Annotated in this window: 42 protein-coding genes and 1 tRNA gene; 32 read left to right on the top strand and 11 right to left on the bottom strand. The window is 68.9% G+C overall.

Going from position 1 to position 45,795, the window contains the following annotated elements:
- From ID132_RS15550 to ID132_RS08165, 3 genes are all read right to left on the bottom strand, one after another.
- Positions 1–316: arsenic resistance protein (locus ID132_RS15550; protein ID WP_459562461.1), on the bottom strand; the 316-nt coding region annotated here is incomplete at its 3' end.
- A gap of 189 nt (positions 317–505) precedes the next feature.
- Positions 506–829 carry a thioredoxin gene (gene trxA / locus ID132_RS08170; RefSeq protein WP_125107827.1) on the bottom strand — a complete coding sequence of 108 codons (324 nt, stop codon included), beginning with the start codon at positions 827–829 and terminating at the stop codon, positions 506–508.
- Between the two features lie 159 nt (positions 830–988).
- Positions 989–1,501 carry an arsenate-mycothiol transferase ArsC gene (locus ID132_RS08165; RefSeq protein ID WP_459562460.1) on the bottom strand — a complete coding sequence of 171 codons (513 nt, stop codon included), beginning with the start codon at positions 1,499–1,501 and terminating at the stop codon, positions 989–991.
- Between the two features lie 365 nt (positions 1,502–1,866).
- Between ID132_RS08165 and ID132_RS08160 the strand changes: the two genes are divergently transcribed.
- Positions 1,867–5,856, top strand: a complete 3,990-nt coding sequence (locus ID132_RS08160) for a Pls/PosA family non-ribosomal peptide synthetase (protein ID WP_125107829.1) — start codon at positions 1,867–1,869, stop codon at positions 5,854–5,856.
- A gap of 27 nt (positions 5,857–5,883) precedes the next feature.
- Positions 5,884–7,248, top strand: a complete 1,365-nt coding sequence (locus ID132_RS08155; RefSeq protein ID WP_125107830.1) for a M1 family metallopeptidase — start codon at positions 5,884–5,886, stop codon at positions 7,246–7,248.
- Positions 7,249–7,808: 560 nt separating this feature from the next.
- On the opposite strand, the gene ID132_RS08150 is transcribed toward ID132_RS08155, so the two are convergent.
- Positions 7,809–8,852 (bottom strand): YeiH family protein, encoded by a 1,044-nt coding sequence (locus tag ID132_RS08150; protein WP_125107832.1) that lies wholly within the window; start codon positions 8,850–8,852, stop codon positions 7,809–7,811.
- A 128-nt stretch (positions 8,853–8,980) separates the two neighbouring features.
- On the opposite strand from ID132_RS08150, the gene ID132_RS08145 reads away from it, so the two are divergent.
- Positions 8,981–9,796 carry a DUF1206 domain-containing protein gene (locus ID132_RS08145; protein ID WP_193128320.1) on the top strand — a complete coding sequence of 272 codons (816 nt, stop codon included), beginning with the start codon at positions 8,981–8,983 and terminating at the stop codon, positions 9,794–9,796.
- A 50-nt stretch (positions 9,797–9,846) separates the two neighbouring features.
- Here the strand turns inward: ID132_RS08145 and ID132_RS08140 are convergent, their stop codons facing one another.
- Positions 9,847–10,686: a hypothetical protein gene (locus tag ID132_RS08140; protein WP_125107834.1), complete on the bottom strand. Its 840-nt coding sequence runs from the start codon at positions 10,684–10,686 to the stop codon at positions 9,847–9,849.
- A gap of 34 nt (positions 10,687–10,720) precedes the next feature.
- On the opposite strand from ID132_RS08140, the gene ID132_RS08135 reads away from it, so the two are divergent.
- From ID132_RS08135 to ID132_RS08120, 4 genes are all read left to right on the top strand, one after another.
- A complete protein-coding gene (locus ID132_RS08135; protein ID WP_125108047.1) occupies positions 10,721–11,242 on the top strand; it encodes a TetR/AcrR family transcriptional regulator in 522 nt (173 codons plus the stop codon).
- Positions 11,243–11,369: 127 nt separating this feature from the next.
- Positions 11,370–11,927 (top strand): NADPH-dependent FMN reductase, encoded by a 558-nt coding sequence (locus tag ID132_RS08130; RefSeq protein ID WP_125107835.1) that lies wholly within the window; start codon positions 11,370–11,372, stop codon positions 11,925–11,927.
- A 119-nt stretch (positions 11,928–12,046) separates the two neighbouring features.
- Positions 12,047–14,233, top strand: coding sequence for an MMPL family transporter (locus ID132_RS08125; RefSeq protein ID WP_125107836.1), 2,187 nt, complete (start codon positions 12,047–12,049; stop codon positions 14,231–14,233).
- Positions 14,230–15,132 (top strand): TIGR01777 family oxidoreductase, encoded by a 903-nt coding sequence (locus tag ID132_RS08120; RefSeq protein WP_125107837.1) that lies wholly within the window; start codon positions 14,230–14,232, stop codon positions 15,130–15,132. Before ID132_RS08125 ends, ID132_RS08120 begins: the two co-directional genes overlap by 4 nt.
- A gap of 4 nt (positions 15,133–15,136) precedes the next feature.
- On the opposite strand, the gene ID132_RS08115 is transcribed toward ID132_RS08120, so the two are convergent.
- A complete protein-coding gene (locus ID132_RS08115) occupies positions 15,137–16,339 on the bottom strand; it encodes an MFS transporter (RefSeq protein ID WP_193128319.1) in 1,203 nt (400 codons plus the stop codon).
- 120 nt (positions 16,340–16,459) lie between these two features.
- Here ID132_RS08115 and ID132_RS08110 point away from each other — a divergent pair, with 120 nt between their 5' ends.
- On the top strand, positions 16,460–16,612 hold the full coding sequence (locus tag ID132_RS08110; protein WP_193128318.1) for a hypothetical protein: 153 nt from the start codon (positions 16,460–16,462) through the stop codon (positions 16,610–16,612).
- An 18-nt stretch (positions 16,613–16,630) separates the two neighbouring features.
- Here the strand turns inward: ID132_RS08110 and ID132_RS08105 are convergent, their stop codons facing one another.
- Positions 16,631–17,596 carry an MsnO8 family LLM class oxidoreductase gene (locus tag ID132_RS08105; RefSeq protein ID WP_193128317.1) on the bottom strand — a complete coding sequence of 322 codons (966 nt, stop codon included), beginning with the start codon at positions 17,594–17,596 and terminating at the stop codon, positions 16,631–16,633.
- Here ID132_RS08105 and ID132_RS13890 point away from each other — a divergent pair.
- The 3 genes from ID132_RS13890 to treS all read left to right on the top strand — a co-directional run bounded on the left by ID132_RS13890 (position 17,595) and on the right by treS (position 21,004).
- On the top strand, positions 17,595–18,359 hold the full coding sequence (locus ID132_RS13890; protein ID WP_459562459.1) for a PfkB family carbohydrate kinase: 765 nt from the start codon (positions 17,595–17,597) through the stop codon (positions 18,357–18,359). The genes ID132_RS08105 and ID132_RS13890 overlap by 2 nt on opposite strands.
- Positions 18,331–18,696: a PfkB family carbohydrate kinase gene (locus tag ID132_RS13885; protein ID WP_328743960.1), complete on the top strand. Its 366-nt coding sequence runs from the start codon at positions 18,331–18,333 to the stop codon at positions 18,694–18,696. Before ID132_RS13890 ends, ID132_RS13885 begins: the two co-directional genes overlap by 29 nt.
- Positions 18,697–18,757: 61 nt before the next feature.
- Positions 18,758–21,004 (top strand): maltose alpha-D-glucosyltransferase, encoded by a 2,247-nt coding sequence (gene treS, locus ID132_RS08095; RefSeq protein ID WP_193128316.1) that lies wholly within the window; start codon positions 18,758–18,760, stop codon positions 21,002–21,004.
- A 2-nt stretch (positions 21,005–21,006) separates the two neighbouring features.
- On the opposite strand, the gene ID132_RS08090 is transcribed toward treS, so the two are convergent.
- Entirely contained in the window at positions 21,007–22,059 is a 1,053-nt protein-coding gene (locus tag ID132_RS08090; protein ID WP_193128315.1) for an NAD(P)-dependent alcohol dehydrogenase, read from the bottom strand.
- A 127-nt stretch (positions 22,060–22,186) separates the two neighbouring features.
- Here ID132_RS08090 and ID132_RS08085 point away from each other — a divergent pair, with 127 nt between their 5' ends.
- Positions 22,187–23,017, top strand: a complete 831-nt coding sequence (locus ID132_RS08085) for a siderophore-interacting protein (RefSeq protein WP_125107843.1) — start codon at positions 22,187–22,189, stop codon at positions 23,015–23,017.
- 80 nt (positions 23,018–23,097) lie between these two features.
- A complete protein-coding gene (locus ID132_RS08080; protein ID WP_193128314.1) occupies positions 23,098–23,898 on the top strand; it encodes an aldo/keto reductase in 801 nt (266 codons plus the stop codon).
- 130 nt (positions 23,899–24,028) lie between these two features.
- Here ID132_RS08080 and ID132_RS08075 read toward each other — a convergent pair whose 3' ends face one another.
- Complete coding sequence (locus ID132_RS08075; protein ID WP_193128313.1) at positions 24,029–24,679, bottom strand: MBL fold metallo-hydrolase; 651 nt, start codon at positions 24,677–24,679, stop codon at positions 24,029–24,031.
- Positions 24,680–24,806: 127 nt separating this feature from the next.
- Here ID132_RS08075 and ID132_RS08070 point away from each other — a divergent pair.
- The 8 genes from ID132_RS08070 (at position 24,807) to ID132_RS08035 (ending at position 32,510) form a co-directional block, all read left to right on the top strand.
- Positions 24,807–24,882: transfer RNA gene (locus ID132_RS08070), tRNA-Glu, on the top strand.
- Positions 24,883–24,984: 102 nt separating this feature from the next.
- On the top strand, positions 24,985–25,839 hold the full coding sequence (locus ID132_RS08065; protein ID WP_193128312.1) for a PP2C family protein-serine/threonine phosphatase: 855 nt from the start codon (positions 24,985–24,987) through the stop codon (positions 25,837–25,839).
- Positions 25,840–26,016: 177 nt separating this feature from the next.
- Positions 26,017–27,477 carry a 3-isopropylmalate dehydratase large subunit gene (gene leuC, locus ID132_RS08060; RefSeq protein WP_193128311.1) on the top strand — a complete coding sequence of 487 codons (1,461 nt, stop codon included), beginning with the start codon at positions 26,017–26,019 and terminating at the stop codon, positions 27,475–27,477.
- Positions 27,477–28,130, top strand: coding sequence for a 3-isopropylmalate dehydratase small subunit (gene leuD / locus ID132_RS08055; protein ID WP_193128310.1), 654 nt, complete (start codon positions 27,477–27,479; stop codon positions 28,128–28,130). Before leuC ends, leuD begins: the two co-directional genes overlap by 1 nt.
- Positions 28,127–29,503: a UDP-N-acetylglucosamine 1-carboxyvinyltransferase gene (murA, locus tag ID132_RS08050; RefSeq protein WP_193128309.1), complete on the top strand. Its 1,377-nt coding sequence runs from the start codon at positions 28,127–28,129 to the stop codon at positions 29,501–29,503. Before leuD ends, murA begins: the two co-directional genes overlap by 4 nt.
- Before the next feature lie 3 nt (positions 29,504–29,506).
- On the top strand, positions 29,507–30,322 hold the full coding sequence (locus tag ID132_RS08045; protein ID WP_125107849.1) for a lysophospholipid acyltransferase family protein: 816 nt from the start codon (positions 29,507–29,509) through the stop codon (positions 30,320–30,322).
- A complete protein-coding gene (locus ID132_RS08040; protein ID WP_125107850.1) occupies positions 30,319–31,404 on the top strand; it encodes an NAD(P)H-dependent glycerol-3-phosphate dehydrogenase in 1,086 nt (361 codons plus the stop codon). Before ID132_RS08045 ends, ID132_RS08040 begins: the two co-directional genes overlap by 4 nt.
- Positions 31,401–32,510 carry a D-alanine--D-alanine ligase family protein gene (locus tag ID132_RS08035; RefSeq protein WP_125107851.1) on the top strand — a complete coding sequence of 370 codons (1,110 nt, stop codon included), beginning with the start codon at positions 31,401–31,403 and terminating at the stop codon, positions 32,508–32,510. Before ID132_RS08040 ends, ID132_RS08035 begins: the two co-directional genes overlap by 4 nt.
- A 36-nt stretch (positions 32,511–32,546) precedes the next feature.
- On the opposite strand, the gene ID132_RS08030 is transcribed toward ID132_RS08035, so the two are convergent.
- Positions 32,547–33,035: a DUF3515 domain-containing protein gene (locus ID132_RS08030; RefSeq protein ID WP_125107852.1), complete on the bottom strand. Its 489-nt coding sequence runs from the start codon at positions 33,033–33,035 to the stop codon at positions 32,547–32,549.
- A 58-nt stretch (positions 33,036–33,093) separates the two neighbouring features.
- Here ID132_RS08030 and thiL point away from each other — a divergent pair, with 58 nt between their 5' ends.
- On the top strand, positions 33,094–34,116 hold the full coding sequence (gene thiL / locus ID132_RS08025; RefSeq protein WP_125107853.1) for a thiamine-phosphate kinase: 1,023 nt from the start codon (positions 33,094–33,096) through the stop codon (positions 34,114–34,116).
- Here the strand turns inward: thiL and rsmD are convergent.
- Positions 34,092–34,655, bottom strand: a complete 564-nt coding sequence (gene rsmD, locus ID132_RS08020) for a 16S rRNA (guanine(966)-N(2))-methyltransferase RsmD (protein WP_125107854.1) — start codon at positions 34,653–34,655, stop codon at positions 34,092–34,094. The genes thiL and rsmD overlap by 25 nt on opposite strands.
- Positions 34,656–34,675: 20 nt before the next feature.
- Here rsmD and ID132_RS08015 point away from each other — a divergent pair, with 20 nt between their 5' ends.
- From ID132_RS08015 to mutM, 10 genes are all read left to right on the top strand, one after another.
- A complete protein-coding gene (locus tag ID132_RS08015) occupies positions 34,676–35,695 on the top strand; it encodes an AAA family ATPase (protein ID WP_459562458.1) in 1,020 nt (339 codons plus the stop codon).
- 434 nt (positions 35,696–36,129) lie between these two features.
- A complete protein-coding gene (locus ID132_RS08010; protein ID WP_235988410.1) occupies positions 36,130–36,963 on the top strand; it encodes a DUF58 domain-containing protein in 834 nt (277 codons plus the stop codon).
- Entirely contained in the window at positions 36,960–39,398 is a 2,439-nt protein-coding gene (locus ID132_RS08005; protein ID WP_193128306.1) for a transglutaminase TgpA family protein, read from the top strand. Before ID132_RS08010 ends, ID132_RS08005 begins: the two co-directional genes overlap by 4 nt.
- A 26-nt stretch (positions 39,399–39,424) precedes the next feature.
- The gene (locus ID132_RS08000; protein ID WP_193128344.1) at positions 39,425–41,554 is read left to right on the top strand and encodes an ATP-dependent DNA helicase RecG; all 2,130 of its coding nucleotides are present in this window, start codon (positions 39,425–39,427) and stop codon (positions 41,552–41,554) included.
- A 34-nt stretch (positions 41,555–41,588) separates the two neighbouring features.
- Complete coding sequence (locus ID132_RS07995) at positions 41,589–42,302, top strand: copper resistance CopC family protein (RefSeq protein ID WP_125107858.1); 714 nt, start codon at positions 41,589–41,591, stop codon at positions 42,300–42,302.
- 62 nt (positions 42,303–42,364) lie between these two features.
- Positions 42,365–42,868: a pantetheine-phosphate adenylyltransferase gene (gene coaD, locus ID132_RS07990; protein WP_125107859.1), complete on the top strand. Its 504-nt coding sequence runs from the start codon at positions 42,365–42,367 to the stop codon at positions 42,866–42,868.
- 23 nt (positions 42,869–42,891) lie between these two features.
- A complete protein-coding gene (locus ID132_RS07985) occupies positions 42,892–43,455 on the top strand; it encodes a YceD family protein (RefSeq protein WP_193128305.1) in 564 nt (187 codons plus the stop codon).
- 198 nt (positions 43,456–43,653) lie between these two features.
- On the top strand, positions 43,654–43,857 hold the full coding sequence (gene rpmF / locus ID132_RS07980) for a 50S ribosomal protein L32 (protein ID WP_125107861.1): 204 nt from the start codon (positions 43,654–43,656) through the stop codon (positions 43,855–43,857).
- 23 nt (positions 43,858–43,880) lie between these two features.
- Positions 43,881–44,621, top strand: coding sequence for a ribonuclease III (gene rnc, locus ID132_RS07975; RefSeq protein WP_193128304.1), 741 nt, complete (start codon positions 43,881–43,883; stop codon positions 44,619–44,621).
- 10 nt (positions 44,622–44,631) lie between these two features.
- Positions 44,632–45,492, top strand: a complete 861-nt coding sequence (gene mutM, locus ID132_RS07970; RefSeq protein ID WP_193128303.1) for a bifunctional DNA-formamidopyrimidine glycosylase/DNA-(apurinic or apyrimidinic site) lyase — start codon at positions 44,632–44,634, stop codon at positions 45,490–45,492.
- Positions 45,493–45,795 lie beyond the last annotated feature (303 nt).

Here is a 45,795-nt window from a genome sequence, read left to right as displayed (position 1 = left end):
GCCGAGCCAGCCGGGCAGCACCGTGAGATAGAACCAGCCGAGCAGCGAGAACGCGACGAGCTGGAACACCGAGTTGATGGCGACGAGCACCGCCNNNGTCGTTCCAGATCACGACCATGGCGATGCAGCGGGCGAGGCCGACGATGATGAGGCCGGTGCGGTATTCGGGCAGGTCGGGTAGGAAGATCCAGGCGAGCGCGAACATCACGGCCGGGCCGACGAGCCAGTTGAGCACGAGCGACGAGACGAGGAGCTTGCGGTCGCCGGTGACTGCGGCGATGCGGTCGTAGCGCACCTTCGCGAGCACCGGATACATCATCACGAGCAGACCGATGCCGATCGGCACCGAAATGCCGCCGACCTCGAGCCGGTGCAGCGCATCCGACAGCGCCGGGATGAACCGGCTAATGAGCNACCATCGCGAGGCCGATCCACAGGGGCAGGAAGCGGTCGAGATTCGAGAGGCGGGCGGGTGTCTGGGGCGCGGGGGTGACCTGGGTGGCCGTCATGCGAGCAGCTCCTCGACCTTCGCCGTGATGACGCCGCGTGGGTGTGCGCCGATGAGCACGTCGACGCGCTCACCGTCCTTGTAGAAGCTGAGGGTGGGGATCGAGGTGACGCCGGCGGCCGTCACGGTGTCAGGGTTTGCGTCGGCGTCGAGTTTGACGATCTTGACGCGGCCGTCGTACTCGGCGGACACGGCGTCGAGAATCGGCGCGATGGCCTTGCAGGGGGCGCACCAGGTGGCCCAGATGTCGACCACGACGGGGATGTCGGATTCGAGGACGTCGTGCTGGAAGGTCGCGTCAGTGACTTCGGTGACGGTCATGGCGGGGCTCCTCGGGAGGGCGGTGAGACAGCCGGACGCTGTTTCGACGTGTGTCTATATTGGCGTGCATCGAAACAGTTTGTCAACCGATAATGCGACAGTTTTCGAACCGGTGCAGGCAATGGCGGCGGCGTGGCCCCGGGGGTCGCCCGCAGTGGATCAGCCGCGCGTTGTGCTACCGCGGGTCGTCGAGGGAGCGGATGAGGTGGTGGACGCGGGTCTCGATCTCGTCGCGGATCGCCCGGACGCCCTCATCCGAGGCGAGCGCCGGGTCGCCGAGCGGCCAGTCTTCGTAGTGANGCCCATCGTGATCACCACGTCCGCCGCTCGCACCGCGTCGTCGGTGAGGGGCTTCGGGTACGCGGCGTCGGTGCCCGCCTGGCCCGCGATCTCGACGAGCAGCGGATGCAAGTTCGCGTGGATCTCCGCGGCCGGTCGCGAGCCTGCTGAGCGGGCGATGATCGCGCCGCCCGACTCGCGCTCGAGCAGGGCGGCGGCGGGCTGCGAGCGGCCAGCGTTGGCGACGGAGGCGAAGAGGACCTGCGGCACGGTGGAGTGGTGCTCGCGCGCGAAGTCGGTGATGCGCTGTCGGGAGAAGCGCTCGGTCAGTGCGACGAGCTGGTGTGCAGACGGTTGAGATTGGGCAAGCTGTGCGTACGAATCATGAACCATCGTGGCCGCGAATTCGGGGCTGAACTGGGGGAACTCGGCTGCAAGCTTGTTTGCGAGGTTGGTGGCGACCCCGGCACCGATCGCGTTGTCGATGTTCATGCTGCGGGTTCCCTCGGCGGGCTGAACTCAATCTGTTGGCGAGTGCCGAGTCGGTGATCGAGACGACCGGATCCGGGCCTGCGGGACTCGCGGGGGAAGGAAAGGGCGTATCGCCTGACATTGATCAGAATCGATATGAGCGTAGATCGTGGCGCGCACGGGGCAACGTGGCGCCGCGCCGCGGCGGGGCGCAGGGCCGGTGAGACAATGGGGGCTGTCGCACTGATCCGACTTCCGCGGATCCCGAAGAAGGAGCACCGGAGAACTTGGAGACGACCCCGACCAACGCGCAGCCCGTCGAGCAGCCCTCCCCGAACGCGCAGGAGGTGCTTCGCCGCGCATCCCACGCGCCGGCACCGCGCACCCTCATCGACATCCTCCGCGCGACGGCCGCGGAGCATCCGGAGGCCTCGGCGATCGACGACGGTTCGGCCGCGCTGAGCTACGGCCAGCTGCTCGACGAGGTCGAGGCGATGGCGGCGACCCTCCGCGAGGCGGGAGTCCGCCCCGGCGACCGCGTCGGCGTGCGCGTCGACTCGGGTTCGCAGCAGCTCTACATCGCGATCCTCGGCATCATGCGGGCCCGCGCGGCGTACGTGCCGGTCGACGCCGACGACACCGAGGAACGCGCGACGCTCGTGTTTGGTGAGGCCCACGTTGCCGGCATCATTGGCAACGAGGGCTACGTGCCGAGCGAACGTGAGCTCGGTGGCGTCGAACCGCCCGAGACGCCGATCGACTCGGCCGACCCGGCCCTCGAAGAGGACGCCTGGATCATCTTCACCTCTGGCTCGACGGGCGTTCCGAAGGGCGTCGCCGTGACGCACCGCTCGGCCGCCGCCTTCGTCGACGCTGAGGCGAATATGTTCCTCCAGCAGGATCCGCTCGGCCCCGGCGACCGCGTGCTCGCCGGTCTCTCGGTCGCGTTTGACGCGTCGTGTGAGGAGATGTGGCTTGCGTGGCGTCACGGCGCCTGCCTCGTGCCCGCCCCGCGCGCGCTCGTGCGCTCGGGCGAGGACCTCGCGCAGTGGCTCGTGCGCCAGAGCATCTCGGTGGTCTCGACCGTGCCGACGCTCGCCGCGATGTGGCCTGCCGAGTCGATCGAGAACGTGCGCCTGCTCATCTTCGGCGGCGAAGCCTGCCCGCCCGAGCTCGCCGCCCGCCTCGTCGCGGAGGAGCGCGAGGTCTGGAACACCTACGGCCCGACCGAAGCAACCGTCGTCTCGTGCGGCTGCCAGCTCGACGGCGTCTCGCCGATCAGCATCGGCCTGCCGCTTGACGGCTGGGACCTCGCCGTCGTCGACGCCGAGGGCAACCGTGTGGCCCCGGGCGAACAGGGCGAGCTCATCATCGGCGGTGTCGGCCTCGCCCACTACCTCGACCCCGCCAAAGACGCCGAAAAGTACGCACCCATGCCGTCGCTCGGCTGGGAGCGCGCGTACCGTTCGGGCGACCTCGTGCGCTTCGAAGACACCGGCCTGATGTTCCTCGGCCGCGCCGACGACCAGGTCAAGGTCGGCGGCCGCCGCATCGAGCTCGGCGAGGTCGAGAACGCGCTGCAGGACCTCCCCGGCGTAACCGCGGCCGCGGCCGCCGTGCGTAAGAGCGAGGCCGGCGTCGCCGTGCTCGTCGGCTATCTCGTCGTCGAGGGCAACGGCGGCGAGCTCGACCGCGCGCACGCCCGCGACTACCTCGCCTCGCGCCTCGCGGCCGGCGTCATGCCGCTGCTCGCGGTCGTCGACGAACTGCCCATCCGCACCTCGGGCAAGGTCGACCGCGCCGCGCTGCCATGGCCGATTCCCGGCGCCGGCGCGGGGGAGGGACTCGACGCGAACCCCGACCTCACCGACGCCGAACGTTGGCTCGGCGAGCAGTGGCAGGCCGTTCTCGGCGTGCCGGTGCCGTCGGTGACCGCCGACTTCTTCGACCTCGGCGGCGGTTCGCTCGCCGCGGCGCAGCTCGTGTCGCGCATCCGCACCCGCGTGCCCGAGTTCACCGTGGCCGACATCTACGACGTGCCGCGCCTCGCCGCGATGGCGAAGGCGGTCGCCGCGACCGACGCGAACGCCGACCCCGACAGCTACCACCAGCCCAGGCCGACGCCGAAGCGCACGCAGTGGGCGCAGACGCTCGCGGGCATTCCGCTGTTCATCGCGAGCGGCGTGCGCTGGCTGCTGTACCTGCTCACCGCGACCACGATTCTGAACGCGATCGACCCGGTCGCGTTTGCCGTGCTGCCTGAAGTCTCGTGGTGGGTGCTCATCATCGGCCTCGTGATCGTGTCGACCCCGTTCGGTCGCATGTCGATCGCCGTGCTTGTTGCCCGGCTGCTGCTCGCGGGCGTCAAGCCTGGCGACTATCCGCGTGGCGGCGGCGTGCACATGCGCCTCTGGCTCGCCGAACAGTTCGCGACGCAGATCGACGCGGTCGGCCTCGCCGGTGCCCCCTGGGTGTCGGTGTACGCCCGCCTGCTCGGCGCGAAGGTCGACAAGGAGGTCAGCCTCCACTCGCTGCCGCCGATCACCGGCATGCTCGAGGTCGGCCGCGGCAGCGCCATCGAACCCGAGGTCGACCTCACCGGCTACTGGATCGACGGCGATCTGCTGCGCCTCGGCGGCGTGCAGATCGGCAACAACGTCACGGTCGGCGCGCGCTCGACGCTCGCGCCCGGCACCCGCGTCGACGACGGCGCCGAGATCGCACCGGGCTCGGCCGTGTTCGGCCGCGTGAAGTCGGAGCAGCTTTGGGCGGGCTCGCCCGCAGTGCGCATCGGTGGCGCGAAAGACTCGAAGAAGCGCAAGGCGCTCGAAGGTTGGCCGAAGGGCGTCGCCCCGCAGCGGCCGATCTGGAAGGTCGCCTACGGCATCTCGTCGGTCGGCCTCGCGCTGCTGCCGTTCGTCGCCTTCACGGTCGGCGCGCTGGTACTCGTGCAGGGCATCCGCGGTGCCGAGACGCTGCTCGGCGCGTTCGGTGGTGCGATGGCGTGGCTCGTGCCCGCCGTGCTTGCCGCCGGCGTCGTCTACGCGGGCGCCGTCGTCGTGCTTGTGCGCCTGCTGTCGATCGGGATGCGCGAGGGCACCTACCCGGTGCACAGCCGCCAGGGCTGGGCGGCCTGGACCACCGAGCGCCTGCTCGACGCGGCTCGCAACTTCCTCTTCCCCCTCTACTCGAGCCTGTTCACACCGATTTGGCTGCGGATGCTCGGGGCCAAGGTGGGCAAGAACGTCGAGGCCTCGACGGTACTGCTGCTGCCGAAGATGGCGCGCATCGACGATGGCGCGTTCCTCGCCGACGACACGATGGTGGCCTCGTACGAGCTGCACCGCGGCTGGCTGCGTATCGGCCAGGTACGCATCGGCAAGAAGGCGTTCCTCGGTAACTCCGGCATGGCCGGCCCCGGCCACAAGGTGCCGAAGAACTCGCTCGTCGCGGTGCTCTCGGTCGCGCCGTCGAAGGCGAAGTCGGGCTCGTCGTGGCTCGGCTCGCCGGCGACCCGCCTGCGGCGTGTGACGCAGGATGGCGACGACGAGCGCACGTACAACCCCGGCGGCCGCCTGCGCATTGCGCGCACGCTCTGGGAACTCTGTCGCATCGTGCCGGTGTTCGTCACCTGCGGGCTTGGCGTCGCGGTGCTGTTCACGTTCGCCTGGCTGTGGGAGACGACGGGCCCGCTGTGGACCCTTCTCCTCTCAGGTGTCGTCATGCTCGTCGCCGGCGGCGTTGCGGCGCTCATCACCACCGTCGCAAAGTGGACGATCGTCGGCCCGATCCGCGTCGGCGAGCATCCGCTCTGGTCGAGCTTCGTGTGGCGCACCGAGGTGAGCGACACATTCACCGAGATGCTCGCCGCGCCCTGGTTCGCGCGTTCGGCCATCGGCACGCCCGCGATGGCGGTGTGGCTACGCTCGCTCGGAGTGAAGGTCGGTCACGGTGTCTGGTGCGACACCTACTGGCTGCCCGAGCCCGACCTCGTCACGCTCGGTGACGGCTCGACCGTGAACCGCGGCTGCGTCGTGCAGACGCACCTGTTCCACGACCGCATCATGAGCATCGACAGGGTCGAGCTCGGCGCGGGCGCAACGCTCGGCCCACACAGCGTGGTGCTTCCCGCTGCGCGCATCGGCGACCATGCCACGGTCGGCCCCGCGTCGCTCGTGATGCGTGGCGAGACGGTGCCCGTTGGCTCGCGCTGGAGCGGAAATCCCATCGGCCCGTGGCGTGCCGTGAAGGTGCGCGCCTACCAATCCACCAACTAACCGCGCTCGCGCGCTGAGATTCTCCGAATGAAGTCACTTTCGACGCTACCTACCGCTTTTCCGCACCCCTACATGCCCGACTCCGGCGACGGCCGGTACTCGGTCGAGCACTACGAACTCGAGCTCGATTACACCCCGCGCACGAACCGGCTCGAGGGTACCGCGACCCTGCGCATCCTCGTGCTCGAGGCGACGAAGTCGCTGCGGGTCGACCTGCACGCGCTCAAGGCGTCGAAGGTGAGGGTGCGCGGCAAGCTACACAAGCAGTTCACACAGGATCGCCGCAGCGTGCAGCTCAAGTTTGGTGACCGGCTCGCGGCGGGGGCCCGCTTCGAGGTTGAGATCGAGTACGGGGGCCGGCCTGGCCCAGTGCGCTCGAAGTGGGGGCAGATTGGCTGGGAAGAGCTCGAGAACGGCGCCCTCGTCGCCTCGCAGCCGACCGGTGCGCCGACCTGGCTCCCCTGCAACGACCGCGTGGACGACCGCGCCACCTACGACATCGCCTTCACCTGCGACAAGGATTTCTTCGTCGCGGCGACCGGCAAGCCGGGGCGTGTGTCGTCGCGCGGCGGCAAGCGCACGTGGCGCTTCGCGAGCTCGGTGCCGACGGCGACCTACCTCGTCGCCGTGCACGTCGGCGAGTACCGCGAATACAAGCTCGGCGCGGGCCGCATCGTCACGCCGCCCGCTCAGTGGCCGCGCGTGCGCCAGGCGTTCTCACCCATGCCGAAGATGGTCGAGGTGTTCGAGGACTGGTTCGGTCAGTACCCGCAGGTCGACCTCACGACGGTCGTGACTGAGGAAGAACTCGAGATTCCGCTCGAGGCGCAGGGCATGGCGACGTTCGGTGTGAACCACTGCGCGGCCGACGAGCAACGGCTCATTGCGCACGAGCTCGCGCACCAGTGGTTCGGCAACAGCGTCGACATTCGCCAGTGGGCCGACATCTGGCTCAACGAGGGCTTCGCCTGTTACGCCGAATGGGTGTGGTCGGAGGCAGCGGGCGGCCAGACCATCGCCGAGTGCGCGGAGCATCACTACGCGCAACTTGTGCGCGAGCGGCAGGACTTGGTGCTTGCCGATCCGGGTGAGCGGCAGTTGTTCGACGACCGCGTCTACAAGCGCGGCGCCCTGCTGCTCGAGTCGCTGCGGCGCACGGTCGGCGACGACGTGTTCCGGGCCGTGCTGCGGCGTTGGGCTTCGAAGTATCGCCACCGACTCGTTGGCACGGAAGATTTCCTCGCGGTGGTCGAGGAAGTCGCGGGCATTCCGACGCAGGCCGACCTATGGAAGGCGTGGCTCCACGAGAAGCCGGTGCCGCCGCTGCCTCCCGTGTCGCCAGCGACGCCTCCGACCCCGGCAGCCCCTCTGCCGCCCACTACCTCCGCGTAGCGACGGTCCACCGCGCGCAGAGCGCCACGACGATCGGCCGGGAGTCGGTTTCGGCCGCGTCCGGCACGGTGGGCAGCGTGACGTGCTCGAGGTCGTAGCCCGCCGTATCCGCCCGCTGCCAGTCACCGCGTAGGCCCGTGCCCTTCGCCTTCGCGACGGACTCAAGGGCGGTCCAGGCCCGGATGCTCGAGTCCGGGCAGTCGGGCAGGGCCTCGGCAATCGCGGCCCTGGTTCGGGGAGAGTNCGGCCTCGGCGTCGATGCCGAACTCGGCAACGCCGATGGGCGCCACCGCGGCGACCGCCACGCCGGCGGCATAGCTCACGCTGACGCGCGGGATGCGCTCGCGCGTGGAGGCGATGACTCGCAGCGGGCCATGCTCGCGGCTGCCGCAGACGGCGCACGCCTGCGTAAAGGCGATGTCGCCGAAGTCGGGCGNAGCAGCCCGCGCAGCAGACCGCGGGCGATCTCACGCCGCGGCGCGCCCGCCGTCGTCGCCCAGGCGAGGCGGGCGCCGCCAGGCGTCTTGAGCTGCTGCGTCTCCACGCGAGCATCGTACGCGTCAGGCGGCGACGAGAACCCCGCCGAGCGCGATGCCAGCGACGAGCACGGTGGCTGCGGCGGCGAGGGCGAACGGTCGGGCGCCGACCTTGCGCAGCTGCGCGACGCGCACGCCGCAGCCGAGGCCGAACATCGCCGCCGCGAGGAGCACCGTCTGCAGTTGCCCGGCGAGGTCGAGGGCCATGGTCGGCAGTGGCAAGAACGAGCGCAGCAGCACCGCGGCGAGAAACCCGACGATGAACAGCGGCAGAATCGGCGGCAGTTTCGGCGCCGACTGCTCGGCGTGGGCTGCGGCCTCTCGCCGGGCGCGGATGCTCAGCACGGCCATGACCGGCGCGAGCAGCAGCACGCGCGCGAGCTTCACGAGCACGGCGACCGTGAGCGCGCTACCGCCAACGATGCCGCCGATCGCCACGACCTGCGCGATTTCGTGGGTCGAACCGCCGGCCCACATACCGGCCATGCGCGCATCCAGACCGAGCAGGGTCGCTAGGCCGGGTACCGCGAAGATCATGATCGTGCCGAAGATAACGACGAGGGCAACCGCGGTGACCGTGTCTTGTTCGTGCTCGTCGTCGGGGTCGGTGACGCCGGCGGTGCCCGCGACCGCAGCGGCGCCGCAGATTGAGAAGCCGCAGGCGATGAGGAGACGCAATTGCCGCGGCACGCCGAAGAGACGACCGAGCGCGAGCGTGCCGAAGATGCCGCCGCCGACGATGGCGAGCACCACGACCAGTATCGGGCCCCCGAGGGCGACGATGTCGCCAAGCACGAGCTGCAGGCCGAGCAGCACGATGCCCGCCCGCAACAGGTGCTTCGCGGCGAAGCTGATGCCCGGCTCGAGCGGCGCGCGAATGAGGCCCGTGTTCGCCGCGACGACGCCGAGGATGATCGCGAGCAGCATCGCGCTCAGCCCGGGTACGAGCATCCCCACCGCCATCGACACCATCGCGGCCGCGACCGCGATGACCGTGCCGGGCACTGCTGAGCGGATGCGAGGGGCGAGGGCGGACTGGGCTGGTGCGTCGACGGTGGTGGAGGCCATGTCGTCGATGTTTCCGCGCCGTGTGCCCGCACGGTAGAGGCACCTTTCGGCAGGGGTACCGGTGCGTCTTGTAACGGGCTTTCGCGGGCGCCCTGTGGATTGCCGAGCGGATTCGCTAGCGTCGAGACATGTCGAACGTCGCCAAGTCCACCGCCAAAGATGCCGCACATCAGGTGCAGCGGCAGCCTGCCTATCGCGCCCTCGTCAAGATCGGGGTGTTCGCCTACGGCCTCATGCACCTCGTTATCGCGTGGCTGGCGCTGCGGGTCGCGTTCGGCGACAACAGCGCGGATGCCTCCAACACCGGCGCGCTCAAAGAACTTGCGAAGACGCCCCTCGGTGGTGTGTTGCTCTGGGTCGTGGGCATCGGCTTCATCGCGCTCGTCGTGTGGCAGCTCGTCGCCGGGTTCGTGGGCTACCGCGAGTTCGATGGCGGCAAGCGCCTTCGCAAGCGACTCGGCGCGTTCGCCCGCGCCGTGCTCTACGCGGTGCTCGCGGCCTCGTCGATCGCGGCCGCGCTCGGCGGCGGCTCGGGTGGCGGTGGCGGCGAGGAGTCACTCACGTCGCGGCTCATGTCGATGCAGTTTGGTCCCTGGCTCGTCGCGGCGGTCGGCCTCGGCGTTGTCGCGGTTGGCGTCGCTCAGATCGTCAAGGGCATCTCGGGCAGGTTCAACGAAGAGCTCGAGACCGAGCTCACCGGCACCACCCGCTGGCTCGCTGGCGCGGGCTGGATCGCGAAGGGCATCGCCATTTCGCTCATCGGCGGCCTGTTCATCGCTGCCGCGATCGCCCACGACCCCGAGGAGGCTGGCGGCATGGACGAGGCGCTCACCGCGCTCACGCAGCAGCCGTTCGGCGTCGCCCNGCTCGTCGCGCTCGCGGTCGGTATCGGTTGCTTCGCGCTGTGGTGCTGGTACCTCTTGCGCCACGCGAAACACGCGTAAACCCCCGCGCCAAACTGAGTTGGGCGCGGGGGTCTGGGGCCGAGCGGGCGCTAGGCGGCGACCGGTGCGCGCGTCGTTGCCTCGGCCGTCGCTGCCTCGGCGGGCTCGACCTCGGCGGGTGCGATGCCGCGTCGGCCGCGAACGGTCGTGCCGATGAAAGCAAGTGCGAGTCCGAACGCGACCCAGCCCGCCAGGGTCCACCATTGCTGCGAGGTGTCTGCCGAGGGGAAGTAGCTCAGTGAACGCAGCAGCCAGTTCGAGGCGCCGGGCACGAGGAACTGACCGATGGCACCCCATGGCTCGACGAGGAACTGCCACGGCATCGCGGCGGCCGAGAGCGGGTTGCCAATGAGGAACGTCACGAGCGCGCCGGCGCCGATGCCTGGCGTGCCGAGGAGCGTCGCGGCACCAACGATGAACGTCGACGACGCGAGAATCGACAGGCCGATCGCAAGCGAGTTCACCCCGAAGTTGCCCTGAAGATACTCGAACCAGGTCTGCAGCACGAAGGTAATGATGAGCGCGGCGCTCGCGCTGAACAGGGAGACGGTGGCGAGGCGCCGCCACAGGCCCTTGATCGACAGCGCCGTGAGCACGCCGCCAAGCATGCCGCCCATCGTAAGGGGGAATGCCGACGCGGCGAGGCCGGAGCCTGCCGCATCTGATGCCGCGAGCGGCACAAGCTCGGTCACGACGACCTGCGGCGCCATGCTCGCATCGCCGCCGGCGGCGGTCACCTGCTCGGTGAGCTGGGCCTGCAGCTGGGTCGCGACGCCGTTGAGCAGCTGGGTGGCGACGGCGCTGCCGGCGGATGCAGTGAGCACCTCGGGCGCGCCGGATGCGCTGATCACAATCGCGCCGTAAGTGTCGCGGCCCTCGACCTGGGCCACGGCCTCGTCGCGGTCGCCGGCGCGGACGAAGTCGATGGCACCGTCGGCCTGGGTTGCGACTGCGTCTTCGATCGCGGAGACGGCCGAGTCGGGGCTCTCGGCCGGGTCGATCTACTCGCACTTCTCGAGCAAAACCGAACTGTTTCGGCACGTGGCAGCTGAGCTCCTCGAAGATCGAGCGACCTCGATCGGAGACGCGGCGAGAACCGCCGGGCGCATGGTGACCCCGCGCGAGATCTTCCTCAACTACGCACCGAAACTGCCGATCATGAACGTGCCGCAAGTGTTGCTCCAGGTGTGGGCGGAGGTGCTCAACGACCCCGAGCTGCGGCAACTGATGGCCGGTAACCTCGCGCTGCTCGAGCAGCACCTCACCGAATTGCTGCTGCCCTGGGGCGAGGAAAAGTATGGCGAAGAGGCTCCTCAACGCGTCGCGGTCGAGATCGAGGCGTTGCTGACGACTGCGCAGGGCATCATCGTGCGTTCGGCCTTGCTGCCGGGCGCCGATGTCGGCGCCCTCCACCAGCGGCTCGCGCCGAGATTCGACGCCGAGTAAGCGGGGCAGTCTCCGGCGAGGCGCGGGCGCCCGAAGTCGTGGGAATAGATGCGCGCCGTCGTGGATTGCATTCTCTCGGGCCGCGCTGTCGGCCCGCCCCTTCCGCCTGACTTTTAGGACCACATTCGTGACCACCATCGGTTACATCGTCGGCAGCCTCTCGAGCACGTCTATTAACCGCGCGCTCGTCGAGGCGATCGCGAAGCTCGCGCCGGAGGGCGTCGAGTTCCGCGAGATCGAGATCAAGAACCTGCCGTTCTACTCACAGGACCTCGAGGCCGAGTTCCCCCAGGTCGCGACCGACTTCAAGCAGGCGATTGGCGACGTCGACGGCGTGCTCATCGCGACGCCCGAGTACAGCCGCTCGATCCCCGGCGTGCTGAAGAACGCGTTCGACTGGTCGACCCGCCCCTACGGCAACATGTCGTTCAGCGGTCGCCCCGTCGCCGTCATCGGTGCCTCGGGCGGCCCGATCTCGACCGCCGCTGCGCAGCAGCACCTCCGGGCAATCATGGGTCATTTCAACGCGATCGTCATGGGCCAGCCCGAGGGCATGATCCAGATGACGCCGGGCCTCATCGACGAGCACGGCGAGATCACGAACGGCGGCACCAAGGAGTTCCTGACCGCCTACCTCGGCGCGTTCATCTCACTCATTGAGCGCGTGCAGAAGGCGAACGCCTAGGCGCCTCCTCGACGCGGCGACGGCCCGCGGTGACTCGCGGGCCGTCGCCGTTTTCGGTGCATTCTGGTTGGACTTGTGGGCGCACGACGGGAATACTGGTCGGAGTCGACAGGAGCCCCATGAGCCACGCGAATTCGTCTGCGACGACCGCCGCCATCCCGCGCTGGCTGAGGGTGATCCTTCCCGCCTCGATCATCCTGCTCTGGTTACTCGGGGCGAGCATCGGAGGCCCGTACTTCGGCAAAGTGAGCGAGGTCTCGTCGAACGATCAAACCGCCTACCTACCCGACTCAGCGGACGCAACGCGGGTGCAGGAACTTGCGAGCGGCTTCACCGACGACGACGTGCTGCCGGCGGTGGTCGTGTTCACGTCGTCCACCGAGTTGGATGCGCAGCAGCTCGACACTCTTCAGGCCGCGGTGGCCGACTTGTCGCAGCTCGACGCGGTGCCCGACGACATTTCGCCGCTGATGCCCTCCGACGACGGCCTCGCGGCGCAGGCATTCGTACCGATCTCGGCCGACGCCGAGGTCGGTGACGTCGTGGCCGAACTCTCCGAGCGGCTCGAGGCCGCCGCGCCCGCGGGAGTCACGGCCTACGTCACCGGCCCGGCCGGGTTCACAGCCGACCTCAGCGCGGCGTTCTCGGGCATCGACGGCGTGCTGCTGCTCGTGGCGCTCCTCGCTGTCTTCGTCATCCTCATCGTCGTCTACCGCTCGCTCCTGCTGCCGATCGCGGTGCTTGCGACGAGCGTGTTTGCGCTCACGGTCGCCCTGCTCACCGTCTGGTGGCTCGCGAAGGCAGGCGTGCTGATGTTGAGCGGCCAGACCCAGGGCATCCTGTTCATTCTCGTCATCGGCGCCGCGACCGACTACTCCCTGCTCTATGTCTCGCGTTTCCGCGAAGAACTGCGCCACACGAACGACAAATGGCGGGCCACCAAGAACTCGCTCCGCGGTGCCTTCGAGCCGATCCTGGCCTCGGGAGGCACCGTCATCGCGGGCCTGCTGTGCCTGTTGCTCAGCGACCTCAAGTCGAACAGCGCCCTCGGCCCCGTAGCGGCGATCGGCATCGCCTTCGCGATACTCGCCGCGCTTACGCTGTTGCCAGCCTTGCTCTATGCGTTCGGGCGAGCAGCGTTCTGGCCGCGCCGCCCGAAGTACGAGCCGGAGCACGCCACCGGTGCCGACGCCGCGGCGGTCGAGGCCGTGACTGGCGGCTGGGCTGGCCTCGGCCGCCGCATCCAGCGCCGCCCGCGGGCGGTTTGGGTTGTCTCCTCGCTCGTGCTGCTCGCCGGCGCGCTCGGCGTGACCCAGCTGCAGGCGCACGGCGTGCCCCAGTCCGACCTCGTGCTTGCGAGCTCGGATGCGCGCGACGGCCAAGCGGCGCTCGGCGAGCACTTCCCGGGCGGCTCGGGGAGCCCGGTGAACGTCATCGTCGAGGCCGACTCGCTGCAGCAGGCGGCCGACGTGCTGCTCGCTCACGACGGCATCGCGAGCGTCAGCGTCGCGAGCGGCGACAGCGTATCCGGCTCCGCGCTGGTCACGGCCGACGGTATCTCGGCGGCGGGTCCGCCCGGCACACCGACGCCCGAGCCGACCGTCGTCGACGGCCAAGTGTTGCTGCAGGGCACGCTCACGGACGCGGCCGACTCAGCCGCCGCCGAGGCAACCGTGACCGAAATTCGGGCCGCCTACGCCGACGCCGGCCTTGACGCGCTCGTCGGCGGCGTCACCGCGACGGCCATCGACACGAACGCGGCGTCGATTCACGACCGCAACCTCATCATTCCCGCAGTGCTCTTGGTGATCCTGCTCATCCTCATGCTGCTGCTGCGGTCAGTGCTCGCGCCAGTCCTGCTCGTGCTCACGACCGTGCTGTCGTTCTTCGCCGCGCTCGGTGTCGCGGCGCTCGTGTTCAACGAGGTGTTCCACTTCCCTGGCGCCGACGCGGCCGTGCCGCTCTATGGCTTCGTGTTCCTCGTCGCGCTCGGCATCGACTACAACATCTTCCTCATGACGAGAGTGCGCGAGGAGACGCTCCGGTTCGGTACCCGTGCGGGCATCCTGCGGGGGCTTGCCGCCACGGGCGGTGTCATCACCTCGGCGGGCCTCGTGCTCGCCGCAACGTTCGCGGCGCTCGCCGTCATCCCCATCCTCTTCCTCGCCCAAATCGCGTTCATCGTGGCGTTTGGCGTTCTGCTGGATACCTTCTTAGTACGCGCTGTGCTCGTGCCTGCGCTCTTCACTGACGTCGGACGTGCCGTCTGGTGGCCGTCGAAACTCGCTCGCAAGGATATTCAATGACGGATCGATACGTAATCGCGGGTGCATCCGGCCTGATCGGGCGGACGCTCACCGAGTCGCTGCAGCATGACGGCGCGACCGTCATTCGGCTCGTGCGCCGGCCCGCCGAGTCGCCCGACGAGGTGCAGTGGCTCGCGAACTTCGAGCCGCTCGACCCGAGCATCCTTGTCGGCAGCAAGGCCGTCATGAACTTCTGCGGCGCGAGCATTGGCCGCCTGCCGTGGACACCCGGGTACGCGACCGAACTGCGGCGCTCGCGGCTGCGCCCGACCCGCGTGCTTGCCGACGCGCTGCGCGCCCTCGGCAAGGAGGCTCCGGCGTTCATTTCTTCCTCGGCCGTCGGCTTCTACGGCGACCAGCCGGGTGCCACCCTCGACGAACGGGGCGCGCCCGGTGACACGTACCTCGCTCGGCTCTGCGCGCAGTGGGAGGCGGCGGCCCTGCTTGCGGGGCCGGATGCGCGGGTGGCGCTGCTCCGTACGGCGCCGCTCGTGCACGCTGACGGAGTGCTCAAGCCGCTGCTCACGCTGACGAAGCTCGGGGTGAGCGGACCGCTCGGCAGCGGAAACCAGGTCATGCCGTGGATTTCGCTCGAGGACGAGGTGCGGGCTATTCGCCACATCATCGACAAGGGGCTCACCGGCCCCGTGAATCTCACCGGCCCGACCCTGGCGACTTCGAACGACCTCGGGCGCGCCCTCGCGCAACGGCTGCGGCGCCCCTACGTGCTGCCGGTGCCGAAGTGGGGCCTGCGGACGGCACTCGGGCGCCGGGCCGCGGACTCGCTGCTGCTTGCCGACGCGGCCGTGCAGCCAACCCGGCTCGTCGAGAGCGGGTTCGAGTTCGAGCATCCGACGGTAGCGGAAGCGGTAGCCGCGGCAGTGCCCGCGCGCGGCTAGGCCGCTACTCGCGCTTGCGGCCGTCGAGCGCCCACGCCGTCGCCATGACGACGAGCCCCGCGAGCGGCACGACGAGCAGGGCGAGCCGAAGCGAGGCGTGATCGGCGACGAACCCGACGAGCGGCGGCGAGAGCAGGAAGCCGAGGCGTAGGAGCCACGACACGAGCGTGAGGCCGGTGCCGGGGCGAAAGCCGGGCAGCTCATCCGCCCGGTGCATCGCGGCCGGGATGAGCGTCGCCACGCCGAAGCCGGCGGCCGCGAAGCCCGCGATCGTGCCTGGCACGGTCGGGAACCAGAGCGCGAGGCCCATGCCGGCGAAGGTGAACGCCCCACCGGCGAAGGCGACGGCGCGCTGACCGAAGCGGTCGGTGAGCGGGTCGCCGAGGATGCGCCCGACGAACTGCGCGCCGACCAGCGCGATGAAGCCGAGCGCGGCGAGCGACTCGGGCGCGCCGAGCGAGTCGGAGAGATAGAGGGCGGCCCAGGATGAGCCCGCGTCCTCGACCGTCGCGCCGGCGATGGCGATGAGCACGAGCATGAACAGCGTGACGTAAACGCGCGGGCCCGGGCGGGCTGCCGCCGGGCGAACCACCTCGACGCCCTGCGTATCGAGCTCGACCTCGGTATCGCGCCCCGGCAAGAGAGAGCGGTAGGCCACGAGCGCGACGGCGGCGAACAGCACCACCGAGATGCCGAGGTGCAGCGCGAGCGGCACCCGCAGCGCGATCGCGGCGGCCGACATCGCGCCGCCGATCACCGAACCGATCGACCAGATCGCATGGAAGCTGTTGATGATCGACTTGCCGTAGCGGCGCTGCACCCGCAGGCCGTGCGTGTTCTGCGCGACGTCGGTGACCGCATCCATCGCCCCGCCGAAGGCGAGTGCCGCGACGAACAGCGCGAGCGTCGGCGACGCGCCGGCGGCGAGGACGCCAACGCCGGTGGTGATGGTTCCGGCAACCGCGACCTTGCCCGAGCCGAAGCGGCGGATCAGCGCCCCGGCCGCGAGCCCCGCAAGAATTGCGCCGAGGGGATACGCGATGACCGCGAGCCCGTAGACGGCGTTGTCGAGGCCGAGCTGCGCCTTAATCTCGGGGAAGCGCGGCACGATGTTCGCGAAAATCGCGCCGTTCGTGAGGAACAGGGCGCCGACCGCGCGGCGAGCCCGCGCATCCTCGGGGAGCGGGATGGCGGGATTCGGCGTCATGCCCGCGATCGTATCTTCCGGGTGTTTCGGCACACGGGGTGGACCCAGGAACATTGAGGGAACGTCGACCGATCGGGCGTAGCTTGGCACCCAAGTTCCCAACGAGAGCAAGGTGCAACCATGTCTATCGACCCCATCTCCGAGCCACTGCCGAACGTCGACGCGCCACCGCACGTGCCCGATGTCGTCAGCGACCCCGCCGAAAACATTGAGCCCGGTTCCGACTGGGCCGACGAGGGCGGCGCCGTCGAGAAGGGCCACGACGGCGACTGAGCCCGCTGCGAATGAGCGTTAGGTGAGCAGCGCCGCGAGCGCCTCATCGGTAGCAGCAATGGCCTCGCGGTCGAAGGTACTCGAACTCACGAGCAGCCCCTCGGCGCCGGTGCGGGCGACGAGTTGCTCGAGCCGTTCGGCGACGTCGTCGGCCGTGCCCGCGATGCCGCGGCGTACCTGTCGCGCGAGTTCCTGCTGCAGCTTCGCACCGGCGGCGGCACGCAGGCGGTGCACCTCCTCGACCGGCTGCAGTGCGCGAAACTCGCCGACATTGCGCGAGTCGGCGAGCGCCCACGCCTCGGGGAGGAGCAGTTCACGGGCGCGCTCGCGCGTCGACGCGATCATGACATCGACGTTGGCAATGAGGCGAGGCTCGGGGGCGTCCTCGCTCGGCACGTAGTTGCTGCGGTAGGCCTCGAGCGCCTCGGCATTGTCGAGTAGCGAGCCGCCGACGATCACCGGCAACCCGAGTTCGGCCGCGAGCGTGAGGCCACCCCGAATCGCGAGCAGATAGATCGGCGGCGCCGCGACCCGTGGCATCGTGCGCACCGGTCCCCCGCCGCGGACGAGCGCGCGCACCTGGGCAATCTCGTTGCGGTACTCCTCGTCGGTCACGCGCATCCGGCCGAGTGCCTCGCGCACCGCGGGGATGAAGCCGAGCGAACCGCCGAGCCCAAGGTCCACGCGACCCGGATGCAGTGCCTCAAGCAGCGCCGCCTGCTCGGCAATGACGAGCGGGCGGTGGTTCGGCACCATGATGCCGCCGGTGCCGAGGCGGATGCACCGTGTGTGCGCGCCGATCGAGGCGAGCAGCAGGCCCGGTGTCGCGCTCGCGATGCCGGGCACGCTGTGGTGTTCGGCGACCCAGAAGCCGTCAAACCCGAGCTCGTCGGCGCGCACAGCGCGGTCGACCGTTGCCGCGACAGTCTGCGCATCCGTGTCGCCGACGCGCGTTCGAGTGCGATCGAGCAACGAGATCTGCATGAGGTTCCTTTCACCGGGCTTCCCAGAGGGCAACGGAGTTTGCGCGATGAAATTCCGCGCGGTGCCGCGCCCCTCTGGGCGTCGAGGCTCCGTGTCGGATGCTCGTCGTATGTTGGCACGGCAGCATCAAGCGAACACGAGAGGCCACGTGCGTATGTCGAACTCTGCAGCGCCGCGAACCGAAGTCATCGTCGTCGGCAGCGTCAACGTCGACCTCACCGCGACGGGCACGCCGGTGCCGAGCGCGGGTGAGACCCGCACCGGCGACCGCTTCGCCATGGGGCTCGGCGGCAAGGGGGCGAACCAGGCCGTCGCGGCCGCGCGGGCGGGGGCGTCGACGAAGTTCGTCGGCTGCGTCGGCGGCGACACCTTTGCCGTCGTCGCGATGCACGCGCTGCGCGAGGCTGGCGTCGATCTTGGCGAGCTGCACGAGGTCGACGCCACGACCGGCGTTGCGCACATTCGCGTCGACGCGGCGAGCGGCGACAACTCGATCTTCGTGATTCCCGGGGCGAACGCCGCCCTCACCCTCGAGCGGGCCGTAGCGAGCCTGCGGGCGGTGGCCAGCGAGGGCGCCGTCGTGCTGCTGCAGCTCGAGGTACCGCTCGAGACGGTGGTTGCCGTCGCGGCCGAGGCCACCGAGCTTGGCCTGACCGTCGTGCTCGACCCGGCCCCCGCCCGCGAGCTGCCGGCGTCGCTGTGCCGCGACGTCGAGGTGGTCACCCCGAACGAGCATNGAGGCCGGGCTGCTCTCGGGCATTGAGGTCACCGACGACGCCTCCGCCGAGCGAGCCGGGCGCTGGTTCCTCGAGCGCGGCGTGCGCGTGGTCCTCATCACCCGCGGCGCGGCCGGGGCGAGCCTCGTTACCAGCGCCGGAGCCGAGCACCTCGCCACGGTCGCCGTCGACGCCGTCGACACGACCGCGGCAGGCGACTCGTTCGCGGGCCACCTTGGCGCCGCGCTCGCGGCGGGCGGGGAACTGCGCGAAGCGGTCACGCGGGCACTTGCGGCCGGCTCGCTCGCGGCGACGCGAGTCGGCGCATCCGAGTCGATCCCGACGCGCGACGAGGTCGACCGCGCGCTCGCGGCGCGACGCTAGCGGCCATCCAGGCTGCGCGTACTCGCCACTCCTACACTGGCCCCGAGCGATGGGAGGCCGCATGGTCGAGCAGAATACCAATGAGCACAAAGGGCGCGGACGCCCGCGCCTGAGCCTCGGCATCAGCCGCATTCAGCGCACGTTCGCCGACCCGCGCCGGGCCGACGCATCGAATCCCTCGTACGTGGAGTGGCTCAAGCGGCACTCGATGCTTGGCGACGCGAATGTTATGGCGCGGGGGTTGTCGGGTCAGGCGAGCATGTGGCGCAACGCGTACGCCGTGCCCGACGCGCGCCGCGCGCTCGACCAGGCCTCCGTGTGGTTCACGACCTACCCGAGCGCGATGATCACGGAGCCGGGGGAGTCGTTCCTCGCGACCCTCGGCAACGAGGAACTCTGGCGCGCGTTCGCTCGCGTCGGCATCGGTGCGATTCACACGGGGCCGACGAAGATCGCCGGCGGCATCGTCGGCTGGCAGACGAGCCCGAGCGTCGACGGCCAGTTCGACCGCATTTCAACGCGCGTCGACGGCGCGTTCGGCACCGAAGAGGAATTCCAGCGGCTCACCGACCGGGCCGAGGAGTTCGGCGGCATCGTCATCGACGACATCGTGCCTGGCCACACCGGCAAGGGCGCCGACTTCCGCCTCGCCGAGATGGGGTACAAGGAGTATCCCGGCATTTTCCACATGGTGAACATCCCCGAGGAATTCTGGCACCTGTTGCCCGAGTTGCCCGAGGGTGAGGACTCGGCGAACCTCAGCCCCTCGGCCGAGGCGGCGCTCGCCCGCGAGGGGCTCATCATTGGCTCGCTGCAGCGCGTCATCTTCTACCAGCCCGGCGTGAAAGAGACGAACTGGAGCGCGACGGGTGAGGTGCTCGGCGTCGACGGCGTCACGCGCCGCTGGGTCTACCTGCACTACTTCAAGGCGGGGCAGCCCACCATCAACTGGCTTGACCCCACGTTCGCCGGCATGCGCCTCGTCATCGGCGACGCGCTGCACTCGCTCGGCGACCTCGGGGCGACGGCGCTGCGCCTCGACGCCAACGGTTTCCTTGCCGCCGAGCGCTCAGTCGACGGCCGGCCGGCGTGGTCGGAGGGGCACCCGCTGTCACACGCCGCCAACCAGTTCATCGGCAGCATGATTCGCAAGGTCGGCGGCTTCTCGTTCCAGGAACTCAACCTTGCGGTCGAAGACATCCGCGACTCGGGCGCAGCCGGCGCTGACCTCTCGTACGACTTCATCACTCGTCCGGCGTACCAGCACGCCCTGCTCACCGGCGATACCGAATTTCTGCGGCTGACGCTGCGCACCTCGCTCGAGTACGGCGTCGAGCCCGCGAGCCTCATTCACGGAATGCAGAACCACGACGAGCTCACCTACGAGCTCGTGCATTGGACCTCACGTCACGGTGCCGACACCTACATCTTCCGCGACCAGGAGGTTGCCGGTGCCTCGATCGCGGCGACCGTGCGACACGAACTCACCGAAAAGCTCACGGGTGGTGAGATCGATTACAACCTCGTGTTCACGACGAACGGCATCGCCTGCACGAGCGCGACTGTCGTAGCCGCGTCGCTCGGTGTGCAGCGGCTCAACGACATCGACGACGAACTTACGGCGCGCATCCGCGAGGGCCACTTGCTCCTGGCGAAATATAACGCCTGGCAGCCAGGCGCGTTCGCGCTCTCGGCGTGGGATGTGCTCGGTGCGCTGACCGTGCCGCAGCAGGCGGTCGACGAACTGATCGACGGCGGCGACACGCGTTGGATCGAGCGCGGCGCGGTCGACATCATGAATGCGAACCCCGAGGCCGAGGCATCCGAGGCGGGGCTACCACGCGCCCGCACGCTCTACGACTCGATTCCCGAGCAGCTTGACGACGATGAGTCATTCCTCAGCGAACTTTCGCGGGTCATCCAGGTGCGCGAGCAGCACCGCCTGCCCCAGGCGAGCCAGGTCGACGTGCCCGAGGTGTCGCATCCTGGTCTGCTCGTGCTCGTGCACCGACTCGACGAGGGCAATCCAAACCAGCTCGACGCGCAGATGCAGGTGACGGTGCTGAACTTCTCGCACGAGCCGGTGTTCGGCATCGTGCGCTCCGACGAGCTGCCGACCCGCAGGCTCGTGACCGATGCGGTGAGCCGCGAGGTCATCGGCCGCGTCGACGACCTGCAGAGCTTCCCGGTACAGATCGCACCGATGGAGGGTCTGTTCCTGCTCATCGGCGGCGACGAGACGCCGACGTCAGCAATTCCGGTCGTGACGTCGGTGATGCTCGCCGAGCGGGGTGGGCAGGCCGGCTAAGGCTAGGCCTGGTGCGGCACGACGACGGCGCGGCCCGAGAGCTTGCCGTCGTGGAGGTCGTGGTAGGCCTGCAGTGCGTCGGCCATCGCGTAGCGCTTCACCTCGGGCTTGATCTGGCCGTTGCGGTAGAGCTCGGCGACCTCGTAGAGCTCCTCGATCGTGCCCCAGTAGGTGTTCGTGAGCTCGGCCTCGTAGGGGTTCGAGTAGAACGACCAGCTCACCTCGCCGCCGGCGATGCCAACGATCGTGATGCGGCCACGGCGGGCGACGACCTGCTGCGCCGTCTCGATGGTGGGTTTGACACCGACGAAGTCGAACACCGCATCCACGCCCTTGCCGCCGGTGAGCTCGCGGATTCGCTCGACCTGACCCTCGCCGCCGGGTACCGTGACGGCGCCGTTGCGCTCGGCTTCGGCCATCGCCTCGGGCTTCATGTCGGTCGCGATCACGGTGGCGCCGGTGATGGCGCGGAGGATCTGCACGGCCACCTGGCCGAGGCCGCCGAGGCCGATGACGAGCGCGGTCTTGCCGCCACCTGCGAGCTTCGGCAGCGCGAGCTTGATGGCGTGGTACGGCGTGAGTCCGGCGTCCGACAGTGGCGCGGCGTCAATGGGGTCGGCGTCGCCGAGCGGCACGAGGTTGCGGGCGGGCACGACGAGGTATTCGGCCATGCCACCGTCGCGGCCGAGGCCAGACGCGAGGTACGGCATCGTGGCGACGTTGTCGCAGTAGGTGTCCTGCCCACGGCTGCACGCGGCGCAATGGCCGCAGCCGATGGGGCCGTAGACGAGGTACGCGTCGCCCTTCGTGAACCCGGTGACGCCCTCGCCGACTTCCTCAACCCAGCCGGAGTTTTCGTGGCCGAGCGTGAACTCGGGTTGCATCATGCTCGCGACGGGGAAGTCGGCGTCGTAGTCGCTGAAGACCGCGACGTCGGAGTGGCAGGCGCCCGCGCCGGCGACCTTGAGCAGCACCTCGCCGGGGCCGGGCGTCGGCTTCTCGACGTCCTTGAGTTCGGGGAATGTCTTCCAGTTCGTGAAGCGAACTGCCTTCATGATTTCCTCCTGGGGGCCGCGCCGGGTTCCTGCCTGGAACCGCGTGGGCGTGGCGTTCACGGCAAGTGTAGGTCTGGGAATCTGAATGATTTCGCACGGTCAGGGTTGCAAGTTAGGCTTACCTAATATGACTACCGCGAATGCACAGCAACCCCGCAAGGCCAAGCCCCAGACGGTGCTCGAGGTGGTGCGCACCACCCGGCTCAACGACTGGATGCAGCGGGTCACGCTCGGCGGCCCGGGCTTCGCCGACTTCGTGCCGAACGACTCAACCGACGCCTACGTGAAGCTCGTGTTCGTGAAGCCCGAGCTCGGCCTCACGCCCCCGTACGACATGGCGGTGCTGCGCGAGGAACTTGCCCCCGATGACCGCCCGATCACGCGCACCTACACGATCCGCTCGATCGACGCCGAGGCGGGCACGCTCGACATCGACTTCGTCATTCACGGCGAGGACGGCTACGCCGGCCCGTGGGCCGCGACGGCGCAGCCCGGCGACCAGCTCGTGCTCCTCGGCCCGGGTGGCGGCTACGCACCCGATCCCGCGGCCGACTTCCACCTGCTCGTCGGCGACTCGTCGGCGCTGCCCGCGATTGCGGCCGCGCTCGAGAGCATGCCCGCCGACACCCGGGGCCTGGCGCTCGTCGCGCTCGACCACGATGAAGAGCGGCAGGAGGTCGCGCATCCCGCCGGCGTCGAGCTGCTCTGGCACGTCGAGGAAGGCACCGCGGCCGACACCGAGCGGCTGGCGGGGCTCGTGACGGCGCGCGACTGGCCCGAGGGCGACGTGCAGGTCTTCGCACACGGTGAGCGCGAGACGATCAAGGCGCTGCGTCGCGTATTCCGCGAGCGCGAGGTGCCGCGCGAGCGACTCTCGATCTCGGGCTACTGGGCACTCGGCCGCACCGAGGATCGCTTCCAGGCCGAGAAGCGCGAGCCGATCGGCAAGATCGATTAGCGACGAGTCGGTGGCCGCGCGGCCGGAGCCCGGAGCCGGGCATCCGGGCGCGGCTCAGCCTGCGGGCATAGCGTTTGGGCATGACCGACAACGAACTTGAGCAGCAAACCATTGGCTTCGGCACCTGGCCATTCCAGGACGATGAGGCGACCACCGCGGTCGCGAGCGCGATCGGCGTCGGATACCGCCTCATCGACACGGCGTCGCGGTACGAGAACGAGGCAGCGGTCGGGCGCGGCATCGCCAGGAGCGGCGTGCCCCGCTCGCAGTTGTTTGTGCAGACGAAGCTGCGCGGCAACGACCACGACCGCGTTGGTGACGCGCTGAAGTCGAGCCTCGAGCTCCTCGGGCTCGACTACCTCGACTCGTGGCTCATCCACTGGCCGCTGCCGATGCTCGGTAAGTACGTCGACGCGTTCGAGCAGATGCTGCAGGCGCGCGACGAGGGGCTCGTGCGGAACATCGGCGTCTCGAATTTCTTACCGGAGCACCTCGACGCGCTCGAGGAGCGCACGGGCGAGCGACCCTGGACGAACCAGATTCAGCTCGACCCGGGCCTGCGCCGCGACGATCTCGTCGCCGAACTGCGGGCCCGAGACATCAACATCCAGGCGTGGTCGCCGCTCGCGCGGGGCGACGTCGGGCAGGATGCGGTGGGCGAGATCGCGCGCGCCCGTGGCCTCTCGCCGGCGCAGGTCATGCTCGCGTGGCACTCCGCGATCGGCAGCGTGCCGATCGTGCGCTCGGCGAACACCGACCGCCAACTGCAGAATCTCGAGGCCGTCCGCATCCACCTCGGCGACGACGAACTCGCCGCGATCGCGAAGCAGCCGCAGCGCGAGCTCGGCGACTTCGACCCCCGCACCCACGACGAGCGCTAACCGCGTGGCGGCGCCTGTCCTCGCCGCTTGCCAGCCATTGGGTGCGGTTCTCTCCGGGAGCTGCGGTTGTGGCCNGCATCGTTCGTAGAAAACTGCACCCAATACAACGGCGGCGGATGCGCGGCTGCCGTTAGAGCGCGAAGGAGTCGTAGGGTGCGAGGTCGAGATACTTCGCGCCGACCGACTCGGCGATCTCGCTGAAGCGCGCCGTCGCAAGCTGTTTTCCTGGCAGGGCGAGCAACATCTCGTGCACGCCGAAGGCCCGCTTGGGGCGCACCTGCGCGAGGTAGTCCATCGACTCGGCCATGCGCATCCAGGGCCCGTACTTCGGCACGGCCAGCGCCTGGACGGGCAGCGGCGGTAGATCGTAGGCGTCGCCGCCGTAAGCGAGCTTGCCGTTGATGACGACGAGGTTGTCGATGATCGGAATCGATGAGTGGATCTCGGCGTGCTTGCCGCCGAAGCACGAGATCTTGAATTCGCCGATCTCATAGTTCGCGCCCGGCTTGCCGACGATGACGTTGCGCAGGCCTTCGATGCCAGCGTCTCGGATGCGCTCGGCCGTCGCCGCGGTGGTCACGACAGTCAGGCCGGGGGAGCGCTCGGCAAGCCGCGCGAGCTGCTCGGTCGTCCAGTGGTCATCGTGCTCGTGCGTGATGGCGACGAGGTCGACGAGCGCGGCCTCGGTGATCGGGGTCGTGAACTTGCCCGGATCGATGAAGCACTTGCGGCCGCTCTCCTCGACGAGGATGCAGGCGTGCTCAAGCTTGGTGACTCGCACGGAGTCTTCCTTTCGGATCGCTCGGATTGGCCCAACCTTGGGCCCGAAAAAGGGCAACCTCAGAATTCTCGCACGCCGATTTGACCATGCGCTGAACCATGTGCCAAGATAGACGAGTTGTCAGCGCGGCCCCATCGTTTAGCGGCCTAGGACACCGCCCTCTCACGGCGGCAGCGCGGGTTCAAATCCCGCTGGGGTCACCAACCTGACAAAGCCCGGATCGCAAGGTCCGGGCTTTGTTGGTTTCCACGGCGTGCCTCGAACCCGCTATGGTTTTTTGGCAGGCAGAACGCATAGGGGTGGAAGTGGCCGAAGAGCTAATCACTACGCTCGCGACCCGCGGCGGCAACATTGAACTCCGCGCCGTCGCAGCGACGGACATCGGTGCTGTGCGCGCCGTCAACGAGGACTCCGTCTACACCCGTGCACCGATCTTCCTTGTCGCCGACGGCATGGGCGGCCACCACTACGGAGATCGCGCGAGCCAGGCTATCGGCGCGGCCTTCGACGAGTTGCTGCCCTCGAGCGAGCCGTCGACCCCCGCCGAAATCCTCGCTGTCATCGACGCGGCGAACGACCGCATCCAAAACCTCATCACCGAGGCGGACGGCCCAGGGGCGGTCGCCGGCACGACCCTCACCGGCGTCGCGCTCGTCGAGGTCGCGGCGGGCGACGGCGACGAGATTCTGCCGCACTGGATGATCTTCAATGTCGGCGACTCGCGTGTCTACAGCTGGAATGGCCGCGAGGTCGTGCAGATCACAGTGGACCACTCGGCGGTGCATGAGCTTGTGGCGCTCGGCGTCATCACGCCGGAGGAAGCCCTCGTGCACCCTGACCGCAACGTCATTACCCGCGCCGTTGGGTCGGATACCTTCGTTGACACCGACCTCTGGCTCATGCCCGTGCAGGGCCACCAAGTCTTCATCATCTGCTCCGACGGGCTCACGAAAGAGCTCGAGGACGAGCAGATCTCGGCGACGATTCGGAACCACATCGAGAACACCCACGACAAGGACACGCTCGCGCAGGCGCTCGTTGCGGGGGCGCTGCGGCATGGCGGCCGCGACAACGTCAGTGTCGTGGTGGTTGAGTCGACCGTGGTCGCTCCTGAGGGTGTTGAAGCACCGCCGAGCGCTTCCGCCGAGCCGGGCCAGTGAGACTACGTTCTCGGCGAACGTCGAAAACGACCTACCTGACGAATTTGGGCCGGTTGCTACGATGACGTGCATGCGTGTTCTGCGGCTCCTTCTGTGCCGCGACGGGATTTAGCCAAAGGCGACCCCGTCGCGGAGTCAGTCATCGCCTGAACCGCTGAACCAAGAGAAATTGGAACCATGAGCACAGAATCCGCACAGGCGCCCAAGACGCTGCCCGAGAAGGTGTGGGACGCCCACATTGTGAAGCGCGGCGAGGACGGTGCGCCCGACCTCATCTACATCGACCTGCACATCATGCACGAGGTCACGAGCCCGCAGGCCTTCGATGGCCTCCGTCAGGCCGGCCGCCCGGTGCGCCGCCCCGACCTCACGATCGCGACTGAGGACCACAACACCCCGACGGTGAACATCCTCGACCGCATCGCCGACGACACGTCGCGCACGCAGATCGACACCCTGCGCCACAACGCCGAGGAGTTCGGCATTCGTCTCCACTCGCTCGGCGACCGCGAGCAGGGCATCGTGCACGTCGTCGGCCCGCAGCTCGGCCTGACGATGCCCGGCGTCACGGTCGTATGCGGCGACTCGCACACCTCGACGCACGGCGCGTTCGGCGCGATGGCGTTCGGTATCGGCACGTCGGAGGTCGAGCACGTGCTCGCCACCCAGACCCTGCCGCTGAAGCCGTTCAAGACCATGGCCATCAACGTCGAGGGCACGCTGCGCCCCGGCGTGACGGCGAAGGACATCATCCTCGCGGTCATCGCGAAGATCGGCACCGGCGGCGGCGCGGGCTACGTGCTCGAATACCGCGGTTCGGCGATCCGGGAGCTCTCGATGGAGGGCCGCATGACGATCTGCAACATGTCGATCGAGGCGGGCGCCCGCGCGGGCCTCGTCGCTCCCGACGACACGACGTTCGACTACCTCAAGGGCCGCCCGCACGCGCCAGCGGGCGCTGACTGGGATGCCGCGGTCGAGTACTGGCGCACCCTGCGCACCGACGAGGGAGCGACGTTCGACGCTGAGGTGTTCATCGACGCGAACGAGCTCGAGCCCTTCGTGACCTGGGGCACGAACCCCGGCCAAGGTTCGCCGCTGTCGGAGGTCGTGCCGAACCCGGCCGACATGGCCGACCCGAACGAGCGCACTGCCGCTGAGCGCGCGCTCGAATACATGGACCTCAAGGCCGGCACGCCGCTCAAGGACGTCAAGGTCGACACGGTGTTCATGGGCTCGTGCACGAACTCGCGCATCGAAGACCTCCGTGCCTTCGCGAGCATCATCGAGGGCCGCCAGAAGGCGGATGACGTTCGCGTCATGGTCGTGCCGGGTTCGGCCCGCGTGCGCCTGCAGGCCGAGGCCGAGGGCATCGACCGCATCGTGAAGGACTTCGGTGCCGAGTGGCGCTTCGCCGGCTGCTCGATGTGCCTCGGCATGAACCCCGACCAGCTCGAACCGGGCGAACGCTGCGCCTCGACCTCGAACCGCAACTTTGAGGGCCGCCAGGGCAAGGGTGGCCGCACCCACCTCGTCTCGCCGCTCGTCGCGGGCGCGACCGCGGTGCGCGGAACGCTCTCAAGCCCATCCGACCTGGAGCCCGTCGTGGCACCGGCACACGCGGGAGAGGCCGCCTAATGGACAAAATTTCAAGGATTGACGGCACCGGAGTTCCGCTGCGCCGTTCGAACGTCGACACCGACCAGATCATCCCGGCGGTGTTCCTCAAGCGCGTCACGAAAACCGGCTTTGACGATGCCCTGTTCGCGAACTGGCGGCAGGACCCGGAGTTCATCCTGAACCAGCCCGCGTACGCGAGCCCGCGCGTGCTCGTCGTCGGCCCCGACTTTGGCACCGGCTCGAGCCGCGAGCACGCCGTGTGGGCGCTCAAGGACTACGGCTTCCAGGCGGTCATCGGCTCGCGCTTCGGCGAAATTTTCCGCGGTAACTCGGGCAAGCAGGGCCTGCTTATCGCCATCATCGAGGAGCCCCAGGTCGAGCAGATCTGGGAGTACCTCGAGGGCGACCCCGGCGCCGCGGTGACGGTAGATCTTGAGGCGCAGCTTGTGCGCGCGGGTGAACTCGAGTTTGGTTTCGAGATCGACCCGTACATGCGCTGGCGCCTCCTCGAGGGGCTCGATGACATCGGGCTGACCCTCCGCGACGAATCGGCAATCGACGAGTTTGAGAAGACTCGCCCGAGCTGGATGCCGCGGACCCTGCCCGCACTGGGCGAAACTGAGCCGGGAATCCCGGCAATTACCGAAGCAACTGGAGGGAATCGCGCGTGAGCACACTGACTGAGGACGCTGCACGTTTCGCAAAGTTCTCGGGACTCGACGCCGACACCATCACTTTCCACGGGGGCCAGCCCCTCAACGGACGTGTCCACGTACGTGGTGCCAAGAATTTTGTAACCAAGGCCATGGTCGCGGCCCTGCTCGCCGATACGCCGAGCGTGCTGCGCAATGTGCCCGACATCTCTGATGTTCGCATCGTTTCGGGCTTGCTCGGCGTGCACGGCGTCGAGATTGACCGCGACGTCGAGGGCGGCGAGATCCGCCTCGACCCGTCGAACGTGAAGCGTGCGCACTCGGCAGAGATCAATGCGCACGCCGGGTCGAGCCGCATCCCGATTCTGTTCTGCGGCCCGCTGCTGCACCAGCTCGGCGAGGCCTTCATTCCCGACCTCGGTGGCTGCCGCATTGGTGACCGCCCGATCGACTTCCACCTCTCGGCACTGCGCTCGTTTGGTGCCACGGTCGACAAGCTGCCCGAGGGCATCCGCCTCACCGCGCCGAACGGCCTCACGGGCGCGAAGATTCACCTCGACTACCCGTCGGTTGGCGCGACCGAGCAGGTGCTGCTCACCGCCGTTCGCGCGCAGGGCCTCACCGAGCTGTCGAACGCCGCCATCGAGCCCGAGATCATGGATCTCATCAACCTGCTCCAGAAGATGGGCGCCGTCATTTCGGTGGACGCCGACCGCGTGATCCGCATCGAAGGTGTGTCGTCGATGCACGGCTACGACCACAAGTCGCTGTTTGATCGCAACGAGGCCGCGAGTTGGGCTGCCGCCGCACTCGCGACCCGCGGTGACATCTTCGTCGAGGGAGCGACCCAGAGCGAGATGCTCACCTTCCTCAACGTCTTCCGCAAGGCGGGCGGGCGCTTCGAGGTGCAGGACGACGGCATTCGTTTCACGCACCCCGGCGACGCGCACGAGTTGCGTCCCGTCGTGATCGAGACGGATGTGCACCCGGGCTTCATGACTGACTGGCAGCAGCCGGTCGTGGTCGCGCTCACGCAGGCCCCCGGCGTCTCGATCGTGCACGAGACCGTGTACGAGCAGCGCTTTGGCTTCACCGAAGCGCTCTCGGCCATGGGTGCGACCATCGAACTGCACCGAGAGTGCCTCGGTGGCCAGAAGTGTCGCTTTGGCCAGCGCAACTTCGTGCACTCGGCCGTCATCTCGGGCCCGTCGCAGCTGCACGGCGCCGACATTCAGGTGCCCGACCTGCGCGGTGGCTTCAGCCATCTCATCGCCGCGCTCATGGCGGAGGGCGAATCGCGCGTCTCGAACGTTGGCATCATCGCGCGTGGCTACGAGAATTTCCTCTCGAAGCTGCGCGGCCTCGGCGCCGACTTCGAGATCGAGAACTAGACGATGGCGCGAGGTGGACGCTACCCGGAACGGCGCAAACCGTCGCTGTTCTGGGTGATGGCGGGCATCGCGGTGCCGCCATGGTCGCTGCTAACGAAGTACGAGATTCGCGGGAGCCTCCCGCCCACCGGGGCGGCGGTGCTCGCGCCGAATCACTACTCCGACATCGACCCCGTCTCGAACGGCGTCGCGGTATGGAAGCTCGGCCGAAAGCCGCGCTACATGGCGAAGGCCTCGTTGTTCAAGGTGCCCGTCCTCGGCTGGTTGCTGCGCAAGTCCGGGCAGATCCCGGTCGAGCGTGCCCGCGCCGCGAACCTCAGCGGCAGCATGTCGGCCGCCCGCGAGCTCGTGAGCCAGCAGGGCATCGTCATCGTGTATCCAGAGGGCACGCTCACCCGCGAGCCCGACTCGTGGCCGATGCGCGGTAAGTCGGGCGCGGTGCGCCTTGCCCTGGAATCGAATGTGCCGCTGATCCCCATGGCTTCGTGGGGTGCGCAGGCACTCATGCCGCGCTTCGAGAAGAAGTTCAAGTTTCGGTGGCGCACGCCGATCATCGTCAACGTTGGCGAGCCAATCGACCTGACCGAGTTTGCCGGCAAGCACACCTCGCGCAGCGCGGTCGAGGAGGCGACGCGTCGCCTCATGGCCGAGATCACGCGTCTGCTCGAAGAGATTCGCGAGGGCGAGGCGCCCGCCGAGGTCTATGACCCCGCGAACCATGGCGAGACCGAGTTCGGGCTGCCGACGAAGGTGCAGGAGGAACGCGCCTCAGCGAAGCTGCGTCGTCGGCGCGGCAAGAACGAGGGGTCGGCGAAATGAGCGAGTGGTACCCGCTCACCCAACCGCTGACGCTGCCCGCGTTCGCGGAAAACGAGCGGCAGCCCGCCGAGCAGGAGCGCGTGGTCGTGGTTGGCGGCGGTAACTGGGGCACGACCTTCGCAAAGGTTGTCGCCGACGGAGGCCGCGATGTCACGCTCGTCGTGCGGCGCCCCGAACTCGCCGCCGAGATCAACGAGGCGCACCGCAACACCCTCTACCTGCCGGGCGTGAACCTGCCCGCGCGCATCCGCGCCACCTGCGACACCCGCTCGGCCGTCGCTGACGGCTCGATTATCTTCCTTTCGGTGCCCGCGCAGTCGGCCCGAGAGAACCTCGAGGAGTTCTCGTCGGCGCTGTCGCCTAACGCGGCGATCGTGAGCCTCATGAAGGGCGTCGAACGCTCGACCGGCAAGCGCATGAGTGAGGTCATCTCCGAGGTGGCGCACCTCCACGGCGACCGAGTCGCGGCCGCGAGTGGCCCGAACATTGCGCTCGAGATTGCCCGCGAGCAGCCGACGGCGATCGTGGTCGCGAGCCAGTCGCGCGAACTCGCCGTGCGCGTCGCGCAGGTCGCACGCAACAGCTACCTCCGCAGCTACGTCAACGAGGACGTCATCGGCACCGAGTTCGGCGGCGTGCTCAAGAACCTCATCGCCATCGCGATCGGCATTTGTGACGGCGTCGGCTTCGGCGAGAACACCAAGGCGTCGATCATGACCCGCGGTCTCGCCGAGATCACCGATTTCGCGGTGGCCCTCGGCGCCTCGCGCGACACCATGATGGGCCTCGCGGGCATGGGCGACCTCATCGCGACGTGCATGTCGCCGCTCTCGCGCAACTTCACCGCCGGTCGCCTGCTCGGCCAGGGCTACAGCTACCAAGACGTCAACTCGCGCATGGAACAGACGGCGGAGGGCCTGCGCTCGGTATCGTCGATTCTCCAGATTGCGAATTCGCGCCGCGTGCCGATGCCAATCGTGCAGCAGATCGCCGATGTGCTGCAGGGCAAAATGCATCCCTCCGACCTCGCGCCGCACCTCGCCACCGAACACGACGAAGAACCGCAGGGAGAAACCGCATGACCGACACCACCGCACCGCTCACGACCGTGATGCTCGTCTTCGGTGGCCGTTCGAGCGAGCACCAGATCTCGTGCGCCACGGCGTCGGGCGTGCTCGGAGCGATCGATCGCGACCGCTACCGCGTGATTCCCGTCGGCATCACACGTCAGGGCGCGTGGGTGCTCGAGGACGACGACGCCGAGAAGTTCCGCCTCGACCCCGAGCACCTGCCCGAGATCGTCGACAACGGCACCCGTATCCTGCTGCCCGACTCGGCCGACACCCGCGAGCTGCGCGTGCTGCGCGACGGCGTCATCGAGTCGCTCGGCGACATCGACCTCGTGTTCCCGGTGCTGCACGGCCCGTTCGGCGAGGACGGCACTCTGCAGGGCGCGCTCGAGCTCGTCGGCCTGCCGTTCGTCGGCTCGTCGGTGCTCGCGAGCGCCGTTGGCATGGACAAGCACTACACGAAGCTCGTGCTCGAGGCCGCGGGCATTCGCACCGCGCCCGGCATCACGGTGCACGCGCAGGAGTGGGCACAGGCCGGCGACATCGTTACCTCGCGCGTCGCCGATGAGCTCGGCTACCCGGCCTTCGTGAAGCCCGCCCGCGCCGGGTCGTCGGTGGGCGTGTCGAAGGTGGATGCGCCTGAGGCACTTGCTGAGGCAATGCGCGTCGCGCTCGCCGAAGACGACCACGTGCTCATCGAGCGCGGCATCTCGGGCCGCGAGGTTGAAATCGCGGTGCTCGCGTCACGCCCGGGGGAGCGCGCCCGGGCCTCGGTTGCTGGTGAGATCGTCATCTCGAACGGCGGCTTCTACGACTTCGCGTCGAAGTACCTCGACGACTCCGCGGCGCAGCTCGTGTGCCCGGCCGAACTGACCGATGCGCAGCTCGCGGCCGCGCAGGACCTCGCGGTGCGCGCCTTCGAGGCGCTCGGCTGTGACGGGCTCGCCCGCGTCGACTTCTTCCTCGACGACGAGGGCTTCCTCATCAACGAGGTGAACACGCTGCCCGGCTTCACACCGATCTCGATGTTCCCGCGCTGCTGGCAGGAGACGGGCGTGAGCTACCCCGAGCTCATCACCGAGCTCATCGAGGTCGCGCTCTCGCGATACGCGAAGTAGTGATTTCGCGCTCGCCCGACGTGTGGGCGGGCCCGGCTACGGGGTGTTGAGCAGGTCGTCGGGGCCGACGCACGCGCCGGTCTGCGGCAGCATGCCGACGGCATCCTGCAGGTCGATGAGGGCGTTCGTGCCCGAGACGCCGGTGCTCGAGTCGATCGCGACCTCGACGGCCGGCGTGCGCCCGTAGCTCGTGTACCGGTAGGTCGGTGCCTCGGAGGCGTCCTCGATCCAGTCGATGCCGTTGAGCGAGATGCACCGGTCGCTCGTCGGCCCCGGCGAGGGCACCCCGCAGCGCAGCAGCACCGACGCGGGATTGCCCCATGCGCCCGTGGCCTGCGCGTTCGTTTCGCGCTTCTCGAGGCCGTCGACGGTGTCGGGCAGACGCACCGTGACGTCGGCGCACTCGGGCGCGGCGGCCGACTCGGCGGGTTGCATAGCGACCGATGGGCCGCTGCAGCCCGACAACAACACGGCGGATGCGGCGATGGTGAGCGCCGCCAGGGGGCGCAGCGAGAAGCGAGACATTGTGCACACAAGCTTATCGGCCCGCGGCCGCGGTGGCAGGGCGCGGTATGGTGGCGCGGTGACCGAACCCATGGCTGCCGCCGAGACCGTTGCCGAGCTCGGCGAGCGCGAGGTGCTCGCGCGCATCCTGCGCCGCCTGCCCGACGTCGAACTGCCGCTCGGACCGGGCGACGATTCGGCGATCCTCCCCGCCCCCGATGGCCAGGTGGTCGTGACGAGCGACACGATGATCGAGGGGCCCGACTTTCGGCTCGAGTGGTCGTCGCCCCAGCAGCTCGGCCACAAAGCCATGGTGTCGAACCTGTCGGACATCGCCGCGATGGGCGCCCGGCCGACCGGGCTCGTCGTGGCCCTCGCGGTGCCGGGTACGACGAGCGCCGCGTTCGTCGAGGGCCTCGCTGAGGGTATGGCGGGGGCGCTGCGCCGGCACGCGCCCGGCTGCGGCATCGCCGGTGGCGACCTCGCGACCGCGCCGCAGGTGCTCATCGCCGTCACCGCCTTCGGCTCGCTGGAGGGTCGGGCGCCGGTGCTCCGTTCGGGCGCGCGACCGGGGGATGCCCTGGCGGTCTCGGGTGCGCTCGGCCAGTCGGCTGCTGGCCTGAAGCTGCTCTTTGCCGGGCTCCGCAAGAGCCGCGACGCCGAGGCCCAGCGGCTCATGAACGCGCAGCTCGCGCCCGAGCCAGATCTCACGGCGGGCCTGCGCGCGGCCCGGGCCGGCGCATCCGCGATGATGGACCTCTCGGACGGTCCGCTGCTCGACGCCGACCGCTTGGCGACGGCCTCGCGCGTGCGCATCGATCTCGAACCTGGCCGCTTCGCGCACCTGAGTGACCGCCTCGCCTCGCACCTCGCGCGGCTGCTCGGCCTCAAACCGCTGGCGAGCGCGGAGCTCGCCCTCGAACTGCAGCTCACGGGCGGCGAGGAGCACACCATGCTCGCGACGTTCCCCGAGGGGGTCGCCCTGTCCGCCGGCTTTACCCGCATCGGCACGGTGCACGAGGGCACGCCGGGCGTGACGGTCGGCGGTCGGCTGGCGGCCGCGAAGGGGTGGGACCCCTACCGCGACGCGAGTTCGAAGTAGCGCACCACCGTCTCGCCGTAGTCCTTCTGTCGCCACAGGACGTACCCCTCGGGCGCCTCGATGGCGTCGCTGCGACTCGACCGCTCGACGACCACGAGGGCGTCGGGGGAGAGGAGGGGGAGCAGCAGCTCGAGCTCGCCGTACACGGTCGCGGTGGCAACGTCGTACGGCGGGTCGATGAACACGAGGTCGAATTCGCCAAGGCCGCGGGCGAGCCAGCGGGCGACGGGCGAGTTCTCGACCGAGGCCGAGGCCCGGGGGAGCTGGCGGGAGACGGCCCGCGCATTCGTGCGCAGCAGCCGCGCCGCCTGCTCGGACTTCTCGACGAGCACGACCGACTCGGCGCCTCGCGAGAGCGCCTCGAGCCCGAGCGCGCCGGTGCCGGCATAGAGGTCGAGTACCCGAGCACCGTCGAGTTCGAAGGCCGAGTCGAGCGTCGAGAACATCGCCTCGCGCACCTTGTCGCTCGTCGGCCGGGTGCCGCGTGGTGGCACCTCGAGGCGCACCGCTGCCGCCTGGCCACCAATAATCCGAGTCACGCACCGATCCTAGGCCCCGGATGGCCAGGTCGATGCGGGATTTGTCGCCGGGTCGTGGAAAGATAGCGCGCATGAGCCAGCACCAGGATTCGGCCGCGCATCTGTTCCAACTTACGAGCAATCTGCGCGACGCCGTGAGCAGCGTCATCGTCGGCAAGTCCGAGCAGGTGCGCCTCGCCGTCACCGTGCTGCTCGCCGGCGGCCACCTGCTGATGGAAGATGTGCCGGGCGTCGGCAAGACCGTGCTCGCGAAGACCATCGCGCGGGCGATGGACTCGAAGGCGAGCCGCATTCAGTTCACGCCCGACATGCTGCCGAGCGACGTGACCGGCGTTGCGGTGTACGACCAGCACACCTCGCAGTTCGAGTTTCAGCCGGGCCCGATCTTCGCGAACATTGTCATCGGCGACGAAATCAACCGCGCCTCGCCGAAGACGCAGTCGGCGCTGCTCGAGTGCATGGAGGAGCGCCAGGTGTCGGTCGACGGCGAGACGCACCGCCTGCCCGATCCCTTCACCGTCGTCGCCACGCAGAACCCCTCCGAGATGGAGGGCACCTACCCGCTGCCCGAGGCGCAGCGCGACCGCTTCATGGCCCGCATCTCGATGGGCTACCCCGACCGCGCGGCCGAACTCTCGATGCTCGAGTCGCGCGATCGCAGCGACCCGCTGACGCAGCTCGCGCCGCAGGTGACCGCCGCGCAGATGCGCGAGATGATCGCCCAGGTGCAGGAGATCTACGTCGCCCAGAGCATCAAGGCGTACGTTGTCGAGCTGNCGCGTGCGACCCGCGAGCACCAGGCGGTGCGCGTCGGCGTGAGCCCGCGTGCTTCGCTGCACCTGTTGCGCGCGGCAAAGGCCGCCGCCGCGGTGGCCGGCCGCGGCTACGTGATTCCCGATGACGTGCGCGGGCTCGTCGGCCCCGTTTTCGGCCACCGGCTCGTGCTCGGTGCCCGCGGCCGTCAGGCGTCGTCCTACGCCGAGGCCGAGCGCGTCCTCGCCGAGATCGTCGACCACATCCCCGCGCCGACCGGAGCGTAGCGACCGGTGTCGGTCCTCGAGAACTCCGGCATCCGCGCAACCCCGCTGCGCCCCACCGCACGGGCGTGGTGGTTGCTCGGTGCCGGCATCGTGCTCGCGGTGCTCGGCGAGCTACTCGACGTGCCGCCGATGCGCTGGTCGGGCATCGCGCTTGCGTTGCTGCCGGTGCTCATGCTGCTCGCGCGGCTCATCGTGCGCCCCCGTCTTGAGGTTGAGCGCACGGTCTACCCGACCACGGTTGCCGCGGGCGANGCCTGCGCGTCGTGGCCGAGGTACAGAACCGCTCGGTCTTCGGGGTCGAGCCGGGCTCGTACCTCGACGTCGTCACGGGGGCCGACCGCGCCCACGTCGGCGGGGTGCTGCCCGCGATCGCGAGCCGACTGCATCCGCGCGAGGGCCGCCGGCGGCGTCGCATCGCCTATGGCCTCGACCGGATGCGCCGCGGCATTCGCCAAGTCGGGCCTCTGCTGCTCGAGAACACCGACGGTCTCGGCCTGACGCGTCGCGTCGAGCGCATCGGCGACGTGCAGGAGATCGAGGTGTGGCCGCACATCCACGACGTCTCGCAGTTGGACGTGCCCGTGCTGCGCAGCGGCGACGAGGTCGAGGTGAGCCTCGGCCGCGGCGGCGAGGCCGACGACGTGATCACTCGCGAGTACCGACGTGGCGACCCGCTGCGCCGAGTGCACTGGAAGGCGAGCGCCCGTGCGGGCGAATTGCGCGTGCGGCAGGAAGAGCACCACTCCGAGGCGGTCGGCATGGTCGTGCTCGGCACGGCGCCGTCGAAAGACGAGTGGTTCGACGACTCCTTCGACCTCGCGGTGTCGGTCGCAGCGTCGGTCGTCGTGCGCCTGCACGAACTTGGCTTTGACACCGAGACGTCGGCGACGCATCCCGCCCCCGACGTTGAGGGCGTCGAACTCGACCGGCTGCAGACCGCGGCGAGCGACGCCCTGCATCCCCTCATGCGCCGCCTCATGCTCATCCAGCCCGCGCCCGCAGGCACCNCGGCCGAGGTCGAGACGCTCGCCGATGTCATCGCCCGGGTCGGCAGTGGGCCGCTCATCTACGTTGGCAAGGTGAACGACACGGCTGCGGTGCCGCTGTGTGAGGTCGGCGACCCGGCCATCGCGATTCTCGTGAACGGCCCAGGCGAACGCCCCGACGGGGTCGCCGAGTTCTTACGCGCCGGCTGGCGCGTCGCGCTCATGCAGGCGGGCGCACGCGACCCGTGGCAGAGCGTTCGAGTGCTGGGAGACGCCGCATGAGCGTGCAATCGACCCTGAACCCCCGCCGCAACTCGGCGATGCGCGAACGCGCGGCTGAGGCGACGCAGCGCGGTTCGTGGTTTGTTACGACCGGGCTCGTGCTGCTCATGCTCGCGGCGTTGACGCTCGTCGCGCCGATCGTGAACGGCTTCGGCTGGTTCCTGCCGGTGTCGATCGCCGTGGTCGTCTCGCTCGTGGCAGTGCAGGCGGCTCGACAATTCACAGGGCAGATGTGGGTGAGCGCGGTCGTCGCGTTCTCGCTCGTGCTGCTCACCATCGTCGTGCTCTCGGCACCGGGCGACCCGGTGAGCATCCTCTCGGCTCCGTTCCAGCGCTTCCGCGAGTTCTCTGAGCAGGTCGCGAGCGACACCCCGCCGATCCGCGAGAGCCAGCCGGTCACGCTGATGATTGGCACCGTCGCCGTCGCGCTCTCAGCGCTCGCCGACATCATCGCACAGTCGCTGCGGGCTCCGGCGTTCGCGCCGATCACGCTGCTGCCGCTCATCATCGTGCCCGTCACGGTCGGCGTCGAGCCGGCGGCCTGGTACTTCTGGGCGCTCACGCTGCTCGCGCTCGTGCTGTTCTTCTACGTGGGCCACCGCTGGTTGCAGCAGGGCGACGACGAGGCCCGCGCCGCGGTCGGGTTTACCGCAGATGGTCGGGGCGGCGGCGGCATTGTCAGCGCGCTCATCGGTGGGGTCGCGGCCATCGCGGTTGCCGCACTCATCGCCGTGCTGCTGCCGCCGACGAGCGGCGCCTGGTGGGGCATCTTCAACGGCAACGCCTCGCTCGCGACGAACCGCGTCAACCCGATCATCGACCTCGGTGACGACCTGCGCCGAGACGACCCCGTCGACATTCTCCGCTACGCCACCTCGCAGTCGGAGGGGCAGCTGCCGTACCTCTCGCTGACGACGCTGACGCAGCTCAGCAGCGACACCGAATGGGTGCCCGGCGAGTTCGACCAGACGAGTGAGGTGACCAACGGCGAACAGCCCGCCGGCGACGCCCTCGCCTCCGGCGCGAACGTGCTGCAGGTGAACTCGAACATCGTGCTCGAGCAGGGCGTGAGCGCCTACCTGCCGCACATCGGCACCCTCAACGAGATCAGCGATCTCGAAGGCGATTACCTGCGCGACGAAGAAACGGGCGACCTGCGCGAGGCCGACGACGAACCACTCGCGCAGAGCTACCAGGGCAACAGCACCGTGCCGCGGCCGACCGAGGAGCAGATCTCGACGGCGCCCCTCAACGTGTCGTCGCAGCTCGAGTCGTACACCCAGCTGCCCGACGACAGCGCGGCGCTCGACGAGATCCGCGCGCAGCTCGAGCAGGTCGTCGACGCGAACGCGACGCCGTACGAGCAGGCACTGCAGCTGCAGGCCTGGTTCACGGGCGGTGCCTTCGACTACTCCGAGCAGGCGCCCGTCGAGAACGACTACGACGGCACGAGCCTCGACGTCATCACCGAGTTTTTGCAGGTGCGTAGCGGCTACTGCGTGCACTTCTCGAGTGCCATGGCGGTCATGGGCCGCCTCCTCGGCATCCCCACGCGCATCCAGGTCGGCTTCACGCCTGGCACCGAAGAGAGCGTCAACGCGATCGGCCAGTCGGTGTACGTCGTCACGACCGACGACCTCCACGCCTGGGCCGAGTTCTGGCTGCCGGGCTACGGATGGGTGCCGTTCGAGACGACGCCGTCCGACGGCCTCAACCAGCCGACGCTCGACGAGCAGGCGCCCGAGCAGACGGCGGCCCCGACCGAAGTGCCGACGCCAACGACCGAGGCGCCCACGCCCACCCCGACCCCGACCGACGCCGAGGCGACGCCCGACGCGACCGACGACAACGGTGGCGGCAGCAGCGCCGACAACGAGCGCGACACGGGCGGGCTCGACCTCGAGGCGGTGTTCCGCTGGGTCGGTATCGCACTCGCGGTGCTTGCGCCGCTCGCGCTCATCGCGCTCCTGCTCCTGCTGCCGAAGCTGCTGCGGCAGCAGCGCACCGCCACACGACGCCGCCAGGTGCGCGCTGAGGGTTCGACTCCGATCGCGGTGAGCGAGGCCGCGTGGCAAGAAGTGCTCGACACGGCACGCGACTACGGTGTCGAGATTTCTCGCTCCGCCACCACGGGCGCGCAGCGCTCGCGGCTCGCGCGCGAACTGCGCGGCCACGACGCGGCGCTCGCGGCGGCAGGCCGCCTCACCGACGCGCACAATGCCGCGCACTTCGCCGACCCCGAGCGCCCCGACTTCCGGGTTGCGGCGTGGGACGACGTCGCGACGATCCGCGCCGCGCTGCACGAGCGCGCCGGCAAGGATGCGCGCCGCGCGGCCCGCACCCTGCCCCTCTCAGCGCTGCCGACCAGGATGCGCGGCTGGCTGCTGCGCCGTCGCCGGGCGAGGGCAGCGCGGCAGCGCCGAAAGGAGTCGTAGTGACCGCGACCCCACCGTCACCGCTCATGGCGCCGCTGACGTCGATCGTCGAGGCGAAGGAAGCGAAGGCGCTGAAGAAGGCCTTCGAGATGGAGACGGNCGGCGACTTCGTCGGCCACCTGCCGCGGCGCCACGCCCGCCGGGGCGAACTCACGCGCATCGCCAACCTTGAGCGCGACGAGTACGTCACGCTCGTCGCGCAGGTGACGAAGGTGAACCTGCGGCGCATGCAGAACCGCAACGGCAGCATTCTCACCGTCACGATCACCGACGGCCACGGCAGCATCGACATGCTCTGGTTCAACCAGCACTACCGCGAGGGGCAACTGCACGTCGGTACGACCGGGCTCTTCTCGGGCAAGGTGACGTTCTACAACGGCACGCCACAGCTCTCGCACCCCGAGTATCAGCTGTTCGGCGACGCCCAGGACGCGGCGAGTGCGGCCGACGACTGGTCGAGTCGGCCCATCCCGATTTATCCCGCGACCGCGAGTTACCAGAGCTGGCGATTCGCCCGGCTCATGCAATCGACGCTGCCGAAGTTGCCCGAGTTGCCCGACCCGGTGCCCGGGGTGATTCGCGCCGAGCGTGGCGAGCTGAGCTTCGATGAGGCGATCCGTGCCTTTCACCTCGCGAAGATCGACACCGATCTCGATGCGGCGCGCGAGGCCCTGAAGTTCACCGAGGCGTTCGAACTTCAGGCCGCGCTCGCGCAGAAGCGGGCGCGCGCGACGCTGGTTGGGGCGCTCGCGCGACCCCTGCATCCCGGTGGCCTACGGGAGCGCTTCGACGCGACCCTGCCGTTCGAGCTTACGCCCGACCAAGCGGCGGTGGGCAAGCAGTTCGAGGCCGAGCTCGCGACGACGACGCCGATGTACCGGCTGCTGCAGGGCGAGGTCGGCTCGGGCAAGACGCTCGTCGCGGTGCGTGCGATGCTGCAGGTCGCCGAAACCGGCGGCCAATCGGTGCTCCTGGCACCCACCGAGGTGCTCGCGACGCAGCACCTGCGCTCGATCACACGCTCGCTCGGTACCGAGTTGGCTGGCGAACTCATGCCGACGCTGCTCACCGGCTCGCTGAGCAAGGGCGAGCGGCAGCGGGCGCTACTGCGGATGGTCACGGGCGACGCGAAGATCGTCGTCGGCACGCACGCCCTGCTCACCGAGGGCGTCGAGTTCGACGACCTCGGGCTGCTCGTCATTGATGAACAGCACCGCTTCGGCGTTGAGCAGCGCGAGCGCCTGCGGCGCCGGGGCCCGCACCCGCCCCACCAGCTCGTGCTCACGGCGACGCCGATTCCACGCACCGTCGCCATGACCGTGTTCGGCGACCTCGAGGTGTCGACGCTGCGCACGTTGCCGTCGGGCCGCGCCGGCATCGAATCGTTCATGGTCGGCCTGTCGGAGCATCCGCAGTGGATCGCGCGCGTCTGGCAGCGCACCGCCGAGGAGCTTGAGCGGGGGCGGCAGGCATTCATCGTCTGCGCCGCGATCGAGCCGGGCGAAGAAGAGGGCGCGCAGCCCGCCGAGGACGACGACGCGCGACCGATCGCGAACGTGCTCGAGGTGACGACGCAGCTGCGGCAACTGCCACAGTTCGCCGGGCGGCGCATCGAGTCGCTGCACGGGCGGATGCACGCCGACGAAAAAGACCGCGTCATGGTGCAGTTCGCGGCCGGTGAGATCGACATCGTCGTGTCGACGACCGTGATCGAGGTTGGCGTCGACGTGCCGAACGCCTCGGTGATGGTCGTGCTCGACGCCGACCGCTTCGGTATGTCGCAGCTGCACCAGCTGCGAGGCCGCGTCGGACGAGGGCAGTGGCCGGGTGTTTGTCTGCTCGTCACCTCGGCGCCGCCCGCCTCGCTCGCGCACACGCGCGTGGCGGCCGTCGCGGCGACGCTCGACGGCTTCGAACTGGCCGAGCAAGACCTCGAGCTGCGGCGCGAGGGCGACGTACTTGGCGCCGCGCAATCGGGCAGCCGCTCGTCGCTCAAGGTGCTGCGGGTGACGCAGGACATCGACATCATCGATGCGGCGCGCGAGGTGGCCACCCAACTGCTCGAGAGCGACCCGAACCTCACCGATTTCCCCGAGCTACGAGCCGCGATCGAGCGGCTCGGTGGGTCGACCGTCGCGCATCTGGAGATGGGCTAAGCGTTCGCCACGGCGTTCATGTTGAAATAGTGGGGTGACTGAACAGCGCCCCGACACCCGCCACCGCCCGATCGCTATCGCCAGACAGGCGAGCGCCAACGACGCCGCACGTCGTGTGCTCGTTGTGCTCGCTGCCCTCGTGCTCGCGGTTGCGGCTGCCGTGTGGGGCGCCGCGACGGCGGCCTCGGCCCATGATGAGCTCGTGAGCTCGACCCCGGCCGACGGTGACTCGCTCGAAAGCGCGCCCACCGAGGCCGTGCTCGAGTTCTCGGGCAATGTGCAGGAGGTCGGCACCGAGTTCGCGCTGCAGGACGCCTCAGGTGCCACGGTCGAACTGCCGGAGGCCTACACGATCTCGGGCACCTCGATCAGCCAGCCCCTGCCTGAGCTTGAGCACGGCGAGTACTCGCTCAACTGGCGCGTCGTCTCTGAGGACGGACACCCCATCTCGGGCACCATCGGCTTCGGTGTTGGCTCCACCCTCGGCGGCGGCGCCTCGACCGCCGACGCGGGCCAGTTCCAGAACCAGCCGGTCGACCCGAACGACGTCGACGTCAGCGCGAGCAGCGACTCGGGCACGAACCCCTGGCTCGTCGGCATCATGAGCTTCGTCGGCGTGCTCGTCATCGGTGGCGCCGCGGTGATCATCGTCATGCGGATGCGCCGCGGCAACACCCCGGGCGGCCAGACGCCCGCCGCGGGCGAGGCTTCGTCTGACGCGCACAAATCGCCCGACACCGACGCGTAATCTGTCGTACGCATCCCCGAGAAGCCAACAGTCAGCGTAACCGCAAGGTCTAGGATCCACTTATGTCCAAAATCGCCGTATTGCCGGGCTCGTTTGACCCCGTCACCCTCGGACACCTCGACGTCATCATCCGTACCGCCAACGTGTTCGAAGAAGTGCACGTGGTGGTTGTGCACAACCCCGACAAGCAGGCGATGATCCCCATCTCTCGCCGAGTCGACCTCATCGAGTCGGCGCTCGTCGACGCGGGCGCGCCCACGAACATCGTCGTGCGCTCGTGGAGCATGGGACTGCTCGTTGACTATTGCACCGATGTCGGGGCGAACGTCATCGTCAAGGGTGTGCGAGGTGCGAACGACGTCACCTACGAGCTCCCGATGGCCATTGTGAACCGTCACCTCGGCAAGCTCGAGACGATGTTCATGTCGCCGAGCCCCAAGCACGCGCACGTGTCGAGCTCGCTCGTGCGCCAGGTCGCCTCGCTCGGCGGCGACGTCACGCCCTATGTGCCCGCGGTTGTGCGCGAATTTCTCCAAGGGCATATGGACACCTCGATCACGAACTAGCGCGCGGCCGTAGACTTACGGGTATGGCAGCATCCCCGTACGAAGTCAATGTCGCGACGATCATGCACAAGCCCGGCAGCATGCGCGAGCTTGAGCTTGACGTCACGGTGCCCGAACGCATCGGCGAGGGCATGATCTATTTCGACAAGGGCGCTGAGCTCGAGGTCGACCTTCGGCTCGAAACGCTGGCCGACGGCATCCTGGCGACCGCGGACGTTCGCGGCACACTCACCGGCAATTGCAGCCGGTGCCTCAAGCCGCTCGAAGAAGCCTGGTCGGGCCACGTCGCCGAGATGTTTGGCTACCAGGCAGACGAGGCGCTCGAGTACGCGCTCGACGGTGACGTCGTCAACCTCGAGGGGCCGATTCGTGACGCGGTCGTGCTCGAGTTGCCGTTCCAGCCACTGTGCGAGCCGGATTGCCTCGGGCTCGACCCGCAGACCGGCGAGAAGCTCACCGAATCCCTGCCCGAGGTCGAAGACGCGGTCGACCCGCGCTGGGCCCAGCTCGAGCAGCTGCTGCAGTCAGGCGACACCGACGCGACCGACGAAGCCGCCCCGAACGGCGCATCCGAGCCGAACAAGTAGCCCGTTCAACGTCGCGGGGGTCGCGTGAGCGACAGTTCTCGCGTAAAGTATCCAGTTGGGTTTAGATGCCGCATCGGATGCAGGCACTCAGCGCCGGCAAGATTGCCGCAGCGCACTCCCAACACCGCTTCACCCCGCAGTGCGTTGTGATTCGCTGCAGGTGGTGTGTAGACATCGCAACTTAGAAGGAAAGCACGCATGGCACTCCCCAAGCGCAAGATGAGCCGCAGCAACACCCGTTCGCGCCGCTCGCAGTGGAAGGCTACGGCCCCCGCACTCGTCAAGACCGTTGAAAACGGCAAGGTCACCTACAGCCTCCCGCACCGCGCGAAGCTCGTTGAGGACGCCGCGGGCACCCCGCTGCACTACGAGTACAAGGGCCGCAAGGTCGCTGACGCCTAAGCCTGAACGTCTCAGGCAGGCAATTGGCTCGCAAACGTAAGAAGCNCGACCCCGAGGTCGCCGACCCAGCTCCGCTGGCAGAGGCCCTCGGGGTCGACTTCGTTCCCGAACTGCTTGATCTTGCCCTGACGCATTCGTCGTGGGGGTATGAGCACGATGGCGCGCCCGATAACGAGCGCCTCGAGTTCCTCGGCGACTCGGTGCTCGGTATGGCGGTCGCGCAATTGCTCTACCGCGAGCATCCCGACCTCAGCGAGGGCGAGCTCTCGCCGCGCCATCACGCGCTGGTGTCGACGGTGACACTCGCCGAGATCGGCCGGCGCGAGGGCATCGGTGAGTACCTGCGGCTCGGGCGGTCGGAGCAGCTGACGGGTGGGTGGGACAAAGACTCGATTCTTGCCGACGCCGTCGAGGCGCTCATCGGCGCCGCGTATCTCTCGCGCGGCTACCTCGAGGCCGAAGCGTTCGTCGTGCGTCTGCTCGACCCGTACCTCGATCAGGTCGACCGGCTCGGCGCCGCCATGGATCCGAAGACGGCGCTGCAAGAGGTCGTCACCGCGAACAAGGCCGAGAACCCCGCGTACGCCGTCGAGGGCACCGGCCCCGACCACGACCGCAGCTACGAAGCGACCGTCACGGTGCACCGCGGTCGGCAGCAGCTTGTCTCGGCCACCGGCGTGGGGCCAAGTAAAAAGCAGGCCGAAATGGCCGCGGCACTCGAGGCATGGTACGAGCTGAGCGGCACCGAGCGGCCGCAGGCCTAGTCGGTCGGCCATGCCCGAGCTCCCTGAAGTCGAGGTCGTGCGTCGCGGGCTGCAGCCCGCGGTGTTCGGCGCTACGGTGCGCGCGGTGGAGGTGCGTGACGGGCGCGCGCTGAAGCGGCACGCCGGTGATGCGCTCGATTTTGTCGACCGTATTGAGGGCGCTGTGCTCGGCGAGCCGCAGCGGCGCGGCAAGTTTCTCTGGATTCCGTTCGATGCCGACTTCGCGCTTATGGCGCACCTGGGTATGAGCGGCCAGTTGCTTGTGCGGCCCGTCGGCTCGCTCGACGAGCGCCAGCTGCGCGTGCGGATGCGCATCGAGCGTGGCGGTGGAGCGCTCGAACTACGCTTCAGTGACCAACGGTTGTTCGGTTCGCTCGCGGTCGACCGGCTATTGCCCTCCGATGACGGTGAGCTGCTGCCCTCGCAGGTCGGTCACATTGCGCGCGATCCGCTCGACCCCGCGTTCGATGTCGATGCGGTCGTCCAGCGACTACGCGCATCCGGTCGAAACATCAAGGCGCTCATTCTCGATCAGCAACTCGTGTCGGGTGTCGGCAACATCTACGCCGATGAGGCGCTCTGGCGCGCGCGGCTCTACTGGGGCCGGCCCGGCCGTTCGATTTCGGTGGCGAAGCTGCGCGAGTTGCTCGGCCACGTCGAGCTGGTGTTTCAGGATGCGCTGGCCGAGGGTGGCACGTCGTTCGACGCGCTGTACGTGAATGTCAACGGTGAATCGGGGTACTTCTCTCGGTCACTGCACGTGTACGGCCGGCAGGGCGAACCGTGCGACCGCTGCGGCACTGCGATCGTGCGCGAGAAGTTCATGAACCGCTCGAGCTACTTCTGCCCGCGCTGCCAACGAGGGCGCTAGTTTGAGCGGCTGCGGCTGACGAAGGACTTTGACTCGCCGGCAGACCTCACGCCTGGTCTCCGAAGGATGATGGGCGGTGAGGACTGGGTCGTGTCGTTGCCCGCGCGGCAGCGGGCGAAGGCGCTCTCGACGAAGTCTGCACTTCCCGCTATCACGCCACCGAGATGACCAGACAATGGGCGAGTGCCTTCGACTCCGGCCTGCACGGATTCAAGGGTCAGGTACCACCTGCCCCTGTGCGGGCCCCAAACGCCTAGCAACACTTCACGGCGCGAACGGAGGCGGGTCTGCTGCACGGATAGG

Source organism: Gulosibacter sediminis, assembly GCF_014904065.1.
GTDB lineage: Bacteria > Actinomycetota > Actinomycetes > Actinomycetales > Microbacteriaceae > Gulosibacter > Gulosibacter sediminis.
This window is presented reverse-complemented; position numbering and strand designations above follow the sequence as displayed.

Bases quoted from the DNA above. Each gene is read 5' to 3' on its own strand.
- ID132_RS08155 (WP_125107830.1), top strand. From the start codon at position 5,884: ATGAAGTCACTTTCGACGCTACCTACCGCTTTTCCGCACCCCTACATG.
- leuC (WP_193128311.1), top strand. From the start codon at position 26,017: ATGAGCACAGAATCCGCACAGGCGCCCAAGACGCTGCCCGAGAAGGTG.
- ID132_RS08090 (WP_193128315.1), bottom strand. From the start codon at position 22,059: ATGAAGGCAGTTCGCTTCACGAACTGGAAGACATTCCCCGAACTCAAG.
- ID132_RS07985 (WP_193128305.1), top strand. From the start codon at position 42,892: ATGGCAGCATCCCCGTACGAAGTCAATGTCGCGACGATCATGCACAAG.
- mutM (WP_193128303.1), top strand. From the start codon at position 44,632: ATGCCCGAGCTCCCTGAAGTCGAGGTCGTGCGTCGCGGGCTGCAGCCC.
- coaD (WP_125107859.1), top strand. From the start codon at position 42,365: ATGTCCAAAATCGCCGTATTGCCGGGCTCGTTTGACCCCGTCACCCTC.
- ID132_RS08115 (WP_193128319.1), bottom strand. From the start codon at position 16,339: ATGACGCCGAATCCCGCCATCCCGCTCCCCGAGGATGCGCGGGCTCGC.
- ID132_RS08105 (WP_193128317.1), bottom strand. From the start codon at position 17,596: ATGCAGATCTCGTTGCTCGATCGCACTCGAACGCGCGTCGGCGACACG.
- ID132_RS08005 (WP_193128306.1), top strand. From the start codon at position 36,960: ATGAGCGTGCAATCGACCCTGAACCCCCGCCGCAACTCGGCGATGCGC.
- ID132_RS08035 (WP_125107851.1), top strand. From the start codon at position 31,401: ATGACCGACACCACCGCACCGCTCACGACCGTGATGCTCGTCTTCGGT.
- ID132_RS08040 (WP_125107850.1), top strand. From the start codon at position 30,319: ATGAGCGAGTGGTACCCGCTCACCCAACCGCTGACGCTGCCCGCGTTC.
- trxA (WP_125107827.1), bottom strand. From the start codon at position 829: ATGACCGTCACCGAAGTCACTGACGCGACCTTCCAGCACGACGTCCTC.
- ID132_RS08125 (WP_125107836.1), top strand. From the start codon at position 12,047: ATGAGCCACGCGAATTCGTCTGCGACGACCGCCGCCATCCCGCGCTGG.
- ID132_RS08080 (WP_193128314.1), top strand. From the start codon at position 23,098: ATGACCGACAACGAACTTGAGCAGCAAACCATTGGCTTCGGCACCTGG.
- ID132_RS08120 (WP_125107837.1), top strand. From the start codon at position 14,230: ATGACGGATCGATACGTAATCGCGGGTGCATCCGGCCTGATCGGGCGG.
- ID132_RS08150 (WP_125107832.1), bottom strand. From the start codon at position 8,852: ATGGCCTCCACCACCGTCGACGCACCAGCCCAGTCCGCCCTCGCCCCT.
- ID132_RS08135 (WP_125108047.1), top strand. From the start codon at position 10,721: ATGGCACCGTCGGCCTGGGTTGCGACTGCGTCTTCGATCGCGGAGACG.
- rpmF (WP_125107861.1), top strand. From the start codon at position 43,654: ATGGCACTCCCCAAGCGCAAGATGAGCCGCAGCAACACCCGTTCGCGC.
- ID132_RS08030 (WP_125107852.1), bottom strand. From the start codon at position 33,035: ATGTCTCGCTTCTCGCTGCGCCCCCTGGCGGCGCTCACCATCGCCGCA.
- treS (WP_193128316.1), top strand. From the start codon at position 18,758: ATGGTCGAGCAGAATACCAATGAGCACAAAGGGCGCGGACGCCCGCGC.
- ID132_RS08045 (WP_125107849.1), top strand. From the start codon at position 29,507: ATGGCGCGAGGTGGACGCTACCCGGAACGGCGCAAACCGTCGCTGTTC.
- ID132_RS08085 (WP_125107843.1), top strand. From the start codon at position 22,187: ATGACTACCGCGAATGCACAGCAACCCCGCAAGGCCAAGCCCCAGACG.
- leuD (WP_193128310.1), top strand. From the start codon at position 27,477: ATGGACAAAATTTCAAGGATTGACGGCACCGGAGTTCCGCTGCGCCGT.
- ID132_RS08110 (WP_193128318.1), top strand. From the start codon at position 16,460: ATGTCTATCGACCCCATCTCCGAGCCACTGCCGAACGTCGACGCGCCA.